This window comes from Phreatobacter sp. (assembly GCF_027532945.1).
In the GTDB taxonomy this organism is placed as follows: Bacteria; Pseudomonadota; Alphaproteobacteria; order Rhizobiales; family Phreatobacteraceae; genus Phreatobacter.
On the sequence record NZ_JAPZTZ010000028.1, the window covers coordinates 55617 to 110069 of the forward strand.

General features: G+C 68.9%; 56 protein-coding genes, 2 tRNA genes and 1 other RNA gene (2 of these 59 running past the window's edge). 33 read left to right on the forward strand and 26 right to left on the reverse strand.

Going from position 1 to position 54453, the window contains the following annotated elements; all coding sequences use genetic code 11:
• An RNA gene (gene ffs / locus O9344_RS17870) (signal recognition particle sRNA small type) lies at nucleotides 1-83 on the reverse strand (it extends 15 nt beyond the left edge of the window).
• Nucleotides 84-191: 108 nt separating this feature from the next.
• Between ffs and O9344_RS17875 the strand changes: the two genes are divergently transcribed.
• Nucleotides 192-605 carry an HIT family protein gene (locus tag O9344_RS17875; RefSeq protein WP_298480574.1) on the forward strand — a complete coding sequence of 138 codons (414 nt, stop codon included), beginning with the start codon at nucleotides 192-194 and terminating at the stop codon, nucleotides 603-605.
• A gap of 67 nt (nucleotides 606-672) precedes the next feature.
• Nucleotides 673-1644, forward strand: coding sequence for an NAD(+) diphosphatase (gene nudC, locus O9344_RS17880; RefSeq protein WP_298480577.1), 972 nt, complete (start codon nucleotides 673-675; stop codon nucleotides 1642-1644).
• Between the two features lie 21 nt (nucleotides 1645-1665).
• Here nudC and O9344_RS17885 read toward each other — a convergent pair whose 3' ends face one another.
• From O9344_RS17885 to O9344_RS17900, 4 genes are read right to left on the reverse strand one after another with little or no spacing between them, the layout of a single operon-like run.
• A complete protein-coding gene (locus O9344_RS17885; RefSeq protein WP_298480579.1) occupies nucleotides 1666-2583 on the reverse strand; it encodes a LysR family transcriptional regulator in 918 nt (305 codons plus the stop codon).
• Nucleotides 2576-3121, reverse strand: coding sequence for a GNAT family N-acetyltransferase (locus O9344_RS17890; RefSeq protein WP_298480582.1), 546 nt, complete (start codon nucleotides 3119-3121; stop codon nucleotides 2576-2578). The genes O9344_RS17885 and O9344_RS17890 overlap by 8 nt, the downstream gene beginning before the upstream one ends.
• A gap of 3 nt (nucleotides 3122-3124) precedes the next feature.
• On the reverse strand, nucleotides 3125-3988 hold the full coding sequence (locus O9344_RS17895) for a prephenate dehydratase (RefSeq protein ID WP_298480585.1): 864 nt from the start codon (nucleotides 3986-3988) through the stop codon (nucleotides 3125-3127).
• A 41-nt stretch (nucleotides 3989-4029) separates the two neighbouring features.
• On the reverse strand, nucleotides 4030-4764 hold the full coding sequence (locus O9344_RS17900; protein WP_298480588.1) for a 3-deoxy-manno-octulosonate cytidylyltransferase: 735 nt from the start codon (nucleotides 4762-4764) through the stop codon (nucleotides 4030-4032).
• A 187-nt stretch (nucleotides 4765-4951) separates the two neighbouring features.
• On the opposite strand from O9344_RS17900, the gene O9344_RS17905 reads away from it, so the two are divergent.
• The 10 genes from O9344_RS17905 to O9344_RS17950 all read left to right on the forward strand — a co-directional run bounded on the left by O9344_RS17905 (nucleotide 4952) and on the right by O9344_RS17950 (nucleotide 13169).
• Nucleotides 4952-5494 carry a cytochrome c family protein gene (locus O9344_RS17905; RefSeq protein WP_298480591.1) on the forward strand — a complete coding sequence of 181 codons (543 nt, stop codon included), beginning with the start codon at nucleotides 4952-4954 and terminating at the stop codon, nucleotides 5492-5494.
• A 69-nt stretch (nucleotides 5495-5563) separates the two neighbouring features.
• Nucleotides 5564-6577, forward strand: coding sequence for an alpha/beta hydrolase (locus O9344_RS17910; protein ID WP_298480594.1), 1014 nt, complete (start codon nucleotides 5564-5566; stop codon nucleotides 6575-6577).
• A gap of 115 nt (nucleotides 6578-6692) precedes the next feature.
• Complete coding sequence (locus O9344_RS17915) at nucleotides 6693-7388, forward strand: response regulator transcription factor (RefSeq protein WP_298480597.1); 696 nt, start codon at nucleotides 6693-6695, stop codon at nucleotides 7386-7388.
• 126 nt (nucleotides 7389-7514) lie between these two features.
• Nucleotides 7515-9209, forward strand: coding sequence for a sensor histidine kinase (locus tag O9344_RS17920; protein WP_298480730.1), 1695 nt, complete (start codon nucleotides 7515-7517; stop codon nucleotides 9207-9209).
• 4 nt (nucleotides 9210-9213) lie between these two features.
• On the forward strand, nucleotides 9214-9696 hold the full coding sequence (locus O9344_RS17925; protein ID WP_298480601.1) for an HPr kinase/phosphatase C-terminal domain-containing protein: 483 nt from the start codon (nucleotides 9214-9216) through the stop codon (nucleotides 9694-9696).
• A 90-nt stretch (nucleotides 9697-9786) separates the two neighbouring features.
• Entirely contained in the window at nucleotides 9787-10188 is a 402-nt protein-coding gene (locus tag O9344_RS17930) for a PTS sugar transporter subunit IIA (RefSeq protein WP_108175759.1), read from the forward strand.
• A 101-nt stretch (nucleotides 10189-10289) separates the two neighbouring features.
• On the forward strand, nucleotides 10290-10610 hold the full coding sequence (locus tag O9344_RS17935; RefSeq protein ID WP_298480609.1) for an HPr family phosphocarrier protein: 321 nt from the start codon (nucleotides 10290-10292) through the stop codon (nucleotides 10608-10610).
• 55 nt (nucleotides 10611-10665) lie between these two features.
• Entirely contained in the window at nucleotides 10666-11205 is a 540-nt protein-coding gene (locus O9344_RS17940; RefSeq protein WP_298480612.1) for a TIGR00645 family protein, read from the forward strand.
• 16 nt (nucleotides 11206-11221) lie between these two features.
• Complete coding sequence (locus tag O9344_RS17945; protein ID WP_298480615.1) at nucleotides 11222-11929, forward strand: class I SAM-dependent methyltransferase; 708 nt, start codon at nucleotides 11222-11224, stop codon at nucleotides 11927-11929.
• Between the two features lie 85 nt (nucleotides 11930-12014).
• Nucleotides 12015-13169 (forward strand): aminotransferase, encoded by a 1155-nt coding sequence (locus O9344_RS17950; RefSeq protein WP_298480618.1) that lies wholly within the window; start codon nucleotides 12015-12017, stop codon nucleotides 13167-13169.
• Nucleotides 13170-13216: 47 nt separating this feature from the next.
• Here the strand turns inward: O9344_RS17950 and O9344_RS17955 are convergent, their stop codons facing one another.
• The 9 genes from O9344_RS17955 to O9344_RS17995 all read right to left on the reverse strand — a co-directional run bounded on the left by O9344_RS17955 (nucleotide 13217) and on the right by O9344_RS17995 (nucleotide 20783).
• Nucleotides 13217-13651 (reverse strand): Rrf2 family transcriptional regulator, encoded by a 435-nt coding sequence (locus O9344_RS17955; RefSeq protein ID WP_298480620.1) that lies wholly within the window; start codon nucleotides 13649-13651, stop codon nucleotides 13217-13219.
• Between the two features lie 123 nt (nucleotides 13652-13774).
• Complete coding sequence (gene dut, locus O9344_RS17960; protein ID WP_298480623.1) at nucleotides 13775-14230, reverse strand: dUTP diphosphatase; 456 nt, start codon at nucleotides 14228-14230, stop codon at nucleotides 13775-13777.
• Between the two features lie 12 nt (nucleotides 14231-14242).
• Nucleotides 14243-15451, reverse strand: a complete 1209-nt coding sequence (gene coaBC, locus O9344_RS17965; RefSeq protein ID WP_298480626.1) for a bifunctional phosphopantothenoylcysteine decarboxylase/phosphopantothenate--cysteine ligase CoaBC — start codon at nucleotides 15449-15451, stop codon at nucleotides 14243-14245.
• 88 nt (nucleotides 15452-15539) lie between these two features.
• Nucleotides 15540-16985 (reverse strand): AMP nucleosidase, encoded by a 1446-nt coding sequence (locus O9344_RS17970; RefSeq protein WP_298480629.1) that lies wholly within the window; start codon nucleotides 16983-16985, stop codon nucleotides 15540-15542.
• Between the two features lie 68 nt (nucleotides 16986-17053).
• Entirely contained in the window at nucleotides 17054-17836 is a 783-nt protein-coding gene (gene truA / locus O9344_RS17975) for a tRNA pseudouridine(38-40) synthase TruA (protein WP_298480632.1), read from the reverse strand.
• 13 nt (nucleotides 17837-17849) lie between these two features.
• Nucleotides 17850-18782, reverse strand: coding sequence for a methionyl-tRNA formyltransferase (fmt, locus tag O9344_RS17980; RefSeq protein ID WP_298480634.1), 933 nt, complete (start codon nucleotides 18780-18782; stop codon nucleotides 17850-17852).
• Nucleotides 18779-19297: a peptide deformylase gene (locus O9344_RS17985; RefSeq protein WP_298480637.1), complete on the reverse strand. Its 519-nt coding sequence runs from the start codon at nucleotides 19295-19297 to the stop codon at nucleotides 18779-18781. Before O9344_RS17985 ends, fmt begins: the two co-directional genes overlap by 4 nt.
• Before the next feature lie 85 nt (nucleotides 19298-19382).
• Entirely contained in the window at nucleotides 19383-20558 is a 1176-nt protein-coding gene (gene pobA, locus O9344_RS17990) for a 4-hydroxybenzoate 3-monooxygenase (RefSeq protein ID WP_298480640.1), read from the reverse strand.
• Nucleotides 20559-20709: 151 nt separating this feature from the next.
• Nucleotides 20710-20783: transfer RNA gene (locus tag O9344_RS17995), tRNA-Gly, on the reverse strand.
• A gap of 335 nt (nucleotides 20784-21118) precedes the next feature.
• On the opposite strand from O9344_RS17995, the gene hrpB reads away from it, so the two are divergent.
• Nucleotides 21119-23578 carry an ATP-dependent helicase HrpB gene (hrpB, locus tag O9344_RS18000; RefSeq protein ID WP_298480643.1) on the forward strand — a complete coding sequence of 820 codons (2460 nt, stop codon included), beginning with the start codon at nucleotides 21119-21121 and terminating at the stop codon, nucleotides 23576-23578.
• A gap of 22 nt (nucleotides 23579-23600) precedes the next feature.
• Here hrpB and O9344_RS18005 read toward each other — a convergent pair whose 3' ends face one another.
• Nucleotides 23601-24185, reverse strand: coding sequence for a TetR family transcriptional regulator C-terminal domain-containing protein (locus O9344_RS18005; RefSeq protein WP_298480646.1), 585 nt, complete (start codon nucleotides 24183-24185; stop codon nucleotides 23601-23603).
• Nucleotides 24186-24255: 70 nt separating this feature from the next.
• Here O9344_RS18005 and O9344_RS18010 point away from each other — a divergent pair, with 70 nt between their 5' ends.
• Nucleotides 24256-25377: a DUF418 domain-containing protein gene (locus tag O9344_RS18010; RefSeq protein WP_298480649.1), complete on the forward strand. Its 1122-nt coding sequence runs from the start codon at nucleotides 24256-24258 to the stop codon at nucleotides 25375-25377.
• Nucleotides 25378-25380: 3 nt separating this feature from the next.
• On the opposite strand, the gene O9344_RS18015 is transcribed toward O9344_RS18010, so the two are convergent.
• Nucleotides 25381-26361, reverse strand: a complete 981-nt coding sequence (locus O9344_RS18015) for a quinone oxidoreductase (RefSeq protein ID WP_298480652.1) — start codon at nucleotides 26359-26361, stop codon at nucleotides 25381-25383.
• A gap of 140 nt (nucleotides 26362-26501) precedes the next feature.
• Here O9344_RS18015 and O9344_RS18020 point away from each other — a divergent pair, with 140 nt between their 5' ends.
• From O9344_RS18020 to O9344_RS18050, 7 genes are all read left to right on the forward strand, one after another.
• A complete protein-coding gene (locus tag O9344_RS18020; protein ID WP_298480654.1) occupies nucleotides 26502-27431 on the forward strand; it encodes a hydroxymethylglutaryl-CoA lyase in 930 nt (309 codons plus the stop codon).
• Between the two features lie 3 nt (nucleotides 27432-27434).
• Nucleotides 27435-28412, forward strand: a complete 978-nt coding sequence (locus O9344_RS18025) for a threonine dehydratase (protein ID WP_298480657.1) — start codon at nucleotides 27435-27437, stop codon at nucleotides 28410-28412.
• 72 nt (nucleotides 28413-28484) lie between these two features.
• Complete coding sequence (locus O9344_RS18030) at nucleotides 28485-28946, forward strand: FxsA family protein (protein WP_298480660.1); 462 nt, start codon at nucleotides 28485-28487, stop codon at nucleotides 28944-28946.
• Nucleotides 28947-29045: 99 nt separating this feature from the next.
• Entirely contained in the window at nucleotides 29046-29528 is a 483-nt protein-coding gene (gene secB, locus O9344_RS18035) for a protein-export chaperone SecB (protein WP_298480663.1), read from the forward strand.
• Between the two features lie 66 nt (nucleotides 29529-29594).
• The gene (locus O9344_RS18040; protein ID WP_298480666.1) at nucleotides 29595-30251 is read left to right on the forward strand and encodes a methyltransferase; all 657 of its coding nucleotides are present in this window, start codon (nucleotides 29595-29597) and stop codon (nucleotides 30249-30251) included.
• Between the two features lie 120 nt (nucleotides 30252-30371).
• Entirely contained in the window at nucleotides 30372-30581 is a 210-nt protein-coding gene (locus O9344_RS18045; protein WP_298480669.1) for a hypothetical protein, read from the forward strand.
• Between the two features lie 67 nt (nucleotides 30582-30648).
• Complete coding sequence (locus O9344_RS18050) at nucleotides 30649-32163, forward strand: hypothetical protein (RefSeq protein ID WP_298480671.1); 1515 nt, start codon at nucleotides 30649-30651, stop codon at nucleotides 32161-32163.
• Nucleotides 32164-32165: 2 nt separating this feature from the next.
• Here O9344_RS18050 and O9344_RS18055 read toward each other — a convergent pair whose 3' ends face one another.
• Genes O9344_RS18055 through O9344_RS18065 form a run of 3 tightly spaced genes read right to left on the reverse strand, consistent with a single transcriptional unit; the run spans nucleotide 32166 to nucleotide 33717 of the window.
• Nucleotides 32166-32648 carry a DUF1579 domain-containing protein gene (locus tag O9344_RS18055; RefSeq protein WP_298480673.1) on the reverse strand — a complete coding sequence of 161 codons (483 nt, stop codon included), beginning with the start codon at nucleotides 32646-32648 and terminating at the stop codon, nucleotides 32166-32168.
• Between the two features lie 59 nt (nucleotides 32649-32707).
• Nucleotides 32708-33247: an SRPBCC family protein gene (locus tag O9344_RS18060; protein WP_298480676.1), complete on the reverse strand. Its 540-nt coding sequence runs from the start codon at nucleotides 33245-33247 to the stop codon at nucleotides 32708-32710.
• 11 nt (nucleotides 33248-33258) lie between these two features.
• Entirely contained in the window at nucleotides 33259-33717 is a 459-nt protein-coding gene (locus tag O9344_RS18065) for a VOC family protein (protein ID WP_298480678.1), read from the reverse strand.
• Between the two features lie 221 nt (nucleotides 33718-33938).
• Here O9344_RS18065 and rsfS point away from each other — a divergent pair, with 221 nt between their 5' ends.
• The 8 genes from rsfS (at nucleotide 33939) to O9344_RS18105 (ending at nucleotide 40155) form a co-directional block, all read left to right on the forward strand.
• Nucleotides 33939-34379, forward strand: a complete 441-nt coding sequence (gene rsfS / locus O9344_RS18070; RefSeq protein ID WP_298480680.1) for a ribosome silencing factor — start codon at nucleotides 33939-33941, stop codon at nucleotides 34377-34379.
• A 51-nt stretch (nucleotides 34380-34430) separates the two neighbouring features.
• Nucleotides 34431-34907, forward strand: coding sequence for a 23S rRNA (pseudouridine(1915)-N(3))-methyltransferase RlmH (gene rlmH / locus O9344_RS18075; RefSeq protein WP_298480682.1), 477 nt, complete (start codon nucleotides 34431-34433; stop codon nucleotides 34905-34907).
• A gap of 193 nt (nucleotides 34908-35100) precedes the next feature.
• Entirely contained in the window at nucleotides 35101-36420 is a 1320-nt protein-coding gene (gene ugpB, locus O9344_RS18080; RefSeq protein WP_298480684.1) for a sn-glycerol-3-phosphate ABC transporter substrate-binding protein UgpB, read from the forward strand.
• Nucleotides 36421-36486: 66 nt separating this feature from the next.
• Nucleotides 36487-37368, forward strand: a complete 882-nt coding sequence (gene ugpA / locus O9344_RS18085) for a sn-glycerol-3-phosphate ABC transporter permease UgpA (protein ID WP_298480686.1) — start codon at nucleotides 36487-36489, stop codon at nucleotides 37366-37368.
• Nucleotides 37368-38216, forward strand: a complete 849-nt coding sequence (gene ugpE / locus O9344_RS18090) for a sn-glycerol-3-phosphate ABC transporter permease UgpE (RefSeq protein WP_298480687.1) — start codon at nucleotides 37368-37370, stop codon at nucleotides 38214-38216. The genes ugpA and ugpE overlap by 1 nt, the downstream gene beginning before the upstream one ends.
• Before the next feature lie 13 nt (nucleotides 38217-38229).
• Nucleotides 38230-39303, forward strand: coding sequence for a sn-glycerol-3-phosphate import ATP-binding protein UgpC (locus O9344_RS18095; RefSeq protein WP_298480689.1), 1074 nt, complete (start codon nucleotides 38230-38232; stop codon nucleotides 39301-39303).
• A gap of 137 nt (nucleotides 39304-39440) precedes the next feature.
• Nucleotides 39441-39869, forward strand: coding sequence for an Hsp20 family protein (locus O9344_RS18100; RefSeq protein ID WP_298480691.1), 429 nt, complete (start codon nucleotides 39441-39443; stop codon nucleotides 39867-39869).
• Between the two features lie 37 nt (nucleotides 39870-39906).
• Nucleotides 39907-40155: a DUF1150 domain-containing protein gene (locus O9344_RS18105; RefSeq protein ID WP_108175695.1), complete on the forward strand. Its 249-nt coding sequence runs from the start codon at nucleotides 39907-39909 to the stop codon at nucleotides 40153-40155.
• 21 nt (nucleotides 40156-40176) lie between these two features.
• Here the strand turns inward: O9344_RS18105 and O9344_RS18110 are convergent, their stop codons facing one another.
• Nucleotides 40177-41271, reverse strand: coding sequence for a DUF2336 domain-containing protein (locus tag O9344_RS18110; protein ID WP_298480694.1), 1095 nt, complete (start codon nucleotides 41269-41271; stop codon nucleotides 40177-40179).
• 290 nt (nucleotides 41272-41561) lie between these two features.
• Between O9344_RS18110 and O9344_RS18115 the strand changes: the two genes are divergently transcribed.
• Both O9344_RS18115 and O9344_RS18120 read left to right on the forward strand, forming a co-directional pair.
• Nucleotides 41562-41637 (forward strand) — tRNA-Ala (locus tag O9344_RS18115).
• Nucleotides 41638-41743: 106 nt separating this feature from the next.
• Nucleotides 41744-42970 (forward strand): MFS transporter, encoded by a 1227-nt coding sequence (locus tag O9344_RS18120; protein WP_298480696.1) that lies wholly within the window; start codon nucleotides 41744-41746, stop codon nucleotides 42968-42970.
• A 207-nt stretch (nucleotides 42971-43177) separates the two neighbouring features.
• Here O9344_RS18120 and O9344_RS18125 read toward each other — a convergent pair whose 3' ends face one another.
• From O9344_RS18125 to O9344_RS18150, 6 genes are all read right to left on the reverse strand, one after another.
• Nucleotides 43178-45040 (reverse strand): heavy metal translocating P-type ATPase, encoded by a 1863-nt coding sequence (locus O9344_RS18125; protein WP_298480698.1) that lies wholly within the window; start codon nucleotides 45038-45040, stop codon nucleotides 43178-43180.
• Between the two features lie 76 nt (nucleotides 45041-45116).
• The gene (locus O9344_RS18130) at nucleotides 45117-46652 is read right to left on the reverse strand and encodes an acyl-CoA synthetase (RefSeq protein WP_298480700.1); all 1536 of its coding nucleotides are present in this window, start codon (nucleotides 46650-46652) and stop codon (nucleotides 45117-45119) included.
• Between the two features lie 110 nt (nucleotides 46653-46762).
• Nucleotides 46763-47923, reverse strand: coding sequence for an acetyl-CoA C-acetyltransferase (locus O9344_RS18135; protein WP_298480702.1), 1161 nt, complete (start codon nucleotides 47921-47923; stop codon nucleotides 46763-46765).
• A gap of 58 nt (nucleotides 47924-47981) precedes the next feature.
• The gene (locus O9344_RS18140; protein WP_298480704.1) at nucleotides 47982-49175 is read right to left on the reverse strand and encodes an acyl-CoA dehydrogenase family protein; all 1194 of its coding nucleotides are present in this window, start codon (nucleotides 49173-49175) and stop codon (nucleotides 47982-47984) included.
• Nucleotides 49172-49933, reverse strand: coding sequence for an SDR family NAD(P)-dependent oxidoreductase (locus O9344_RS18145; RefSeq protein WP_298480706.1), 762 nt, complete (start codon nucleotides 49931-49933; stop codon nucleotides 49172-49174). The genes O9344_RS18140 and O9344_RS18145 overlap by 4 nt, the downstream gene beginning before the upstream one ends.
• Nucleotides 49934-50037: 104 nt before the next feature.
• Nucleotides 50038-50304 carry a hypothetical protein gene (locus tag O9344_RS18150; protein ID WP_298480708.1) on the reverse strand — a complete coding sequence of 89 codons (267 nt, stop codon included), beginning with the start codon at nucleotides 50302-50304 and terminating at the stop codon, nucleotides 50038-50040.
• Nucleotides 50305-50485: 181 nt separating this feature from the next.
• Here O9344_RS18150 and O9344_RS18155 point away from each other — a divergent pair, with 181 nt between their 5' ends.
• A complete protein-coding gene (locus tag O9344_RS18155) occupies nucleotides 50486-51670 on the forward strand; it encodes an efflux RND transporter periplasmic adaptor subunit (RefSeq protein ID WP_298480709.1) in 1185 nt (394 codons plus the stop codon).
• A gap of 10 nt (nucleotides 51671-51680) precedes the next feature.
• Nucleotides 51681-54453: the 5' portion of an efflux RND transporter permease subunit gene (locus O9344_RS18160; RefSeq protein ID WP_298480711.1), read on the forward strand. 374 nt of this gene lie beyond the right edge of the window; the window shows 2773 of its 3147 coding nt (coding positions 1-2773); the start codon lies at nucleotides 51681-51683; its stop codon lies off the right edge, out of view.

Below are 54453 nucleotides of genomic sequence, written 5' to 3' on the forward strand. Positions count from 1 at the left end.
CGCGACCCGAAACGGGCTCGTTACGGCTGCTTCCTTCCGGACCTGACCGGGTTGGCGAGAGTCTCGTCCACCGCCAACCTCCCGAGGGCTATATGGAGCGAAGCGGGTCCGGACGCAAGCGGCGCGGGGACGCGGGGGCGTCACAGCGGCGACGAAGGGCGCTATAGGTTTGCAATCGACAGGGACACCTCATGACCACCGCCTTCAGCCTCGATTCCCGCCTCGCCGCCGACACGGTCCAGGTCGCCGACCTCCCGCTCTCAGCGCTGCGGCTGATGAACGATGCCAGCTATCCTTGGCTGATCCTCGTTCCTCGCCGCGAGGGCATCACCGAAATCGTCGACCTCGACCCCGCCGACCGGGCACAGCTCGTCGAGGAGATCGCCACGGTCTCCGGCCTGCTGCGCGACATGACCCGCTGCGACAAGCTCAATGTCGGCGCGCTCGGCAACATGGTGCCGCAGCTCCATGTCCATGTGATCGGCCGGTTCAACGGTGACCCTGCCTGGCCGGGCCCGGTCTGGGGCAAGCTGCCGCCCCGTCCCTATGCGGAGGCGCCGCGCGAGGGCTTCGTCGCCGCGCTGCAGGCAAGGCTGTCGGCCTGATGGGCGCGTTGCTCGCCGGCCATGGCCGTGCGAGCGTCTGCGCCCTCGTTGCCGGAAAGCCTGACCCATGTCCGATGCCCTGCCGCCGCTCCCCCCGATCACGCTCGGCTATACCGAGAACGAGCTCGACCGGATGAGCGCCAAGCGCGGCGACGACACCTGGCTCGCCGCCACCTTCGCCGATCCGCGCAGCCGCCTCTATGTCTTCGCCGGCGAGACGCCGATCCTGAGGCGCACCGAGCACGGCGGCGACCCGCTGTTCACGGCTGACGAGGCCAAGGCCTTCGGCGAGCCGCTGGAGACGATCTTCCTCGGCCTCGCCAGCGGTGCGCCGCGCTTCGCGCGCCTCGTCCCCGCCCTCGCCAAGCCCGATCCCAACGCCTATCGCATCGCCGAGATCACAGTGGACGACCCGACGCTGCTCGTCACCGACATGCGCACCATCGCCATGAACGGCGTCGTGGCCCCGCACCATCTCGGCCCGATGGCGCAGGGCAAGTCGGCGCTGCACTGGCATTCCACCCATCGCTATTGCGGCAAGTGCGGCGCCGAGAGCCGCCTGAGCCAGGCCGGCTGGCGGCGCGACTGCCCCTCCTGCGGGGCTCAGCATTTTCCGCGCACCGACCCGGTCGTCATCATGCTGGCGACAGACGGCGACCGCTGCCTCATGGGCCGCCAGCGCCGCTTCCCGCCGGGGATGTATTCGGCGCTTGCCGGCTTCCTCGAGCCGGGCGAGACGGTGGCCGACGCCGTGCGCCGCGAGATCATGGAGGAGGCGGGGGTTCGGATCGGCAAGGTCACCTATCTCTGCGACCAGCCCTGGCCTTTCCCGGCCTCGCTGATGATCGGCTGCCTTGCCGAGGCGACGAGCCGCGACATCGAGATCGACACGGAAGAGCTCGAGGACGCCCGCTGGTTCAGCCGCGAGGATTGCTGGCTGATGCTGGCGAAGCAGCATCCGGCGCGGCTCTCCTGCCCGCCGCCGCTCGCCATCGCGCACCACCTGATCCGGGCGTTCGTGGACGGCAAGACGGGTTGAGGCGTTCCGGCGCGGGCAGGGTTACCCCAGCCGCGTCTTCACCAGCGCGATGGCCTCGGCGGCGGCGGTGCCTGTCGGCTGCGGCAGCCAGAGGCAGCTGATCGTCCAGGGCGGCAGGTCCTCGGCCTCGACCAGCGGAAGGACCGTCGCCCCCGCGACCGTGACGCGCTTCGCCACGATCGACGGCACCAGCGCCGAGCCGAGGCCGAGCGCCACCATGGCGACGACGCCCGCCCAGCTCTCCGCCACCTGCGCCAGCTGCGGCAGGGCGCCCGTCGCCTGCAGCGCGGCGAGCACGCCGTCATGGGCGAGGGCCGCCCGCTCGCGGTCCAGCATGACGAGGGGCTTGCGCGCGAGATTGGACAGGCTGGCGGTCTTCCTCAGGCGCGCCTCGGCATCCGGCACCACCGCAGACCAGCGCGATGTCGCGACCTGCCGGTGCTGGATGCGCGGATGGGCAGGCAGCGGCGGCGCGGCGAAGACCAGCACGACCTCGCCCTCGGCGAGCGCCGCCATCTGCCTGTCGAGTGGCGCATGAAGAAGCCGGGGCTGGAAGCCCGCCTCGATCCAGGCGGGATCGGCGAAGAGTTCCATGAGCGGCCCGATCATGGCGTCGTCGGTGACGCCGATGCCGATGGTGGCGGCGCGCTCGCCGACATCGCGGGCGAGACGGGCGGCGCGGGCTGCCGCAGCGAGGGAGAGCCGCGCCTCGGCGATGAAGACCTCGCCGGGCCGGGTGAGGCTCACCGCCTTGCCGCCATGGTCGAAGAGGACGACGCCGATCTCGCGCTCCAGCTGGGCGATGCGGGCGGCGGCCGTGCGCTTGCCGATGCCGAGCGTCGCGCCGGCCGCGCCGAGATCGCCGGTGTCGGCCAGGGCGATGGCCAGGGCCAGCGACTCGGCAGGGAGCGGTGCACCGGCCTGCGGCGTGTCAGCCATGGCGATCCGCCCTGCCGGCCGCGGCGGCGAGCACCGCCGCATCGGTCCAGCCATAGGTGCGCGTCGGCGATTTCCAGATCGGGCCGGGATCGACCTGGGCAGAGAGGAAACCCGCCCCCAGTCGCCGGTAGAAGGCCTCGGCGGGGTCGTTGCCGACGGCGACGTCCAGCCGGACCTCGCGGACGCCCTTGGCGGCAAGGTCATCGGCGAGGGTCGCCATCATGGCGAGGCCGAGGCCGCGCCCCTGGAAGCGTTTCAGCAGGTAGACCGCCTTGATCCAGCCGATGGGCGAGGGGCCGCGCCGGTCGATGCCGTTGGAGCCGAAGCCGACCGGTTCTCCGTCCTGGTCGATGACAAAGGCCGCGGCATCCGGCTGCGGTTCGGCGAAGAAGCGCCGCCACTGGGCGGTGCGGCGCTCGAGGTTCAGGCCCTCGAAGACCTCCGGCGGGGCAATGCCGCGATAGGTCTCGTCATAGGCGGCGACGTGGATCGCCGCGATCGCCTCTGCATCCGCCGCCGTTGCGCGCCGGATGGCCATGGCTCACTCCGCCACGGTCTTCTCGACCTCGTTCCGCCAGGGATGCTGGGGGTAGACGCCGAGGATGGTGAGCTCCTTGGCGAAGAAGGCGAGCTCCTCCAGCGCCAGCTTGACGTTGCGGTCGTCGGGATGGCCCTCGATCTCCGCGTAGAAGCGCGTCGCGACGAAGCGGCCGCCGATCATGTGGCTCTCCAGCTTCGTCATGTTGACGCCGTTGGTCGCAAAGCCGCCCATGGCCTTGTAGAGCGCCGCCGGCACGTTGCGGACCTGGAAGACGAAGCTCGTCAGGCAGTTCTGGCCCGGCGCCGCCCAGATCTTCTGGCGCGACAGGATGACGAAGCGGGTGGTGTTGTTGGCGGCGTCCTCGATGTCCTCGGCGAGGATGTCGAGACCGTAGACCTCCGCGGCAAGGCGCGGGGCGATGGCGGCCTGGCTGGGGTCGCCCATCTCGGCGACCTCGCGGGCGGACCCCGCGGTGTCCGCCGCGACGATGGGCTTGAGGCCGAGCTTGCGGATGATCTGCCGGCACTGGCCGAGGCCCATGATGTGGCTGCGGGCCGTCTTCACTGTGGCGAGCGAGGAGCCCTTCACGCCCATGAGCTGGAAGCGGATGGGCAGGAAGAACTCGCCGATGATGTTGAGGCCGGCGGTGGGCAGAAGGTGATGCACGTCGCCGACTCGGCCGGCGATCGAGTTCTCGATCGGGATCATGCCGAGATCGGCATCGCCGTTCTGGATGGCCGCGAAGGCATCCTCGAAGCTCGGGCAGGGCATGACCTCGGCCTGCGGGAAGACCGCATTAGCCGCCTGATGCGAGAAGGCGCTGAGTTCGCCCTGGAAGGCGATGCGCTTGGGCGCGAGGATCATGGACGCGTCACTCCGGTGGGGCGGTCTGTTTAGCGAAAGGATCAGGCTTTGGCGATGAGGGCGCGGGCGCGTTCGAGGTCGGCCGGCGTGTCGACGCCGAGCGGCACGGCCTCGACCACGGCGACGTCGATGCGCATGCCGTTCTCGAGCGCGCGGAGCTGCTCCAGCCGCTCGCGCGTCTCCAGCGGGGCCGGCGGCAGGCGCACGAAACGCTCCAGCGCGGCGCGGCGATAAGCGTAGAGCCCGATGTGGTGATAGAGCGGCCCGTCGCCGGTCGGGGCGGTGGCGCGGGTGAAGTAGAGGGCGCGCAGGCGGGTCGGCGAGAGCGGCGTGCCGACCACCTTCACCACGTTGGGATTGGTGATCTCCTCGTGGCGGGTGATGATTGCGGTGAGCGTGCCGATGTCCACCGTAGGGTCATCGAGCAGGTCGGCGGCGGCGCGCACCACGCCGGGCTCGATGGTCGGCAGGTCGCCCTGGACATTGACGATGCGGTCAAAGGCGCGGGCGGGATCGACGAGGTCCGCCGCCTCCTGGATGCGGTCGGAGCCTGTCGGATGGTCGGCGCGGGTCATAACGGCACGGCCGCCGGCAGCGGTCACCGCCGCCTCGATCTCCTGGGAATCGGTCGCGACCACCACGGGGCCGAGTTTCGCTGCCTCCGCCCGCCGCAGCACATGGACGATCATCGGCGTCCCGCCGATATCCGCGAGCGGCTTGCCGGGCAGGCGCGAGGCGCTCATGCGGGCGGGAATGAGGACGAGCGATGCGGTCATGGCGGGCCGGAAGCGAGCGGAAACGCCGCTTTGAAGGCGGCAAAAAGTAGCATGAGAGAGCCGTGCATATACGGGTTGCCTCGCGGGGCGCAAATTGGATAGTGTCCGCGCCAAATCGGCAGGCCTACCCGGAGCGTCCCCCAACGCCCATTGTCAGACGTGCCGCCGATCGCTGGAGCTGGTCCCGATGGACGGATTGGAATTCAACAAGGTCATGATGGCCCTGCTGCTGGTTGGCACGGGCACTCTCGGTGGAAGCCTGCTCGCGAACGAACTTTTCAAAGTGAAACCCCCGGCGAAACCCGGCTACGAGGTCGCGGTCGCCCCGCCGGCCGGCCAGCAGGCTGCTCCCGCCGCCGCGGCGCCGACCAAGTCGATGGCCGAGGTCTTCGCCTCCGCCAACGCCGCGAACGGCGCTGCGGTGTTCCGCCAGTGCGCCACCTGCCACACGATCAACAAGGGCGGCGCCAACGGCGCGGGCCCGAATCTCTGGGGCGTTGTCGGCCGCAACCACGGCGTCTATCCCGGCTTCAACTTCTCTGCGGGCATGAAGGCCAAGGCGGCCGAGCCCTGGTCGCTGGAGGCCATCTATGCCTTCATCACCAATCCGCGCGGCGCCGTGCCCGGCACCTCGATGGCTTTCGCCGGCATCCGCTCCGAGCAGCAGCGCGCCGACCTCATGGCCTATCTGCGCGAGCAGGCGGACAGCCCGGTCGACATTCCGAAGTAAGCCGCGGCGCGCCATCACCTCATCCAAGGGCCGGACCATCGTCCGGCCCTTCGTTCATCTGGACCTGCCATGTTCCCGGTCGGTTTCCTGAGCGGGCTTGCCCATGATCCCGAGCGTCCGGCCTGGTCGGGCGAGGGGCTGCGGCCGCTCGCCTGGTCGGCCTGGTACCCGGCGGTCGATGGTGCTGAGGCCGGGCCTTTGGGCGTCCCGCCGGCGGCGCCTCTCTTCGTGATGGGCGAGGTGGCGCCGGGAGCGCCGCTCTCTGAGGTGCGCAGCGCCTGGCCGGTGGTCCTGCTGTCACACGGCACCGGCGGCACGGCGGCGAGCCTCGGCTGGCTGGCCTGTCGGCTCGCGGCGGCGGGCCATGTCGTCATCAGCGTCGACCATCACGGCAATACCGCGGCCGAACCTTATCGACCCGAGGCTTTCCTCGCCTGGTGGGACCGGCCGCGGGACCTCACGCTGCTGCTCGATCATCTCTCGGCCGAAGGGCCCTTAGCCGGGCACCTCGACCTCGGGGACGTCACGGCCGCAGGCTTCTCGATCGGCGGCTACACGGTGTTGGCGCTGGCCGGGGCCGTGACCGAGATGGCGCTGTTCCGCGACTGGGCGGCGGTGCAGCCCTTCGTGAAGGGTCCGCGCGAGTTCCCTGACATTGCCAACCAGCTTGAGCCCCTGCTTGCCGACAGCGCGCCCTTCCGCGCCGCCTGGGAGCGGCAGTCCGTGCCGCTGCGGGACACCCGCGTGCGGGCGGTGGTGGCCCTTGCCCCGGCGCCGCCGGTGCGCGGCTTCCGGGAGGCAAGCCTGACCACCATGGGCGATGTCGTGGTCACCATCGTGTCCGGCGAGGCTGACGACGAGGCGCCGTGGGAGGCCTGCGCGCTCTGGCTGTCGCAGCTTATTCCTGGGTGCCGCCTCCACAGCCTCGGGGCCGCGGTGGCGCATTATCCCTTCCTCTGCGAGGGAACGAAGCTTGGTCGCCGGATGTTACCGGAGTTGTTCGTCGATCCGCCCGGCATCGACCGGCGGGCGGTGCATGACGAGGTCGCGGCGCTCACGCTGAGGGCGATTCGCCGCGCCTGATTTGCGCCATGACAGCGGCCCCCGGACGCATTATTCTCGCGCGAGTCGCATTTTTGCCACGCTTGGCGCTTTGGAACGGGGCGAGGCCGCTCCTTTCCTCCCTTCAAGGACCACCATGCCGACCATCGCTCTCGTCGACGACGACCGGAACATCCTGACTTCGGTCGCCATCGCGCTCGAAGCCGAAGGCTATCGCATCGTCACCTACAATGACGGCGCCTCGGCCCTCGACGGCTTCAAGCAGTCGCCGCCGGACCTGGCGATCCTCGACATCAAGATGCCGCGCATGGACGGCATGGAACTGTTGCGCCGCCTGCGCCAGAAGACCGACATGCCGGTGATCTTCCTCACCTCCAAGGACGAGGAAATCGACGAGCTCTTCGGCCTGAAGATGGGCGCCGACGACTTTATCCGGAAGCCGTTCTCGCAGCGCCTGCTGGTCGAGCGGGTCAAGGCCGTGCTGCGCCGCGCCGCCGCCAAGGACCCTGCGGCGGAGGCCAAGTCCGATGCCAAGGCGCTGGAGCGCGGCAAGCTGCGCATGGATCCCGAGCGCCATACCTGCACCTGGGACGGCCATCCGGTGACGCTGACCGTCACCGAGTTCCTCATCCTGCAGGCGCTGGCTCAGCGCCCGGGCGTGGTGAAGAGCCGCAACGCGCTGATGGACGCGGCCTATGACGACCAGGTCTATGTCGACGACCGCACCATCGACAGCCACATCAAGCGGCTGCGCAAGAAGTTCAAGGTCGTCGACGACGACTTCGAGATGATCGAGACCCTCTACGGCGTCGGCTACCGCTTCAAGGAGTGAGGTCCCGCAAGGCGGCCTCTGGCGCAGACCATGCTGGACCGGACCCAGGACGACATCGCCGAGGCGGGCGCGGCCTCCGCGCCTCCCGCGCGGCCGGTCCGCCCGTGGTCGCGGTTCGGCCGGGTGATGGCGCGGGCGGTACGGGCGGTGGTCAACCGTTCCTTCTCCAGCCTGACGCGCCGCATCGTGCTGCTCAACCTCGTCGGGCTGGTCGCGCTGGTCTCCGGCATCCTCTGGCTGTCGCAGTTTCGCCAGGGCCTCATCGAGTCGCGGGCGCAGAGCCTTCTCGTCCAGGGCGAGATCATCGCCGGCGCGATCGCAGCCTCCACCTCGGTGGAGGGGCCGGTCATCCCGATCGATCCGGACAAGCTGTTCGAGCTGCAGCTCGGGGGCGCCGCCTCGGCGGTGGACGATCCCGCGGCGCTGCTTGAGTTCCCGATTAATCCCGAGCGTGTCGCGCCGGTCCTGCGCCGCCTCACCGGTCCGACCGAGACCCAGGCGCGCATCTATGACCGCGAGGGCAACCTCATCCTCGACAGCCGCAACCTCTATGGCCGCGGCGAGATCCAGACCCTCGACCTGCCACCCATCGGCAGCAAGCCGCCCTTCTACGAGAAGTGGTGGAACGAGGTCCGCCGCTTCCTGCGCGGCGGCAACAACTTCCCCATCTACCGCGACCTCGGCATGCGCAACGGCCGCTCCTATCCGGAGGTGGCGCAGGCGCTGAACGGCCAGAAGGTCAGCATGGTCCGGGTCAACGACCAGGGCGAGCTGATCGTCTCGGTGGCGATCCCGGTGCAGCGCTTCCGCGGCGTGCTCGGCGTGCTCCTGCTCAATACGCAGGGCGGCGAGATCGACGAGGTGCTGGATGCCGAGCGCTTCCAGGTGCTGCGCGTCTTCCTCGTCGCCGCCCTGGTGATGATGCTGCTCTCCATGCTGATGGCGCGCACCATCGCCGGCCCGGTGCGCAAGCTCGCCGAGGGCGCCGACCAGGTGCGCCGCCGCCATCGCTCGCGCGAGGAAATCCCCGATTTCAGCCAGCGACGCGACGAGATCGGCCATCTCTCCCGCTCGCTTCGCGACATGACGGACGCGCTCTATGCCCGGATCGAGGCGATCGAGCGCTTCGCCGCCGATGTCGCCCATGAGCTGAAGAACCCGCTGACCTCGCTGCGCTCGGCGGTGGAGACCCTGCCGCTCGCCAAGACCGACACGTCGCGCGCGCGCCTGCTCGAGGTCATCCAGCATGACGTGAAGCGGCTCGACCGGCTGATCACCGACATTTCCGACGCCAGCCGCCTCGATGCCGAGCTGCAGCGCCAGGAATCGACGCGGGTCGATCTTTCGAAGCTGCTCGGCACCCTCGTCACCATCGCCAACGAGGTTCGCAAGGACGGCGAGGCCTCGGTGCGGCTCGCCTTCGAGGGCGGCAAGCCCGGCGACTTTGTCGTGCCCGGCCACGACAGCCGCATCAGCCAGGTCGTGACCAACCTCGTCGACAATGCCCGCTCCTTCTCACCAAGGGACGGCGAGGTGCGGGTCACCGCCAGGAAGCTCAAGGGCCTCGTCGAGATCGTGGTGGAGGATGACGGGCCGGGCATCCGCGACGACGCCCTGCAGCGCATCTTCGAGCGCTTCTACACCGACCGCCCGCATCAGGATTACGGCCAGAATTCCGGCCTCGGCCTGTCGATCTCCAAGCAGATCATCGAGGCCCATGGCGGCAAGATCTGGGCCGAGAACCGCCCGGGCCGCCGCGACGAGGAGGGCGAGCCGATCCCGGCCGGCGCGCGCTTCGTCGTCCGCCTGCCGGCCGCCTGAGGCGATGGCGCCGAGCCTCCACGCTACCGCCGTCCTCGTGGGCGCTAAGGCCCTGCTGATCCGCGGCGCCCCAGGCTCCGGCAAGACAAGCCTTGCGCTGCGGCTGGTGGCGTTGGGTGAGGCCGGCGCTTCGATTTTCGTGCGGCTCGTGGCCGATGACCGCGTCCATCTGGCGGCGTCCGGCGGTCGGCTGGTCGTTTCGGCGCCCGCGGCCATTGCCGGGCTCGCCGAGCAGCGCGGCATCGGGCTGCGGCCGATCCCGTTTGAGAGCGCCGCCGTCATCGGCCTTGTCGTCGACCTCGGCGCGGCGGATGCGGCGCGGATGCCGGAGGAGGCCGCCTTGACCGCCAGCATCGCCGGGGTCAGCCTGGCGCGCCTGCCGGTCGCCGCGGGCGTCGACCCGTTGCCGATCGTGGCATCGGCCATCTCATGGTGTCGCATCCCGGCGGCGGTCCTTGCTGCGCCGCACGCGGGGGCGTATCGTTAACGCCCTTGCCCTTGCGCCAACCGGCCAGATGATCAAATTATCACCCTCCCTCGTGAGCGAGCGCGCGGCCTGCCGCGCGCGGAGTGCCTGATGATCGGTCTCGTCATCGTGACGCACGGCCAGCTGGCCGTCGAATTCCGCCATGCCATGGAACATGTCGTGGGTCCCCAGCGCCAGGTGGAGACCATCGCCATCGGTCCCAGCGACGACATGGACCAGCGGCGGCGCGATATCATCGCGGCGGTCGACCAGGTCGATTCCGGTGACGGCGTCGCCGTGCTGACCGACATGTTCGGTGGCACGCCTTCCAACCTCGCCATCTCCGTGATGAGCGGGCGTCCGGTCGAGGTCATTGCCGGCATCAACCTGCCGATGCTGGTGAAGCTCGCCACCGTGCGGGCCGAGAAGCCGCTGCAGGAGGCCGTGCTCCACGCCCAGGAGGCCGGCCGCAAATACATCAACATCGCCAGCCGTGTGCTCGCAGGTCATTGAGATCGGGACGGCGGGGTGGCTAGAATGACCTCCAGGTGCCCGGGTGAGTGGCATGGCCGTGGCCGTTTGCAGCGGACCGCGGTGAGGGGGTAGGACGTCTCATGGGCCAGGGCGACATCGGCGGCTCCGCCGCGACGGCTGCCACCGCGGGTGCGGTGGTGCGCGAGCTGCCGATCATCAACAAGCGGGGCCTGCATGCGCGCGCCTCGGCCAAGTTCGTGTCCTGCGCGGACCGGTTCGATGCCACCATCAAGGTGTCGCGTGCCGGTGAGACGGTGGATGCAAGTTCGATCATGGGGCTGATGATGCTGGCCGCCGGCATCGGCACCTCCGTGACCCTGACTGCCACCGGCCCCGATGCCGAGGCGGCGGTTGAGGCTCTCGCCGCGCTCGTCGCCGACCGGTTCGGCGAGGGCGAATGACCGCGTCCGCCCTGCCGCGACGCTTGCTGTAACCCTTGCCGACGAGACACGATCCATGAGCGACACGAGCGTGGTTCCCGCGGAGACCTCCGCCGAGAAGGTGGAGCGCGGCGTCGAGAAAGCCCTGTTCGCCAGCCGCTGGCTGATGGCGCCGTTCTATGTCGGGCTGATGATCGGCCTCTTCGCGCTGATGGTCGTCTTCCTCCGCGATCTCGCGGTGTTCGTGACGAAGATTCCGACCGCCAAGGAATCCGACGTCATCCTCGGCATCCTGACCCTCATCGACCTGTCGCTGGCGGGAAACCTCGTCATCATGGTGGTGTTCTCCGGCTATGAGAACTTCGTCTCCAAGATGGAGCATGTCCCGACCAAGGACCGGCCGGAATGGATGGGTTCGATCGATTTCTCCGCCCTGAAGATGAAGCTGCTCGCCTCGATCGTGGCGATCTCGGCGATCCATCTGCTGAAGGCCTTCATGAACGTCGGGGCCATGTCTGACCGCGAGATGATGTGGCTGGTGGTGATCCACGTCACCTTCGTCATGTCCGGCGTGCTGATGGCGCTGACCGACAAGTTCGCGAGTTCGGCCAAGTGAAGCCCGGAGCCCTATGATGGCCGACTGGCGCTCCTTCTGGGACGGCGAACACGCCATCTACGTCTCCGACCGCCACAAGGCGGTGCACTATGCCGCCATCGCCGACGGCATTCTCGACCATGTCAGGCTCGCCGGGCTCGGCCATGACGCGGTCATGCTCGACTATGCCTGCGGCGAGGCGCTGGAGACGCCGCGGGTGGCCGCGGCCGTCGGGCGGCTCATCCTGTGCGACGACGCGCCGTCGGTGATGGCGAAGCTCCGCGAGCGCTTCGGCGGCCTCGGTAACATCGCCTTCGCCCTGCCGGAGGATCTCGACGCGGCGCTGCCGGACGGCGACGCTGACCTGATCGTCGTGTCCTCGCTGATCCAGTACCTGTCGCGCGACGATCTCACCGGCCTGCTCGGCCGCTTTCGGGCGAAGCTGAAGCCCGATGGCCGCCTCGTCATCGCCGACGTGATCCCACCGGAGGCGGGGATGGTGCCGGATGTGCTGTCGCTGCTGCGCAATGCTCTGCGCCATGGCTATCTGCCTGCCGCGGTGGCCGGCCTTGTCGCGACCGCCGTGTCGCCCTATCGCAAGCTGCGCAGCGAACTGGGGCTTTCGACCTATGCCGAGGCGGACATGCTGGCGCTCTTCGTGGAGACGGGCTTTTCGGCGGCGCGTCACCAGCCCAATCTCGGCCTCACGCCCCATCGCATGACCTTCGTCGCGCGTCCCGCCTGACCTAAGCGGGTTTGACTCTCCGGCGCGATTTCGGCATAGCGATCACTTCGTTCTTTGAACCGAACACCGCGCCGGGGTGTGTCCGATGAACCCGATTTTCGCCGACCTGCCGACCACCGTCTTCGAGGTCATGTCGCAGATGGCGCGGGAGACCGGCGCCATCAATCTCGGCCAGGGCTTCCCCGACGATCCCGGACCGCTCGACGTGCGCCAGAAGGCGGCCGAGGCCGTCGTCTCCGGCTGGAACCAGTATCCGCCGATGATGGGCCTGCCGGAGCTCAGGCAGGCGGTCAGCGACCACTACCGCCACCACCAGGGCCTGACGATCGACCCGGCGCAGGAGGTGATGATCACCTCGGGCGCCACCGAGGCCCTCGCCGGCGCCCTGTTCTCGCTCATCCAGCCGGGCGACGAGGTCGTGCTGTTCCAGCCGATGTACGACGCCTATCTGCCGCTGGTCCGCCGCGCCGGCGGCGTGCCCCGTTTCGTCACCCTGCGCCCGCCGCACTGGCGCTTCACCGAGGAGGATCTCGCGGCGGTCTTCACCGACCGGACGCGGGTGGTGCTGCTCAACAATCCGCTGAACCCCGCGGCTTCGGTCTTCCCGCGCGAGGACCTCGACCTGCTCGGCCGCTTCTGCGCGAAGTTCGGCGCCACGGTGGTGTCGGACGAGGTCTGGGAACACGTGATGTTCGACGGGCAGAAGCACCTCTCCGTGCTTGCCGTGCCCTCGCTGCGCGAGCGCTCCGTGAAGATCGGGTCGGCCGGAAAGATCTTCTCCCTCACCGGCTGGAAGGTCGGCTTCGTGGTGGCCGCTCCGGCGATCATGAAGGTGCTGTCCAAGGCGCACCAGTTCCTGACCTTCACCACGCCGCCGAACCTGCAGGCGGCCGTGGCCTATGGCCTCGCCAAGGACGATTCCTACTTCACGGGGATGCGGCAGGACCTGCAGCGGGCGCGCGACCTGTTCCATGCCGGGCTCGATGCCGCCGGGTTCCAGGTCCTTCCCAGCGCGGCCACCTATTTCATCAATGTCGATCTGGCAGCGGCGGGCATCACCGACGATGTCGCCTTCTGCAAGGCGCTGGTGCGCGACCACGGCGTTGCCGCCATTCCGGTCTCCGCCTTTTATGCGGAGACGCCGGTCACCTCGGTCGTGCGCTTCTGCTTCGCCAAGAAGGACGAGACGCTCACCGGCGCCCTGGACCGGCTGTCGCGGGTTTTCGCCAAGGCGGCGTGACGGGAGGGCGGCGATATGCCGCCCCCGTCGGATCGTCTCCGTGCCGCTCAGGCCGGCTCGAGCAAGCCCGGGATCGCCTCGACGGCTTCCTGGGTCTTGGCGCAGAGCTCGGCCACTGAAATGCGGTCGAGACGGGCAAAATAATCGTGCTCGGCCTCGGCCATGGCCGGGACGATGATCGCCTCCATCAGCGGCGAGAGCGTATCGATCTCGTCGATGCCGCTGCCAACCGCCGTACGGACGATATCGCCACAGGTGATCTTGGCGCGGTCCCGCGCGACGTCGTAGCCACCGCGCGGGCCGCGAAGGCCGCGCAGGATTCCGGAGCGGACGAGCGCCTGAAGCAGGGGCTCGAGGTGGCGGGGCGGCAGGTTGTGGCGGGCCGCCAGCGCCTTCGCCGACACGGGTCCGTCAACCGCGTGAACGGCAATATCGACGACGGCAGCAATCGCCAACCGGCCACGACGTGACAGAATAGACATAGGTCCCTCAAATGATGGAGGGCGACGTCGTTTCACCCCCGGTTAACAAAACAAGTTTCACACTGCAAATAGAACTTCTTTTCGCGCATAAGGGCATTGCCGCCAGCGCAAACAAGAATATTTCTAAACTCCTGTGGAGCCGAACCCACCCATTCCACGTTTAGTCTCGTTCAATTCTTCCACGAGCTGGATATGTGGTATTGTGATGGGTGCCACGACCAGCTGTGCGATGCGGTCCCCACGGCGAATGGTGACGGCCTCCCGGCCGAGGTTGACGAGGATCACTTTCACCTCGCCGCGATAGTCGCTGTCAATCGTACCCGGCGCGTTCAGGACTGTCAGGCCCTGCTTCAGGGCGAGGCCAGACCGCGGCCGCACCTGGCCCTCGTAACCCCTGGGGATGGCCATTTCGAGGCCGGTCGCAACGGCGCTGCGCTCGCCGGGGGCGAGGGTGAACGGCGCGTCCTCGGGGAGGGCGGCGGTCAGGTCCATGCCGGCGGCGCCTTCGGTCTGCGGCTCGGGCAAGGGCAGGCCCTCGCCATGGGGCAGGCGGCGCATCTGGACGATGGGGCGGGTCATGCAACTGTCCTGTCAGGCTGGGGCGAGCCGGCGGCCGAGTTCGGCGACGAGGGCGCGGGCGACAGCCTCCTTCGACTGGCGCGCCCAGGTCTCGATCCCGTCCGGCCCGACCAGGTGGACCGTGTTGGAATCGCCCCCGAACGTGCCCGTGCCGACCGCCACGTCATTGGCGACGATCAGGTCGCAGCCCTTACGGGCGAGCTTGGCGCGGGCATTGTCGAGGACGTTCTCGGTCTCGGCGGCGAAGCCGATGACGAGATCCGGCCGGCCTTCGCTGCGCCGCGCGATGGTGGCGAGGATGTCGGGATTCTCGACGAAGCTCAGCGCAGGCGGGCCGCCTGGACCCTTCTTGATCTTGCCGCCGGCGACATCCGCCACGCGCCAGTCGGCGACGGCCGCGGCGAAGATGGCGATGGTCGCGGGAAGGGCCGCCTCCACTGCCGCGAGCATGTCGCGGGCGCTCTCGACATGGACCGTGGCAACGCCTGCCGGATCGGGGAGTGACACCGGGCCGGTGACGAGGGTGACGCGGGCTCCCGCCTCGGCGGCGGCGCGGGCGATGGCGTGGCCCTGCTTGCCGGAGGAATGGTTGGAGATGTAGCGGACGGGGTCGATGGCCTCGCGGGTCGGGCCGGAGGTGACGAGCACATGGCGGCCGGCGAGGGGGCCGGCCGGGGCGGGCGCCAGCAGCGCCTCGACGGCGGCGATGATTTCGGGGACCTCGGCCATGCGGCCCGGGCCGAACTCACCGCAGGCCATGGCGCCGTCATTGGGGCCGACGACGGCGATGCCATCGCCGCGGAGCGTGACGAGATTGCGCTGGGTCGCCGGGTGCAGCCACATCCGGACGTTCATGGCCGGGGCGATCAGCACGCGCTTGTCGGTGGCGAGCAGGGCCGTCGAGGCGAGGTCGTTGGCATGGCCGTTCGCCATCTTCGCCATGAGGTCGGCCGTGGCGGGAGCGACGACCAGAAGGTCGGCGTCACGCGACAGCTCGATATGGCCCATCTCCGCCTCGTCGGTGAGGGAGAAGAGCTCCTGGAAGACCTTGTCGCCGGTGAGCGAGCCGACCGAGAGGGGCGTGACGAACTCCGAGCCGGCGCGGGTCAGGATGGCGCGCACCTTGGCGCCGCGGTCCTGGAGCCGGCGAATGAGATCGAGCGACTTGTAGGCGGCGATGCCGCCGCCGATGACGAGAAGAATGCGCTTGCCTGCGAGCATGGGTTCGCCCTGGTCGAGGCGCGGACCCTAACGGTTTGTGCGGCGCACCGCAAAGGCCTCCGAATGGGCGGTGTTCACGGGCCCCGGATCACCGGAACGGCGGCTCGTCGAAGCTGCGCAGCTTGCGGGAATGGATCGTGCCGCCCATGCGCTTGAGGCGCTCGACGGCGTCGAGGCCGACCAGCAGATGCTGGGCGACGGCGCTGGCATAGAAGGCGTTGGCCGCACCCGGCAGCTTGATCTCGCCGTGCAGCGGCTTGTCGGAGACGCAGAGCAGGGTGCCGTAGGGCACGCGCAGGCGATAGCCCTGCGCGGCGATGGTGCCGCTCTCCATGTCGACGGCCACCGCCCGCGACAGGTTGAAGAGCCTGGCTTCCTGGGTATAGCGCAGCTCCCAGTTGCGGTCGTCGTTGGTGACGACGGTGCCGGTGCGCAGCCGCTGCTTCAGCGCCTCGCCGCTCATGCCGGTGACGGTGGCGCAGGCGTCCTGCAGCGCGGTCTGCACCTCAGCGAGGGCCGGAATCGGGATTTCCGTTGGCACCAGCGCGTCGAGGATGCGGTCGCGCCTGAGATAGGCATGGGCGAGCACGTAGTCGCCGATCTCCTGCGCCTGCCTCAGGCCCCCGCAATGGCCGATCATCAGCCAGCAATGCGGCCTGAGAACCGCCAGATGGTCGGTGATGTTCTTGGCGTTGGAGGGGCCGACGCCGATGTTCACGAGGGTGACACCGGCGCCGTCCTCGCGCTCCAGGTGATAGGCCGGCATCTGGTAGCGATGCCAGGCGGAGCCGGCGATGCGGGCGGCGCCGCCCTCCAGCGTCTCCGCCGTGATGGTGATCCCGCCAGGTGCGACGAGGCGGGTCGCCCGGCCGGCCGCGATCTCCGCGATGCCATGGGCAACGAACTGGTCGACATAGCGGTGGTAGTTGGTCAGCAGGATCCAGGGCTGGACCGCGCGCCAGTCGGTGCCGGTGTAGTGGATGAGCCGGCGCAGCGAATAGTCGACACGCACCCCGTCGAAGAGGGCGAGCGGGCGCGGCCCACCCTCGATGAGGTCGAAGGCGCCGTCGGCGATCTCGTCACCGACGAGCGACAGGAGTGGCACGGGGAAATGGCGGGCGAGCTCGGCCGAGGTGCGGGCTCCGGAGGCGAGTTCCTCCACCCCGTCGGCGACATAGGGATAGGGGATCTCCTGGGCGCTCGGCCGCACGGCGATGGTGGCGCCATAGTCCTCGACGAGCGGGCGCAGCTGGTCGAGCAGATAGGGCCGGAAGTGCAGCGGCTGGGTCACCGTGGTGGTGTAGAGGCCGGGCTGCGCGAACTTGGCATAGGCCCGGCGGGTGCGCGGCGCCTCGCGTCCCGGCACGTAGGTGACGGCGAGCTCGGGATAGACGAAGGCGGCGCGCTCCTCCGGTGTCGGCGGGGGGCCGCCGGCGAGGAAACGGGAGAGGGCGGTGCGCAGTGCCGAGGTCGCCTCGTCGAAGAGGGTTGCGAGGCGGTCGACGGCGGCTTCTGGCGTGAGGGTCTCGGTCATGGTCGAGGGTTTAGCATGATCGGACGATGGCGGGATGCGGTGGCGACATGCACCACCCAACTGCGTCCTCACCCCTCCGGCGTATCGGGCAGGGGCTGCCACTCCGCGGGATAGTCCACCTGCGTGAGATAGAGCGCATGGGCCGGGCCGACCATGCCGCAGGCCTTGCGGTCGCGGGCGGCGAGCGCCGCGGCGAGGTCGTCGGCGGTCCACAGGCCCTCGCCGACAAGCTTCAGGCTGCCGACCATGGACCGGACCTGGTTGTGCAGGAAGGAACGGGCATCGAGCCGGCATTCGATGCCGTCGGCCGTGCGGGTCACCTCGAAGCGGTCGAGGTTGCGGATGGGCGATTTCGCCTGGCATTCGGTGGATCGGAACGTCGTGAAGTCGTGCCGACCGATGAGGATCTGCGCCGCCGCCTGCATGCGCTCGACGTCGAGCGCCTTGGGCGACCACCAGGCGCGCTCGCGCTCGAGGGTCAGCGGCGGGCGGCGGTCGATGATGCGGTAGAGATAGTGGCGGCGCACCGCCGAGAAGCGGGCGTCGAAGGCGTCGGGCATCTTCTCGGCTGAGAGCACCGCGATGGCCTCGTCCTTGAGGTAGCGGTTGGTGGCATCACGCACCACGCGGTTCGGCCAGTCACGCGTCAGATCGACATGGGCGACCTGGCCGGTGGCGTGGACGCCGGCATCGGTGCGGCCGGCGCCTCCCACCGCCACGGCTTCGCCGCAGAATTCACCGATGGCGCGGACGAGTTCGCCCTGCACCGACTTGCCATAGCTCGCGGCCTGCATCTGCCAGCCGAGATATGGCGCGCCGTCATATTCGATGGTGAGCTTGTAGCGCGGCATCGCGGGCGCCGTCCTATCCCAGGACCGTGCCGGGCCCCACCTTGGCACCGTTGAGGAAATCGGCGGCCCTCATGGCCTTGGCGCCGGCCCGCTGCACCTCCACGAGGCGCACCGCGCCGCTGCCACAGGCGACAGCGAGATCGGCGCCCAGCACCGTGCCCGGCGCGCCGGAGCCGGCCGCCAGCGACGTGCGCAGCACCTTCACACGCTCGTGGCCCTTGCCGAGATCGGCCTCGAACCAGGCGCCGGGGAAGGGCGAGAGGCCGCGCACGGCATTGTGGACCTCGGCGGCGGGGCGCGACCAGTCGATGCGCGCCTCGGCCTTGTCGATCTTGGCGGCATAGGTGACGCCCTCCGCGGCCTGGGCCGAGAAGCCGAGCGTGCCGCGCTCCAGCGCGCCGAGCGCCCGGACCATGAGGTCGGCGCCGAGCACGGCCATGCGGTCGTGCAGCTCCTGCGCGGTCATGTCTGACGTGATGGCGATGCGCTCGACCATGGCGACGGGGCCGGTATCGAGGCCCTCGTCCATCTGCATCACCATGACGCCGGTCTCTGCATCGCCGGCCATGATGGCGCGCTGGATCGGGGCAGCGCCGCGCCAGCGCGGCAGCAATGAGCCATGGAGGTTGAGACAGCCGAGGGCAGGGGCGTCCAGCACCGGCTTCGGCAGGATGAGGCCATAGGCGACGACCACCGCGACATCGGCGCCGAGCGAGGCGAAGTCGGCCTGCGCTGCCTCATCGCGCAGGGTGCGGGGGGTGAAGACCGGAATGCCGAAGCGGTCGGCGAGGCGGTGCACCGGCGTCTTCTGCTCGTCCAAGCCGCGGCCTGCGGGCTTCGGCGCGCGGGTATAGACCGCGACGACCTCGTGGCCCTGGCCGAGGATCTCGGAGTGGGTGGGCACGGCGAAATCCGGCGTGCCCATGAAGACGACGCGCAGGCTCACGCGAGCGCCTCGCGGCGGGCGGCCTTGGCGAATTTCTTCATGACGCGCTCGCGCTTCAGCCGCGACAGATAGTCGATGAAGAGAACGCCGTTGAGATGGTCGATCTCGTGCTGCACGCAGGTGGCCATCAGGCCCTCGCAGTCGAGCTCCTGCACCTTGCCGTCGAGGTCCTGGTAGCGGATGCGGCACTTCGCCGGGCGCTCCACCTCCTCGTAATATTCGGGGATGGAGAGGCAGCCCTCCTCGTAGATGGAGAGCTCGTCGGAACGCCAGATGATCTCGGGGTTGATGAGGACGACCGGCTGCTTCGGCTCGTCCTTGCGGGCGAGGTCGATGGTGACGACGCGGCGCGGCACGGCGATCTGGATCGCGGCGAGGCCGATGCCGGGAGCCTCGTACATGGTCTCCATCATGTCGTCGGCGAGCTTGCGCACCTCCGTGTCGACGGTGGCGATGGGCTCGGAGACGAGCTTCAGCCGCGGATCGGGAATGACGATGATCTCGCGCAGGGCCATGGTGGACAGTTTCGCAGGGTTGAGCCGGGAAGGGCTGAGTTAAGCGCGGCGCCCCGCCGGGTCAATGTCCACCGCGCGCGCTATGTCACACCGGCAGGCCGACATAGTTCTCCGCCAGCGCGGTCATGGCCGCTTTCGACGAGACCAGATAGGCGAGATCGGCTTCCTGCATCCGCTGGTCGAAGGCGGTCTGCTCGGGGAAGCGGTGCAGCATGGTGGTCATGGACCAGGAGAAGCGCACGGCCTTCCAGATGCGGGCGAGCGCCCGCGCCGAATAGGTGTCGAGGCTCGCCTCGGACCGCTCGTGGAAGAAGGCGAGAAGCGCCTCGGAGAGGTAGCGCACGTCGCTCATGGCGAGGTTGAGGCCCTTGGCGCCGGTCGGCGGCACGATGTGGGCGGCATCGCCGACGAGGAACAGCCGGCCGAAGCGCAGCGGCTCGGCGACGAAGCTGCGCAGCGGCGCGATGGACTTCTCGAAGGACGGGCCGGTGACGATGGCCTCGGCCGTCGGGGCGTCGACGCGGCGGCGCAGCTCGTCCCAGAAGCGGTCGTCGGACCAGGCCTCGACCTTGTCGTCGAGCGGGCACTGCACGTAGTAGCGGCTGCGGGTGCTCGACCGCATGGTGCAGAGCGCGAAGCCGCGCGGCGAGTTGGCGTAGATCAGTTCGTGGTCGACGGGCGGCACCTCCGCGAGGATGCCGAGCCAGCCGAAGGGATAGACCCGCTCATAGGTGGTGATGGCGCCCTTCGGCACGCTGGCGCGCGAGACGCCGTGATAGCCGTCGCAGCCGGCGATGATGTCGCAGGCGATCTCGTGGGTGACACCGTCCTTGGTGTAGGTGACGCGCGGGCTCGTGCCGTCGAAGTCGTGCAGCGTGACGCCCTGCGCCTCATAGACCGTGGCGGCGCCGGAGGCGTCGCGGGCGTCCATCAGGTCCTTGGTCACCTCGGTCTGGCCGTAGATGGTCACCACCTTGCCGCTCGCGAGGCCCGACAGGTCGATGCGGTGCCGCTCGCCGTCGAAGGCCAGCGCCATGCCGTGGTGGATCAGCGCCTCCTTGTCGAGGCGGCCGGCAAGGCCGTTCTCGCGCAACAGGTCGACGGTGCCCTGTTCGAGCAGGCCTGCCCGGATCCGCGCCAGCACATAGTCGCGGCTGCGGTTCTCCAGGATGATCGTGTCGATGCCGGCCCGGTGGAGAATGTGGCCGAGCATGAGCCCAGACGGACCAGAGCCGATGATGGCGACCTGCACGCGCTTCATTTGACGTTCCCGATATGGCGCTCTTGAGGGCGCTTGAAGTCCGGAGCCGGTATCCGGCGCCGCTGCGTTCTTAGCGGGATTGCCCGGGCCAAGGGAAGCGCCCGCCGCGGCACCTTCGGCGTTGTGATTGGTCGGACTGTCAGGGAGGGGCTGGAGCGGGCGAAGGGAATCGAACCCTCGTATGCAGCTTGGGAAGCTGCCGTTCTACCATTGAACTACGCCCGCACCGGGGGGCGGACCATAGCCAAGGCGGCCCCCTGTCCGCAAGCGGGTCGGTGGCGGCGGCCCGCGCGATGCGGACCGCCGCTCCCTGGCGGCCGTGAGGAGCATTGGGGACCGGCCGCCCCGCCGCCCGGCGGCGCCGCTCTGATGGCGGCTGCCTTGCCAGGCGTGTCGTGCCGGGACGCGTCCACATCCCGGCGGTGGACATCGTGCGTCCCGCGATGGAACAGCCGATGACCTTGGCGAACACGTCGCAAGGCCGAGGCCCGTTCGGCCCGTTTCGGCCCTTCACCTTCCCGGCGCTTGCGGATGCGGTGAAGGAACCGTAAACGCCCGGCGTGTCCCGGTCCGACCTGCCCATCGATGCGGCCCTGCCCGCCCTCCGCGAGGCCCTTGCGGGGGCGTCGCGCGCCGTCCTGGTTGCGCCGCCGGGCGCCGGGAAATCGACGCGTGTGCCGCTGGTGCTGATGGAGGAATCCTGGTCTGGCACAGGCAAGATTCTCGTCCTGGAGCCGCGGCGCATCGCGGCCCGCGCGGTCGCCGACCGGATGGCCAAGACACTCGGCGAGGAGGTCGGCGGACGGGTGGGCTTAAGGGTGCGCTTCGGTTCGAAGGTGTCGGCGCGGACGCGCGTCGAGGTCGTCACCGAGGGCATCTTCACCCGCATGATCCTCGACGATCCGACGCTTGAGGGTGTCGCCGCCGTGCTCTTCGACGAGTTCCACGAGCGCAGCCTCGATGCCGATCTCGGCCTTGCCCTCGCCCTCGACACGCAGGGCGCCCTGCGCGACGACCTGCGCATCCTCGTCATGTCGGCGACCCTCGACGGCGCGCGCGTTGCCGCGCTGCTTGGCGGCGCGCCGGTGGTGGAGAGCGCGGGGCGCGCCTATCCCGTGGTGACGCGGCATGTCGGTCGCGATCCCGCCGCCCGGCTGGAGGACGAGGTCGCCCGCACGGTGCGCCGGGCGCTCGCCGAGGAGACCGGCTCGGCGCTGGTCTTCCTCCCCGGCGCTGCGGAGATCCGCCGCACCGCCGAGCTTCTCGCCGCTACCGTCAAGGACCCTGCCGTCGACATCGTGCCGCTCTACGGCGCCCTCGACCGCGCCGAGCAGGACCGCGCCATCGAGCCGGCCGCCCCCGGCCGTCGAAAGGTGGTGCTCGCCACCTCCATCGCCGAGACCTCGTTGACCATCGAAGGCGTGCGCATCGTCGTCGATTCAGGTCTTTCCCGTGTGCCGCGCTTCGAGCCGGACCTCGGGCTCACGCGGCTGGAGACGGTGCGTGTGTCGCGTGCGGCGGCCGATCAGCGCCGTGGCCGTGCCGGCCGCACCGAGGCGGGCGTCTGCTACCGGCTGTGGGAGGAGGCGCAGGAGGGCGCCTTCCCGGCCTACCAGACGCCGGAAATCCTCGCCGCCGATCTCTCCTCGCTTCTCCTCGACTCCGCCGCCTGGGGCGTCACCGATCCGGCGAGCCTTGCCTTCCTCGACCCGCCGCCGAAGCCGGCGGTGGCGGAGGCGCGGGCGCTGCTCGCGAGCCTCGGCGGGCTCGACGCGGACGGGCGCATCACCGAGGAGGGCAAGCGCCTGCGCGCCCTGCCGCTCACGCCCCGGCTCGCCCGCATGGTGGTGGATGCGGCCGCTCGCGGCGAAGGCCGGCTTGCCGCCGACCTCGCCCTGCTCGTCTCCGAGCGCGGCCTCGGCGGCGAGGACGTGCATCTCGGTCATCGCTTCGACCGCTTCCGTTCCGACCGCTCGCGGCGGGCGGAGGACGCGCGCCGCATGGCCGCGGGTTGGCTGCGCGAAGTGACGGCGGCGCCCGATATCGGCTCGGGGCCGGAGCGCGCCGGCGCGGTGCTGGCGCTGGCCTTTCCCGACCGCATCGCCCGCGCGCGTGGCAAGGATGGCGATTTCGTCCTCGCCAATGGCCGCGGCGGATCGGTCGATCCCGCCTCGCCGCTGGCGCGCGAGACCTTCCTCGCCGTGGCCGAGATCGGCGGCGTCGCGGCGCGGGCGCGCATCCTGTCGGCTGCGCCCATCAGCCTTGCCGAGATCGAGGCGGATTTCGCCGACCGGATCGAGACGCGCGAGGAGGTGACCTTCGACCGCACGGCCGCCGCACTCCGGGCGAAGCGCGCCCGCCGGCTCGGCGCGGTCAATCTGGGCGAGCAGACGCTGGCCGTGCCGCCGACGGAGGCGAGCGCCCGGGCTCTGGCAGAGGGCATCGCCGCGCTGGGGATCCACCGCCTGCCCTGGTCGAAGCCGCAGCTGGCGCTGCGCCACCGCGTCTCCTTCCTGCGGCGGGTGGACGAGAGCTTTCCCGACCTCTCGGACGCGGCCCTGGCGGCAAATGCGGCGGAGTGGCTGGCCGCGCATATCCTCGCCAAGACGGCCTTGTCGCAGATCGGCGCGGACGAGCTTTCGGCGGCCCTCGACCAGCTCATCCCCTGGGACGTGAAGCGGCGGATCGAGGCAGACCTCCCGAGCCATTTCGACGCGCCCTCGGGCCAGCGCCATCCCATCGACTACGAGGGCGAGGAGCCAGTCCTGTCGATCCGCGTGCAGGAGCTTTTCGGCCTCGCGGTCCATCCGACTGTGGCGCGCGGCAAGATCCCTCTGGTGGTCGAGCTGCTGTCGCCCGCCCACCGCCCGGTGCAGATCACGCGCGACCTACCGGGCTTCTGGAAGGGCTCCTGGCAGGCGGTGAAATCGGAGATGAAGGGGCGCTATCCCCGCCATCCCTGGCCGGATGATCCGGCGTCCGCGGCTGCGACCCATCGGGCCAAGCCGCGCGGGACGTGAGATCGGCCGACGGCGTGCACGGTCACGCCGACAGTCCGCATTCGTGGCGGACGGCGATCCTAAGGTGATGGGTGGCCGCATCGCGTGAAAGCGGGCTCCCCGGAATGAGGCAGAGGCCCGCCAGCCCCAGCAGGATCGCGATGATCCGCCAGCTCGATTCATGGGGAGTCGGGCAGGTCCACACGCCGTCCGAATGGCCACGGGCCAGAAGATCCGACAGGGCACCGTGCCAGCGATCCGTTGCCTCGGACGCCGCCTCGGCCAACAGAGCGTCGCTCGCCCCCATTTCGGTTGCCTCCAGCCACAGACGCCACAGGGCGTCGGCCTCGGCGCTGAAGGCCCCATCAACGAGGTCGGAGAGGACCGTGTCGGGGGCATCTCGCGAGCGGCCGGTGACCGACTGGTCGATATCCGCGACGACGACGCGCGAGAAGGCCGCGGCCCGGAGCGCCGACCAGCTGAAGTAATGCGCCAGCAGGCCCGCCGCGACACCCAGATCGGATGTGACGTCGCGGGTGGTGGCCGCCGCCAGTCCCTTGTGGAGGATGACCCGCTCGGCGGCTTCGAGGATCTGCGTGCGACGATCCGCACCTTTGAGGCGAGGCATGGGGTCTCTTGACTTTGTTGAGCGATCGCTCAATTGAGCATATGCTCAACTCTGACCCAAGGCTTGGCCCATGGCAAGGACCACCGACATCGACCTCCTGCGTTCGATCGCCCTGATCGGCATCGCCGTGGTCAACATCCCCTTCCTTGCCAGCCCCCCGACCCTGGTCCGGCCCGCGGGCGTCGATGCCGTCGTGCAGGTCCTGGTGGAATGGCTGTTCCAGGGGAAGTTCTTTATCCTGTTCTCCTTCGTCTTCGGATGGGGCTTCGCTGTCCAGATCGCCTCGGCCGAGCGGGCGGGACAGTCGGCGACCGCGCGCCTGAGCCTGCGACTGGTCGGGCTTGGGCTTCTCGGAATCGCGCATGGGCTGCTGGTCTTCGCTGGCGACATTCTCCTCCTCTATGCGCTGCTGGGGGTGGGCCTCCTCCTGTTGCGCAAGGCGTCGCAGACCGTCCTGCTTGGCGTGATGGTGGGCAGCCTCGTGCTCGGCGTGGTGAGCCTCGCGCTGCTCGGCGCCATTCTCCCCGAGCACCTCGCATCCATGCCACCGCCGCCCGCCACCGGAGGCTATCAGGGAAGCCTTGCCGACAGCATTCAGCAGCGCATGGGGGAGTGGCCGTCCGCCTTCGTCTTCATCCTGCTGTTCAATGGCCCGGTCACCTTCGCGGCCTTCACAGCCGGCCTTCTCGCGGCAAGGCTGGGGGTGATGAAGCCAGGCTCGCCGATCCATGCCCGGTTCGATCGGGCCCTGCCCTGGTTCCTGAGCGTCGGCCTCGCCTTGAACGGCGTTTATGCGGCGGCCATGGCGGGCCTGCTCGGCGAGGGACTTGGCGCTCTGGCGGGCTTCGCGTTGCTGGCCCTCGCGGCGCCCACCCTTTCCATCGCCTATCTCCTGCTGATCATCCGGGCAGCGCGGCGATGGCAAGCCGCCGACGTCATTGCGAGGCCCGGCCGCATGTCGCTGACCTGTTATGTCCTCGAGGGCGTTCTGGCGGGCCTTGTCTTCAACGGCTATGGCCTCGGGCTCTACGGCACGGTCGGGGCCATGGGCTGCCTGCTGATCGCGTTTGGCGTGGCGGCAGTGACCCACCTTGCCGCGACAGCATGGCTGCGCGCCTTCCAGGATGGACCGCTGGAGGCGATCCTGCGGTGGTGGACGCGGCTTGCCGACCGGAGGGCCGATGGCCGATGACCCTCACGGCGTGATGAGGATTGCCCCCGTCGTCGCGCGGGCTTCCGCCGCGCGGTGGGCCGCGGCCACATCCGACAGGGCGAAGCGCGCGCCGATATCCACCGTCACATGGCCCGCCGCGATGGCGGCGAAGAGCTCGGCGGCGTTCTCACGGAACACTGCCGGGTCGGCATTGTGCGGGAAGACCGAGGGGCGGGTGAGGAAGAGGCAGCCCTTCTTGTTGAGCACTTCTGGGCTGATCTCCGGCGCCGGGCCCGAGGCGGCGCCATAGGAGACCATGAGGCCGAAGGGCTGGATGCAGTCGAGCGACTTCAGGAACGTGTCCTTGCCCACCGCGTCATAGACGACGCGGGCCTTGCGCCCGCCGGTCGCGGCGAGGACGGCTTCGGGCCAGGCGGGATCGCGGTAGTCGATGGCATGGTCGGCGCCGATGCGCTTCGCCAGCGCGCATTTCTCAGGGCCGCCGGCCGTGGCGATGACCTCGGCGCCCAGCGCCTTGCCCCAGCGCACGAGGATCTGGCCGACGCCGCCCGCCGCGGAATGGACGAGGATGAGGTCGCCGGGCGCGACGCGGTGGGTCTTGCGGAGGAGATACTGCGCCGTGAGGCCCTTGAAGATCAGGCTCGCCGCCGCCTCGTCGGAGACGCTGTCGGGCAGCGTCACCAGCCTTTCGGCCGGCACGACGCGGCGGTCGGCATAGGCGCCGATGCCGGCATTGATATAGGCGACACGGTCGCCCGGCTTCAGCGTCGTCACGCCGGGGCCGACGGCCTCGACGACGCCCGCCGCCTCGTGGCCGAGCCCGGTCGGGGTGGGCAGCGGATAGATGCCGCGGCGCTGGTAAACGTCGATGAAGTTGAAGCCGATGGCGGTCTGGCGGATCTGCACCTCGCCGGGTCCGGGCGCCGCGAGCTCCAGCGTCTCGATGCCCATGACCTCCGGCTCGCCGAAGCCGTGCAGCCGAACCGCGCGCGCCTGTGCCATGGCCTGTCTCTCCCTCAAGCATTCCCGCCTCTGCCGGGCGGCGCACCCTCATGCCACGGACCTGCCGCGCCGCCAATCCGCCGGATCGCCGGCCTTGCCATCGCGGGCCCGAGCGCGGACAAAGGCGCCGGAGGATGCCCATGAGCCAGACCCGTTCCAGCCAGAACCTTGCCGTCGAGATCATCGAGGTCGCCCCCCGCGACGGCCTGCAGAACGAGAAGGTGATGGTCTCGACCGCCGACAAGATCGCGCTGGTCGAGCGCTCGGTCGCGGCCGGCTTCCGCCATGTCGAGGCGGTGTCCTTCGCCAATCCGAAGCGCGTGCCGCAGATGGCCGATGCTGAAGCGGTCATGGAGGGGCTCGTCGGGCGCCATCCCGGGCTCAACCTCATCGGCCTTGCGCTCAATGCCCGCGGCGCCGAGCGGGCGGTCGCGGCGCGCTGCACCCAGATCAATTACGTGGTGGTGGCCTCGGAGACCTTCGCCAACCGCAACCAGAACGCCTCGGTCGCCGATCTCGTGGCCGGGACCCGTGAGGTCGCGGCCATCGCCAGGGCGGCGGGCCTGCCCATGTCCGTCTCCATCGCCACCGCCTTCGGCTGCCCCTTCGACGGCGAGGTGCCGGTGGACCGGGTCATGGGCATTGTCGAAACGCTGCTGGAGAGTGACCCCTTCGACATCGGCTTTGCCGATACGATCGGCTGCGCCGTGCCGCCGCAGGTGACCGAGATGCTGGCGCGTGCGCAGGCCCTGTCGCGGATGGTGAAGTGGCGCTGCCATTTCCACGACACCCGCAACACCGGTGTCGCCAATGCCATCGCCGCGGTCATGGCCGGGGTCGACTTTCTCGATGCCTCCACGGGCGGCGTCGGCGGCTGCCCCTTCGCGCCGGCCGCAACCGGCAATGTGGCGACCGAGGACCTGCTCTATACCTTCGACCGCATGGGCATCGCCACGGGTCTCGATATCACCACGGTGATCGACACCGCGCGCTGGCTCTCTGGCGTGCTCGGCAAGCCCGTGCCCTCGGCGCTGCTCCGCGCCGGCCTGTTCCCGGCAAAGGCGGCCTGATCCATGGACCCCATCACGCTCGATGACTTGAAGGCCGCGGAGCAACTGGTGCGGCGCGCCATGCCACCGACCCCGGCCTTCGCCTGGCCACTGCTTGCGGAGCGCTTCGGCCTGGATGTGGTGGTCAAGCACGAGAACCATACGCCCACCGGCGCCTTCAAGGTTCGCGGCGGCCTGGTTTACATGGACAGGCTGGTGCGGGAGCGGCCGCACGTGCGCGGCATCGTCTCGGCGACCCGTGGCAATCACGGCCAGAGCCTCGCCTTCGCCGCCCGCAAGGCCGGGCTCGAGGCGGTCATCGTCGTGCCGCACGGCAATTCGGTCGAGAAGAATGCCGCCATGCGGGCCTTTGGCGCGACGCTGGTGGAGCATGGGCGGGACTTCGACGAGGCCCGCGACCATGCCGTGGCGCTGGCCAAGGAGCGCGGCTACGAGTTCGCCGCCTCGTTCCAGCGCGATCTTGTGCTTGGCGTTGCGACCTATGCGCTGGAACTGTTCACCGATCACCCGGACCTCGACGTCGTCTATGTGCCCATCGGCCTCGGCTCGGGCATCTGCGGCGTCATCACAGCGCGGGATCTCCTCGGCCTGAAGACGGAGGTCGTGGCGGTCGTGGCCGAGAACGCGCCGGCCTATGCGCGCTCCCTCGCGGCCGGCCATGTTGTCGAGACCAATACCGCCGCCAGCTTCGCCGATGGGATGGCGGTCCGGATCCCCAATGCCGAGGCTCTCCGCATGATCGCCACGGGGGCTGCGCGATGCGTCACCGTGGACGAGGATGCGATCGCTGCGGCCATGCGGATCTACTGGACCGACACCCACAACGCAGCCGAAGGTGCGGGAGCTGCGGCTCTCGCCGCGTTGGGACGCGAGGCTGAGGCCATGAAGGGCCGCAAGGCTGGCGTCATCCTGTCTGGCCAGAATGTCGATCTGGCCATCATGGCGGAGGTCATGGCGGGCCGGACGCCGCAGGCCGCCTGACAGGGGCCGCGACGGGTTGTCGTCTTGCGGCCGGAACCGGCCGCTCCCACCTGACAGGCGCGGAGGTATCCGATGGTTCAACTGCGCTGGCTTGTTCTCGGCCTCATTGCGCTGCCTTTCCTGGAGTTCGCCACCTTCTTCTGGGTCGCGGGCCAGATCGGCTTCTTCGGCGCCTTCTTCGGGGTCCTGCTTACCTCCTTCCTCGGCATCCTGCTGCTCAAGGGCGGGGCGAAGCTGCTGTTCTCGCAGGTCTTGCGCTCCGGCGGTGTCGTCCTCGTCTCCGGGGACGCAGCGCGTTCCGGCATGCTGACGGCCTTCGCGGGCCTGCTCCTCGCCATTCCCGGCTTCGTCACCGACATCATCGCGCTGGTGCTGCTGGTGCCGGCGATCCGAGGCCTGCTTTCCGGGCGTGCCCTGACGCCGGCTCAGCGGCCGACCCCGCCGGGCGTGGTCGATCTCGAACCCGCCGACTGGCGCGAGGAACGGCGCCCGCCGGCCACCGATCCGCGCCTCAATCCACCAGGACCCGGCTAAGCGCCGCCTTGCCCGCCGGCCCCCGCGCGTGGTAGCGAGCCCGCCACGCACCGATGCGAAACCGATGCCGCTCCGACAGCGGCGCCAGCGGAGATCCCCATGACCACCAACGGTGAACCCGCCCTCGAGGCGGCCCCGCAGCTCAACGTGCTGGCGCAGTATGTCCGCGACCTGTCGTTTGAGAACCGCAACGCCCCGCGCTCGCTGATGCCGCAGAGCGAGCAGCCGGCCATCAACATCCAGATCAACGTCAACGCCAATCCGATGAGCGAGCAGGAGTTCCAGGTGGAACTCACCATCGAGGGCGACGCCAAGACCAAGGAGCTGACGCTCTTCAAGTTCGAGCTGATCTTCGGCGGCATCTTCCGCATCGCCAACGTGCCGGAAGAGGCGATCCACCCGATCGTGCTGATCGAGTGCCCGCGCCTGCTCTTCCCCTTCGCCCGTCAGATCATCGCCAACGCCACCCGCGACGGCGGCTTCCCGCCGCTCTATCTCGACCCGGTCGATTTCGCCGCGCTCTACCGCCAGCGCATCGCGGAGCAGGGCGGTATGCCGGGTGGCCAGCAGCTCACCCAGTGAGCCAGCGCCTGACGCCTTCCGAACAAGCCGGGCTTCGCGCCCGGCTTTTTCTTTGAGCCGAACGTCATGACCGCCATCCTCGACCGCGCCGCCTTCATCCGCTCGCACACCCGGCTCATGGCCGTGCCGCATGCGCCGGAAATCGTGCTGCACCTCGCCGACGAGGCGACCGCGCTGTGGCAGAAGACCGAGGACGAGCTCGGCGAGATCGGCCTGCCGCCGCCCTTCTGGGCCTTCGCCTGGGCGGGGGGGCAAGCGCTCGCCCGCTATGTGCTCGATCATCCCGAAACGGTCGCCGGTCGGCGCGTGCTCGACGTCGCGACCGGCTCGGGCCTTGTCGCCATCGCCGCGGCTAAGTCCGGCGCGGCCGCGGTCACCGCTATCGACATCGACGCATTCTGCGAGGCGGCGGTCAGGCTCAACGCCGAGGCGAATGGCGTCGTCATCACGGCGGAGACGGGCGATGCCATCGGCCGCGATGCAGGCTTCGACGTCATCCTCGCCGGTGATGTCTGCTATGAGCGGTCGATGACCGAGACGATGATGGCCTGGCTGCAGCCGCTGGCGAAGGCGGGCCGCACCGTGCTGATCGGCGATCCCGGCCGCACCTACCTGCCGCGCCAGCACCTCGACAAGCGGGCCGAGTACATGGTGCCGGTGACGCGCGAGCTCGAGGACCTCGAGATCAAGAAGACTGCCGTCTGGGCCCTCGCCGGCGCTTAGCCGGCTGCTCGCAATTGTTTGATCGCGCCACGGAAAAGTCCGGGGATGCGCCACACTGTCGCCGTGACCATCTTGTCGATCGCGAGCGTAGACGCAGGCATCGAGACGAGGGAGGTCAGGATGACATTGACGGCAGACATTCGCCCCACTGCTTTCAAGGCACGCCCCTTCAAGGTCGTGTTCCGCCGCCATGAGGAGGTGGTCGCCGAATGGCCGGTTGCCTCGCGGCAGGCCGGCGAGGAGCGCATCGCCGAGACGCTGGGCGCTCTCGCCTGCGCCAAGTCGGCGAGAGGATCGGCGCCCAAAGGCATGCCCTGCCACGTCGGCTGAGGCGGCGGCATTGACGTGACGCGCGGGCAGGTGGAGACAGGGATCTCCACCGCCCGAGGTCCTCATCGTGACAGCATCGACCACCGAGCCGGCTCCCGCCCCGGGCGAGACGGGCCCCAGGGCGCGGCTCCCGTCGTTCTGGCAGGACGGCATCATGCGGCCCGTCCGCGCGGTGCGGGCGGCCTATGTGCCCCTGCTCATGGTCTATTTCGCCTATGGGGCGCTTGGCATCATCGACGTGTCCCGGGACATGTGGGTGAAGGAGAGCCTGTCCCTGTCTCCGGCGGAACTGGCCGGCGTTGCGGTCTGGCTCAGCCTGCCCTGGACCATCAAGATGGTCTTCGGCCAGCTGGTGGATGGCGTCGCCATCTTCGGTTCGCGGCGACGCGCCTATGTGCTGATCGGCGCCAGCTTCACCGCGACAGGCCTCATCATTCTTGCCGGCGCGGCCGGGGGCTGGTTCACGCTCTTGCCGGCGGATGATGCCTATGTGCTCGGCGCCGTCTCGATGGTGCTGGGCGCCGTCATCCAGGACGTCGTCGCCGATGCCATGTCCTCGGAGGTGGTGGATCGGGTCGATGAGACCGGCCAGCCGCGGCCCGATGCCGACATCCGCACCGATCTCGCCATGGTCCAGGTCCTCGGCCGGCTGGCGCTCGGCATCGGCATCCTCTCCGTCGCCGGGCTCTCGGGCTGGCTCGCGCACCATTTCAGCCGCGAGCACGTTTTCCTCTTCGGCCTTGCCATCCCGCTCATTTCCATCACCGGCGTAATGTTTGCCCGCGGCGAGACCGGCGAGGGCCAGCCGCTCGACTGGCGCATCCTCGGTGGGGGCCTCGCCTTCGGCACCTTCGTCGTCGCGACGGCGCTGCTGCGTGTGCCTTTCGCGCAGGAGCTGGTCTTCGTCGTCTCCATGGCGGTGGTGCTGACCATGCTGCACATGGTCACCCGCGACGTCGAGCAGAAGACGCGGCAGGCGATCATCTTCGCCTCGATCATCATCTTCGCCTTCCGCGCGACACCCGGTGTCGGCGACGGCTATTTCTGGTGGACTCTCGACGTCCTGAAATTCGACGAGGCCTTCTACGGCATCCTGCGCCAGACCTCGGCCATCATCGCCATCGGCGCCATGTGGCTGTTCTCCCGCCAGCTCACCGAATATTCCGTCACGACGGTGCTGTTCTGGATCGCCGTGGCCGGCACGATCCTGTCGCTGCCGAATATCGGCCTGTTCTACGGCCTTGCCGACTGGACCGAAGCCCATCTCGGCTTCGGCGCCCGGACCATCGCCGTGGTGGACGCGGCGACGACATCGCCCTTCGCCGATCTCGCGATGATCCCGATGCTGACGCTGATCGCCTATTACGCGCCGGACGGACGGCGGGCCACCTGGTTCGCGCTGATGGCCTCGCTGATGAACCTCGCCCTCGTCGCGGGCCAGCTGCAGACCAAGTACCTCAACCACATCTTCACGGTGAACCGCGGCCATTACGGCGAGCTCGGCGACCTCCTCATCACCGCGACGGTCATCGGCTTCGTCGTGCCCATCGCGGTGATCCTGATGTTCCGCAAGCGGGTCTGACGTCAGGCGGCGCGGCGGTAGTCGGCCTCCATGAAGACATGCCAGCTCCCGTCGGGCTGCCGCACCTGCGAGCGGAACCGATAGTGGTCGTCGGTCATCACCTCGACGATGTCCTGGTAGGTGGCGATGGTGCCGTCGCCGGAGAAGGACGGGCCGTCGGCCTGCAGGGTGAGGATGCGGCCTGATTCATCGACATCGCCGTCATAGACCCAGAGGTTCGGCATCATCGAGCCGATCCACGATCCGACATAGCGCTTCGTGGCGGGGTCATAGCCGATGGTGAGCAGCATCTTCGCCTCGCCGCCGTCCGGCATCTCGCCGGTGCCGTCGCCGAGGATCCAGAAGCCGCCGAGCGAGGTGAAGGTCTGGCGGCCCTTCAGTTTCTGGACCGGCTGGTCGGGGTCCGGCTGGCATTCGTGCTCATAGGTCCAGGTGCCGAGAAAGCGGTCGAGCCAGCGATGCTCGCCTTGCGGTTCTCCGAACATGGTCGTTCCTCCGTTGGGTCTTGGGGGGATAGGTGTTGGGGATGGATGCCGGAGCGCCGTCAGCCCTCGGCCTGGCGCTTGAGCTTCGCGAGGCCGGCCTCGAAATCCGGACCGACCATTCGCTCCATGCTGAAGACGAGGCTCATCAGCCTGGCGACGAATGGCTGGGGGCCGGACATGGCCCAGGTGACGCGCGTTCCCTCGGGGCCGGGCAACAGGGTGAATTCCGCTCGGTTATGCGCCTCGAAGGGCTTGAGGAAGTCGAGCTGGATGGCCACCGCCCGCGGCTCGGCGGAGAGGATCTCCATGCGTCCGGTGCCGACCTTGCCGTTGCCGCTCCAGCCATAGACGGCGCCGACGCCGCTCTCCGACCCCGACAGGGTCCGGGTCATGGCGGGGTCCTTGTCCTCCCAGGGCGACCAGCGCGGCCATTGGCGGAAATCGGCAATGAGCGGCTGGATGCGCTCCGGGGGAGCTGCGATCACCGTCGATCGCTCGAGGCGGAAATGATCGGGCCGCGTGGCCGCAAAGGCGAGGACGCCGCCGATGACGGCGGCAAAGGCGACGAGGGCGTAGAGCCTGCGGCGAAGTCCTCTCATGGTCGCGGTCGTCACGCCTTCGCCAGCGGATGGGCGAAGCTCCAGGCATGGCCGAAGGGATCGACCACCTGACCATAACGGTCGCCCCAGAAGGCGTCGTGGGGGGCCATGACCGAGGTGGCACCGGCCTTCATCGCCCGCTCGTACCAGGCGTCGCAGCTCTCCACCCTCAGGTGAACCGTGACGGAACTGCCGCCGATCCGCGGCGGGGCGCCAAAATTGGCACCGGGGAAGCGATGCTCCGGGAAGTCGTCGTGAAGGAAGACGTGCGACCCGTTGATGAGGAGATCGGCGTGCAGGAGCCGTTTGCCGTCCTGCGACGGCAATCGCGACAGCTCCTGCGCGCCCAGTGCCGCACCGTAGAAGGCGATGGCCTCCGCCGCGCCCTCGACATTGAGGTGGGGGATCACGGCCTTGGCGGGGAGGGCGCTGTCGGTCGTGGCGCTGTCGGTCATGGCGCTGTCGGTCATGGCGGGCTCCTTCGGAATGACGGGGTGCGGCCGGGTCGGTGCGAGGAGGTGGGCCGGCTATTTACTTAACATTTAGGTTAAGTATCGAGGCGCAAAGCGCCGCTGTCAAGCCGGGGCGGCGGCAGGACCGCCGCCTCCTCACCCCGGCGTTCAAGGGCTCAAGCCAGGACGGTTTTTCAAACGTCACGTTTTCGGGTATGATGTCCGTCGTTGCGCCCCTCGTGGCGCGAAGCAGAGAGGATTGGACCCTGTCCACCACAACCCTGCCGGGCTCGGCCGCCAGCGCGCCGCCCACCGGGACTCCCACGGCCGGCACCGCGCCCGCGGACGTCCTCAAACTCGTCCTCGACACCTTGGAAGAGAACAAGGCCGAGGAGATTCAGGCGATCGACCTCAAGGGCAAGACCTCCATCGCCGATGCGATGGTGGTGTCCTCCGGCCGTTCGCATCGTCATGTCGGCGCGCTTGCCGATTATCTGATGAAGGCGCTGAAGGAAGCCGGCGTTGCCCAGGTCCGCGTCGAGGGCCTGCCCGCCTGCGACTGGGTCCTCGTCGATGCGGGCGACGTCATCGTCCACGTCTTCCGGCCCGAGGTCCGCGCCTTCTACAATCTCGAGAAGATGTGGTCCGCCGCCCGTCCGGGCGACCGGCTCGCCGGCTGACATCCGGGACCTGAGGCGGGCGCGCCGCGGAGTGTCGATGCGGCTGTCGCCATGCGCCTGATCCTCGTCGCCGTCGGCCGTACCAAGGCGGGCCCGGAAACCGAGCTCGCCGCCCGCTACCAGGACCGCGCGGCCAAGGCCGGCAAGGCGCTTGGCTTTCGCGCGATGGAGGCGGTGACGCTCGACGAGAGCCGCGCGGCCGACGTCGCCGCGCGCAAGGCCGAAGAGGCTGCCGCCATCCGCCGCGTCCGGTCGGGCCGCCTCATCCTGCTCGACGAGCGCGGCAAGAGCCTCGGCAGCGCCGATTTCGCCGCACAGCTCGGACGCTGGAAGGATGCGTCGGAGGAGGCTGCGACCCTCGTCATCGGCGGGCCGGACGGGCTCGATCCGGCGCTGCGGGCGGAGGCCGATCTCGTGCTCTCCTTCGGCGCCATGACCTGGCCGCACCAGCTCGTGCGGGTCATGGCGATGGAGCAGCTCTACCGTGCCGTGACCATCCTCTCAGGCCATCCCTATCATCGCGTCTGAGCGGTGACCGGGCGTGTTGATGTGGATAAGGGGCGTCGGTCCGGCGCGGCCGCACTGGACATCGCGCCCCTTACGCTGTCATCGAACCTTCATTAAACTGTCACCCGTCCGTCACTGCGCGGACCCAGAACGGCGCGGTTCTTTGCCGCAAGCCGCACCGCCGCCGCAAGGCGCCCGTTGGGAGGTATTTTTCATGTTCAATCGTCGTTTCGTGCTCGCGGCCACCGCGGCAGCCATGATGGCCGCCACGCCGGCTGCCGCCCAGGTCGAGATCCAGTGGTGGCATGCCATGACCGGCGTCAACAACGACGTCGTCAACAAGCTCGCGCAGGACTTCAACGCCACCCAGACCGAATATCGCGTCGTCCCGGTCTACAAGGGCTCTTATCCCGATACGATGAATGCCGGCATTGCGGCCTTCCGCGCCGGCAACGCCCCGCACATCCTGCAGGTCTTCGAGGTCGGCACCGCCACGATGATGGCCGCCCGCGGCGCCATCAAGCCGGTGTTCCAGCTCATGGCCGAGGCCAACGAGCCCTTCGATCCGAAGGCCTACCTGCCTGCCGTCGCCGGCTACTATTCGACCTCCCGCGGCGAGATGCTGTCCTTCCCGTTCAACTCCTCATCCGCGGTGATGTGGTACAACAAGGACGCCTTCCGCCGCGCCGGCCTCAATCCGGACGTGCCGCCGAAGACCTGGCCGGAAGTGTTCGAAGCGGCCAAGAAGCTGCGTGCTGCCGGCTTCGACAAGTGCGGCTTCTCCTCGGCCTGGATCACCTGGCTGAACCTGGAGCAGTTCTCGCTCTGGCATAACGTGCCGCTCGCCAGCCGGGCTAACGGCATCGACGGCTTCGACACGGAACTGCGCTTCAACTCGGCCCTTCACGTCCGCCATCTGCAGAACCTCATCGAGCTGCAGCGCGACAACACCTTCTCCTATTCGGGCCGCACCAATACCGGCGAGGGCCGCTTCACCTCCGGCGAGTGCCCGATCTTCCTGACCTCCTCGGGCTTCTACGGCAACGTCAAGGCGAACGCGAAGTTCGACTGGGCCAATGCGCCGATGCCCTATTATCCGGATGCTGCCGGTGCCCCGCAGAACTCGACTCTGGGTGGCGCCTCGCTGTGGGTGATGGGCGGCAAGCCGGCGGCCGAATATCGCGGCGTCGCCAAATTCTTCGCCTTCCTGTCGCAGACCGACCGTCAGGCGCGTCTCCACACCGACTCGGGCTACCTGCCGATCACGCTGGCGGCCTACGAGCAGGTGAAGGCCTCCGGTTTCTACCGCGAGAACCCCTATCTCGAGACGCCGATCCTGCAGCTGAACAACAAGCCGCCGACCGAGAACTCCCGCGGCCTGCGTCTCGGCAACATGGTGCAGATGCGTGATGTCTGGGCCGAGGAGATCGAGGCGGCGCTGGCCGGCCAGAAGAGCGCCCAGGCGGCTCTCGACGCCGCCGTGTCGCGCGGCAACACCATGCTCCGGCAGTTCGAGCGTACGGTTTCGCGCTGAACTTACTGTGTCTATCGGATCGGGGCGGGCCCTCAGCCCGCCCCGGTGCCGTCTGAGGGGATCGTCATGGAAAAGCGCGTCGTTTTCGACGGCAAGATCCTGCCCTACGCGCTGCTGATGCCGCAGCTCCTCATCACCATCATCTTCTTCTACTGGCCTGCGGCTCAGGCGGTCTGGCAGTCCTTCCTGATCCAGGATGCCTTCGGCCTGTCCACCGAGTTCGTCTGGCTTGAGAACTACGCCGTCCTCTTCGCCAATCCCGACTACTACCGGTCGATGCTGACGACGCTGGTCTTCTCGACCCTCGTCACCGTTTTCTCGCTGTCGCTGTCGCTGTTGCTGGCGGTGCAAGCCGACAAGCAGATCAAAGGGGCGAGCGGCTACAAGACCTTCCTGATGTGGCCCTATGCCGTCGCCCCGGCCATTGCCGGCGTGCTCTGGCTCTTCATGTTCCAGCCGTCCCTCGGCCTCGTCGCGCAGGCCATCCGCGCGCTCGGCTTCGACTGGAACCCGCAGCTCAACGCCAATCACGCCATGGCGCTGGTGGTCATGGCGGCGACCTGGAAGCAGATCAGCTACAATTTCCTGTTCTTCCTCGCCGGCCTGCAGTCGATCCCGAAGAGCGTCATCGAGGCCGCGGCCATCGACGGCGCCCGTCCCGTCCGGCGCTTCTGGACCGTGATCTTCCCGCTCCTGTCGCCGACCACCTTCTTCCTGCTGGTCGTGAACATCGTCTACGTCTTCTTCGACACGTTCGGCATCATCGATTCCGTCACCGGTGGCGGTCCCGCTCAGGGCACCACGACGCTGGTCTACAAGGTCTTCTCCGACGGCCGCCTCGGCGGCGACCTCGGCGGTTCCGCCGCCCAGTCGGTTGTCCTGATGGTGCTGGTGATCGGGCTGACCGCCATCCAGTTCCGCTACATCGAGCGCAAGGTCCAGTACTGATGGTCGAGCGCCAGAGCTTCTTCTCGTTCCTGCCCCACCTGATCCTCGCTCTCGGGATCCTCGTCGTGGCCTTCCCGGTCTATGTGGCCTTCGTCGCCTCGACCTGGGACCCCGCGACCATCTCCAACGGCACGATGCCGCTGAGGCCCGGCCCCTATTTCCTCGAGAACTACCGCCAGACGTTGTTCGAGGGCACGGCGCGCTCCTCGCGCTCGCCGGTTGGCCTGATGATGCTGAACAGCCTGGTGATGGCGCTCACGATTGCCATCGGCAAGATCGCCATCTCCATCATCTCGGCCTTCGCCATTGTCTATTTCCGCTTCCCCTTCCGGATGACGGCCTTCTGGGTGATCTTCGTTACGCTCATGCTGCCGGTCGAGGTGCGCATCTACCCGACCTACAAGATCGTCGCCGATCTCGGCCTGCTCGACAGCTATATGGGCCTCACCGTGCCGCTCATCGCCTCGGCTACGGCGACCCTGCTGTTCCGCCAGTTTTTCATGACTGTGCCGGATGAGCTGGTCGAGGCCTCGAAGATCGACGGCGCCGGGCCGATGCAGTTCTTCCGCGACACGCTGCTGCCGCTTTCCATCACCACGGTCGCCGCCCTGTTCGTCATCCAGTTCATCTACGGCTGGAACCAGTATCTCTGGCCGCTGCTGATCACGACGCGCGAGGGCATGCAGACCATCGTCATCGGCATCAAGAAGATGATCGTGACGCAGGACGCGCTGACCGAATGGCAGATCGCCATGGCCACGGCGGTGCTGGCGATGCTGCCGCCGGTGCTGGTTGTCATCATCATGCAACGGCTCTTTGTGAAGGGCCTGGTCGAGACCGAGAAGTAAGGGACCACCATCCATGAGCGAGGTCGTTCTCGACCAGATCCGCAAGGTCTATGCCGGCAATGTCGAGGCCGTGCGCGGCGTCGACATCCATGTGCCCGACGGCGCCTTCTGTGTGCTTGTCGGCCCGTCGGGCTGCGGCAAGTCCACGCTGCTGCGCATGATCGCGGGGCTGGAGACCATCACCTCCGGCGAGTGCCGCATCGGCTCGCGCCGGGTCAACGAGCTGGAGCCGGCCGAGCGCGACATCGCCATGGTGTTCCAGAACTACGCGCTCTATCCGCACATGAGCGTCTACGACAACATGGCCTATGGCCTGCGCAACCGCGGCACGGCGAAGGATGAGATCGATGCGCGGGTGAAGGAAGCCGCCCGCATCCTCGAGATCACGCCCTTCCTCGACCGCAAGCCGCGGCAGCTCTCCGGCGGCCAGCGCCAGCGCGTCGCCATGGGCCGCGCCATCGTGCGCAAGCCGCAGGTCTTCCTGTTCGACGAACCGCTCTCCAACCTCGACGCCAAGCTACGCATCCAGATGCGCGTCGAGATCAAGAAGCTGCAGCGCGCGCTCGGCGTCACCTCGGTCTATGTGACCCATGACCAGCTGGAGGCGATGACGCTCGCCGACGTGCTGGTGGTGATGAACAAGGGCGAGGTCGAACAAGTGGGTGCGCCGCTCGACCTCTATGAAAAGCCGGCCTCGACCTTCGTCGCGAGTTTCATCGGCGCGCCGCCGATGAACCTCATTCCGGTCGCCGGCGGTCCCGGCGGCATCGCCACCGACGGCCTCACGGGCGGCGCCGGCCTGCCGGTTCCCGCTGCCGGCGCCATTCTCGGCATCCGGCCGGAGCATCTCCATCTCGCCACTGGCCCGCTGCCCGATGGTGGCGTCGGCATCACCTTCCCCGTCTCGGCGGTGGAGGCGGTGGGATCGGAGACCTTCGTCTACGGGCCGATCGGCGGCACGGGACAGGACATGATCGCCCGCCTGCCGGGCAAGGCGCTGCTCGACGCGGGCACGGCCATGTCGGTTTTTGCCCTGCGCGAGAACCTGCACCTGTTCGACAAGGATACCGGCAAGCGCATCGGCTGAGGACGGCCGGCGCGCGCCGCGCCACCGCTCCTTGAAGGGGCGAGGCAGCATCGCCATATTCGGAAAGCGCCGGTGCCGTCCGGCGTGCCGGGTGCCTTCGGGGCCCGGTCGATGTCGCTCTTCCGAGGACCTCGTCCATGTCGCGCGTGCCGTCTCTCTCCTCGCCGTTCCTCCTTGGTTTCGACCAGCTGGAACGGGTCCTGGACCGGGTCGCCAAAGGTGCCGAGGGCTATCCGCCCTACAATATCGAGCGGATCGCCGCGACGCCGACGCAAGCCGAACGCCTGCGCATCACCCTCGCGGTTGCCGGCTTCACGCGCCAGCAGCTCGAGGTCACCGTCGAAGAGAACCAGTTGCTCATCCGCGGCCGCCAGCAGGAGGACACGGAAGGGCGCGACTTCATCCATCGCGGCATCGCCGCCCGCCAGTTCCAGCGCGCCTTCGTGCTTGCCGACGGGATGGAGGTCATGGGAGCCGACCTGAAGAACGGGCTTCTGTCGATCGATCTGGCCCGCCCGGAGCCCGAGCGGATCGTGCGGCGGATCGACATCGCGACGCAGGACTGACCCTGCACCGCAACCTGCCTTTGAAGGAGGTTCGAGCATGAACGACCGTTCCCCCATCGCCCCCGAGATCCTCGCCCAGCTGGGCGTGGCCAAGGTGGCTTATGTCAAATCGATGCGGTCCGACGATTTCTCCCGCGCCTTCCCGCAGGCGCCGGCCCTGCCGCCGGGGATCGACCTCTTCGCCCTCGTCTCCGCCGACGGCACGCCGATCATGGTGACTGACCGCCGCGAGGACGCGGTGGCGAATGCCTGGGAGAACGAGCTGGAGACGGTCAGCCTGCACTGACCGATGGTGAGGCGCCACGGCTCAGCCGGTCGCGGCGGAGGCCTCGCGAACCTGCCAGAAGCGCAAGACGCGCATGGCCGTGCCGGAGGTCAGTTTCTGATAGCTGTCGCGCGCCTCCTCAAGGCCCGCGGCAGAGGAGCCGGCACTGCCGTGGCGCGCTGCCAGCACCGCCTTGACCGTCGGCCAGGACAGGCCGGCGCAGCGGGCGATGATGAGGATCGGGTCCGGCCGGTCGCCGAGGAACAGCCGCTCGACCAGTTCGATGGGCACGCCGCTGAGCACCGACAGGGCGCAGAGCGTCTCGTCCGTCTTGCCCTCTTCGGCATAGGCCCGAAGCTCGGCCTCGCCGAGCGCGCCCCGGCCATGCTGGACGACGATGGCGCGGTGAGTGGCCGTATAGTCGCGGCCGGGGCCTGCCGTGCCCACCGCGATGCGGTCGGCGACGCCGGCGATGGCGCCGGACAGATGCACCTTCTCGCGCGGCGAGGAGGAGGCGACGAGGCGCTTCCTCACCTCCTCGCGCGCGGTGGCGAGAATAACGCGGAACAGATAGGGCGGGATGTCCTTGCGCAGGCCGACGGCCTCCGCCAGCACGTCGTCGCCCTTCGACTTCTCCACCAGCGCATCATAGGTCTTCGGCGAGAAGCGGGCGCCCTCGTTGGCGGCGACCGAGCGGGCGACGCGGGCATCGCCCCGTTCCACCAGCACATCGGTGACGGTCTCGCCGACCGAGGCACGGCCGGCGATGGCCAGCATGTGCTCCTGGCTCTTGGTGCGGGCGATATCGGCGAGGATCGTGTCGTCGAGCTGGGCCGAGAGGAGAAGGATCGGTCGGGCGACGTCGATCTCGTCGGCCTGGGCCAGCGAGCGAAGCACCGTCTTCGGCGCGCTCATCACCGGCGCGAGGCGCTCGGCAAGCTCCTGGCGCACTGCCAGTTCCATGGAATCCGACAGGCGCATGATGACGTCGTCGAAGAGCGCGACCTGCTCCTCGGTGAACCGGTCGGCATCATGAAGGAAAAGGTCGGTGACACGGCGCAGCGTCTCGACCCGGCGATGGCTGGCGCCGCTCGAGAGCGCATCTTCCAATTCGGCGATGATGGAGGCCGGGGGCATCGCGGATCACAGGTCCCAGACTGCGGCGGATGAACGTCACGGCAGCCTAGTGCCGGGGCCTTAAGAAGCTGTTGCGGGCGACCGGCGGATCGTGGGGCAAGCGATGAATTCACGCTGCGGAGGGAGGGGCCGGAGGGCTCACGCGACCTCCGTCGAACGGCGCTGAAAAAACTCACAGGGTCGCTTGAAGGCGGAAAAGAAATGTGCGAAAGACGCGCTCCTCACGCGGGGCCACCCGCTGGAGACCCTGCGGACGGCCCACCGTCCGCATGGCTCGCGAGAGCCGGATTGGGGCCATAGCTCAGCTGGGAGAGCGCTTGCATGGCATGCAAGAGGTCGGCGGTTCGATCCCGCCTGGCTCCACCAAATCCTTCCATCTGATACCGCCTCCATCGCAGCACCCTTGCCTTGCACGGCCATGCGCTGATGCGGGCCGGAAAAGGTGCTAAGTCCGCGCCATGGCGAGGCTGTGATGACGACTCTTTCACCTCCGGCCGGGACGATATCGGCGATCGGCGCGGAGCGGCGGCTCCTGGCGCAGATCTCGCTCGCCCATTGGGTGAGCCATGTGCACATCATGGTCGTGCCGGCGCTTCTGCCGTTGCTGCCCGGCCATTTCGGCCGCAGCTTCCTCGAGATCGGTGCTGCACTCACCGTCTTCAATCTCGTCTCGCTGGTGGTCCAGGGCCCGATGGGCCTTGTCTGCGACCGTTTCGGCCATCGCCGGGTTCTCACCGCCGGCCTCGTGCTGGGCGGGTCGAGCTTCCTCATGCTGGCGGTCATGCCGAGCTATCCGATGCTCATCGTGGCGATGGCGGCGGCGGGCTTGGCCAATGGCGTCTATCACCCCGCCGATTACGCGCTGCTCGCCCGCGGCGTGGACGGCACCCGCATGGGCCGCGCCTTCTCCCTCCACACCTTCGCGGGCTATCTCGGCACGGCCATGGCGCCGGTGCTGCTGCTCGGCACGGCGGCGCTCGCAGGCGTTCCTGCGGCCTTCACCCTCGCCGGCCTTGCCGGTCTCCTCGCGGCGCTGCCGGTAGGTCTCAGCCGCGAGCCGGCTGTTTCGCCTGCGCCGTCCAAGGCGGCCGGCGACACCAAGGCGAGCGCGCCCCGGCGCCGGCTCATCACCGGCGCGGTGGTGTCGCTCATGGCCATGTTCATGCTGCTGAGCCTGTCGACCGGCGGCATCTCGTCCTTCTCGGCCTCGGCCCTCGTCATGGGCTATGGCATCGACCTCGCCGGGGCCAACACGGCGCTTACGCTGTTCCTGTTCATGAGCGCGATGGGTGTGCTGGCAGGCGGCTTCGTCGCCGATCGGACGACGCGGCATGGGCTCGTTGCGGCGGGCGCCTATCTCTGCACCGCGGTGATCGCCGCGACCCTCGCCGTCACCCAGCCGCCGCTGTTGACAGTGACCGCGATGCTCGGGCTCGCCGGCTTCCTGTCCGGGATCATCACGCCGTCACGCGACATGCTGGTGCGCGCCGCCGCCCCGAAGGGCTCGGAGGGCGTGGTCTTCGGCATTGTCTCGACCGGCTTCAACCTCGGCGGGCTTGTCGGCCCGCTGCTCTATGCGGCGCTGCTCGACCGCAGCCTGCCCACGGCGATCTTCGCCGTCGCGGCCGGCTTCATGCTCTGCACCGTGGTCCTGACGCTCATCCAGGATCGCCGCAAAAACACGCCCTCACCGGGCTAGCCGGCGGGTGGCTCGGAGTCCTTCGTGCCGGGCTTGGGGAACATCCCCGAGCCCGGGGTCTTGTCGGGATCGATGAGGCCAGGCCGTGCATGCGGTCCCTCGGGGGGCGCAGGGGGCTTGGCCGGTTTTGGCTCGGGCGGGATGGCGTCAGGGGGCATCTTGCTCATGCCCTGACAATGCCGGGCTCGGTCTCCCTGTTCCCTCGTCTCAGCGGATCTCGGCGGGCATCGGGCCGCGGAGCGCGCGCAGCGCGTTGAGGATCACCGCCACGTCGATCACCTCCTGCAACAGCGCGCCCTGGACCGGCGCGATGAGGCCGAAGGCGGCGGCCACCATGGCCACCAGCGACAGGCCGATGCCGGCGACGACGCTCTGGAGTGCAATGGCGCGGGCGCGGCGGGCGATGATGAGCGCTTCCCGCAGCCGCGAGAGCTGGTCCACCAGCAGCACGACATCGGCGGTTTCGGCAGCGGCGGCCGAGCCCGTCGCGCCCATGGCGAGGCCGATTTCGGCTGCCGCCAGCGCAGGCGCATCGTTGACGCCGTCGCCCACCATCATCACCGCGCCGTGGCGGCGCTCGGCGATCACCACCGCCACCTTGTCGGCCGGGGTCTGCTCGGAGCGGATCTCGTCCACGGGAAGGTCCGCCGCGAGCGCCTCGGCGACGCCGGCGCGGTCGCCGGTGGCGAGCACGATGCGCTTCAGCCCCTCGGCGCGCAGCGCATCGAGCAGGGCGTGCGAGCCGGCGCGCAGCTCGTCCACCATCAGGAAGCCCCCGGCGAGACGGCCATCGACGCTCACCGCGACGACGACGCCGGTGCCGTCGCGCAGGCGGCGGAGGTTGTCGGCGGCCTCGGCGTCGCCCGAACCGAGATCGGCGCGGGCCGCGGCATAGGCGATGCCGCCGACGCTGACGCGCCGCCCTTCCACCGTAGCCGTCACGCCCTCGCCCGGTATCTCCTCCGCCGCCTGCGGGACGGCGAGGGCGATGTCCCGCGCCTCCGCCTCGGCGACGAGCCGGCGGGCCAGAACATGCTGCGAGGCCTGGTCGGCGGAGGCAGCGAGACGCAGCAGCTCGCGCGGCGATATCCCGTCGAAGACCAGCTCCGAGGTGATGCGCGGCCGGCCATGGGTGAGTGTGCCGGTCTTGTCGAGCACCAGAACGTTGATCCGCGCCAGCGATTCCAGCGCCTTGCCGCCCTTGACGAGGATGCCGCGCGCCGCGGCGCGCGACAGGCCGGCGACGAGCGCCACCGGCACGGCGAGGATGAGCGGGCAGGGGGTCGCCACCACCAGCACGGCCACCGCGCGGACGGGATCGCCGCTGAGGATATAGGCGGCGATGGCCAGCGCCACCGTGACGGCCAGGAAGACCATGGCGTAGCGGTCGGCGAGGCGCGACATCGGCGCCTTGGAGGCTTCCGCCGCCGCGACGAGACGGACGATGCCGGCCAGCGTGCTGTCGCTGGCGAGCCGGTCCGCCCGCATGTCGAAAGGCGCGCCGACATTGATCGAGCCGGAAATGAGCTGTTCGCCATGACGGCGCTGGGCTGGCACGGATTCGCCGGTGATGGCGGCCTCGTCGATCACAGCGAGATTGCCGAGAACCGTGCCGTCGACGGGAACGGTCTCGCCCTGGCGGATCAGCAGGCGATTGCCAATAGCGACGGCGTCGAGGCTGACCTCTTCAAGGCCGGCGGAGCCATAGCGGCGGGTGCTGCGCGGGGCGCGGGCGAGGAGGGCCACCATGTCGCGGCGGGCGCGGCGCTCGGCGAAGGCCTCGAGGCTCTGGCCGCCAGCATACATGAGGGCGACGACGGCCGCCGCCAGCGTCTCGCCGATGGCCAGCGCCGCGCTCATGGAGAGCAGGGCGACGACGTCGAGGCCGACCTCGCCGCGCCTGAGGCTGGCGACGATTTCCGCCACGAGCGCGGCGATCACCACGAGGGTGGCGATCGTGAAGGCTGGCCTCGCGAGATCGGGGGCTCCGAGGGCGGGGGCAGCGAGGCCCACCGCCAGGCCCGTGGCCGGAACGGCGAGCAGGGCCGTCTTGATCCATCCCGACGCCATGACCGCCCCCCGCTGTCGCTGACCTTGGGCTACCAGCGGGGGACGATCCACAAAATGATTCAGGACAAGCCGATGGTCAGCGGGTTGCGGCGAGGTACTGGTCGCGCAGATGGCGCTTCACCAGCTTGCCGGTCGGTGTGCGGGGCAGTTCGGCGAGGAAGTCGATGCTGCGCGGACATTTCAGCGCCGAGAGGCGCGAGCGGCAGAAGGCGATGAGTTTCTCGGCCAGCTCAGGGCCGGCCTCCGCCATGTCGCGCGGCTGGACTGCGGCCTTCACCTCCTCGCCCATCTCGGCATTGGGGATGCCGAAGACGGCGACGTCGGCGACGGCGGGATGGAGGATCAGCACATCCTCCGTCTCCTGCGGGTAGATGTTCACCCCGCCGGAGATGATCATGTAGGCCTTGCGGTCGGTGAGGTAGAGATAGCCCTCGGCGTCGAGGAAGCCGATGTCGCCAAGCGTCGACCAGCCCTGGTCGTTGTGGGCGCCGGCGGTCTTGGCGGTGTCGTTGTGATAGGCGAAGGCGGGGCCGCCGGCGAAGTAGACCGCGCCGATCTCCCCGGCCGGCAGTGCCGCGCCGTCCTCGCCCAGGATCCTGATCGTGCCGACGAAGGGCCGGCCGACACTGCCGCGATGGCCGAGCCATTCGGTGGAGTTGATGACGGTGACGCCGTTACCCTCGGTGCCGGCGTAATATTCGAGCAGGATCGGCCCCCACCAGTCGATCATCGCCTGCTTGACGTCGGCAGGGCAGGGGGCCGCCGCATGGACGGCGGCGCGCAGCGAGCCCATGTCGTAGCGGGTGCGGACCGCGTCGGGCAGTTTCAGCATCCGCACGAACATGGTCGGCACGAGCTGGGCGTGGGTGACGCGGTGGGCCTCGACGAGGCGCAGGAAGGCCTCGGGGTCGAACTTCTCCATGATGATGGAGGTGCCGCCGAGGGCGGCGACGATCATGTTGAAGCGCAAGGGAGCCGCGTGATAGAGCGGCGCCGGCGAGAGATAGACGGTGTCCTCGCCCATCCCGCACATGTCCTGGCACAGGACCTTCATCAGCGGCGGCAGCTTCTCGATGGGCTCGCCCAGGAAGGGCTTCTTGACGCCCTTGGGCCGGCCGGTTGTTCCCGACGAATAGAGCATGTCATAGCCCGTCACCTCGTCGGCGATGGGCGTTTGCGGCATGGCGGCGCGTTCGGCGTCGAAGTCGCGGAAGCCGGGACGCGCGCCGCGCGCCATGAACAGGGAGAGACCCGGCTGCCCCGCCAGCGGCGCGGCCTGCTCGGCCGTCTGCGGCGTGACGATGAGGGCCCGCGCGCCGCAATCGCGGACGATGTAGGCGATCTCGTCGGGGGTCAGGTAGCGGCTGATAGCGGTGTGGTAGATGCCGGTGCGCTGCGCGGCCCAGCACAGCTCCATGAAGGCGATGGAATTCTCCATGATGAAGGCGATGTGGTCGCCGGCCTTCAGCCCCAGCGAGCGCAGCAGATGGGCGCCCTGGTTGGCGCGATGCTCCAGTTCGCCATAGGTGATGGCCTCGCCCGAGCCGGCCATGCGGTAGGCGATCTTGTTCGGATGGGCTGCCGCATGGGCGCGCGGATGGGTGGCGTGCATGGACGCGGGACTCCTCTCGGCGGCATTTCCATCAGGCAGCCGGACGCTGCTCTTGGTCCCGGATCCCGGGCCGTTTGGCGGCGGGGCCGCGCCCCGCCGCGACGCGGGCGTCAGAGCGCCTCGACGATGGTGACGTTGGCGATGCCGCCACCCTCGCACATGGTCTGCAGGCCGTAGCGCTTGCCGCGCGCCTTCAGCGCGTGGATCAGCGTCGCCATGAGCTTGGTTCCCGACGCGCCGAGCGGATGGCCCAGCGCGATCGCGCCGCCATTGACGTTGAGCTTCGCCGGGTCGGCGCCGGTGTGGCGCAGCCAGGCGAGCGGCACGGGGGCGAAGGCCTCGTTGACCTCGTAGAGGTCGATATCCTCGATCCGCATGCCGGCGCGCTTCAGCGCCCGGTCGGTGGCCGGCAGCGGCTCCTCCAGCATGATGACGGGATCGCCGGCGGTGACGGTGAGATTGTGAATGCGGGCGATGGGCTTCAGGCCGTGGGCCTTGATGGCCTTCTCGTTGGCGATGACGACACCGGAGGCGCCGTCGCAGATCTGGCTGGCATTGGCGGCGGTGATGACACCGCCCTCGACCAGGGTCTTCACCGAGCCGATGCCCGCGAGGGTCGCGTCGAAGCGGATGCCCTCGTCGCGGCGATGGGCCTCGCCGTCGACATCGACGGCGACGATCTCCCGGTCGAAGGCGCCCGCCTCGGTCGCGGCGATGGCGCGGCGGTGGCTCTCCAGCGCGTAGCGGTCGAGCTCGTCACGGCTGAAACCGTATTTCTTCGCGATCATCTCGGCGCCGGTGAACTGGCTGAAGCCCTCGACGCCGAAGCGCTGCTGGATGCGCTTCGAGAAGGGACCCTCGCCGATGCCGGCCTTGGCGTAGAGGCCGGTGACCGATCCCATGGGCACGCGGGTCATGCTCTCGACGCCGGCGGCGATGACGAGGTCCTGCGTGCCCGACATCACCGCCTGGGCGGCGAACTGCATGGCCTGCTGGGAGGAGCCGCACTGGCGGTCGATGGTCACGGCCGGAACGCTCTCGGGGAGCTTCGAGGCCAGCACCATGTTGCGGCCGACATGGAAGGCCTGCTCGCCGCCCTGGGAGACGCAGCCGACCACCACGTCCTCGATCGCGGAGGGATCGATGCCGGTGCGGTCGACGAGGGCATTCAGCACCTCGCCGCCAAGATCGGCCGGATGCCAGCCGGCGAGCCTGCCGCCGCGGCGGCCACCGGCCGTGCGCACTGCTTCGACGATATAGGCCTCGGCCATGGTCTCATCCTCCCTTGCGGCGGCCGTCCCATGGCGGCCGTCTCGTTGTGTGTGGCGGTCAGTTTCGCGCCTGCTTCCAGTCCCGCTTGATCTTCTTGGCCAGCGACCATTTGTGGACCTCGGTCGGGCCGTCATAGATGCGGAAGGCGCGGATCTCGCGGAACACCCGCTCGACGATGGTGTCGCCGGAGACGCCCATGCCGCCCATGACCTGGACGCAGCGGTCGGCGATGCGCATCAGCGCCTCGGAGACGGCGACCTTGGCCATGGAGCTCTCGGCCGTGCCGAGCGAGCCGCCGTCGAGAACGCCGGCGCACCAGTCGATCATCAGCTCGGCCTGTTTCAGGTCGATGAGGTTCTCGGCCAGCATGAAGCCGACCCCCTCGTGGTCGATCAGCAGCTTGCCGAAGGCCTCGCGGCGGCAGGCATAGTCGGTGGCGATCTCATGGGCACGGGTGCAGGCGCCGAGCCAGCGCATGCAATGCGACAGGCGGGCCGGCGACAGGCGCACCTGGGCATATTTGAAGCCCTCGCCGCTGGCGCCGAGCATCTGGTCGGCGGGGACGCGCAGATTGTCGATGGCGATGATGGCGTGGCCGCCCGGCATGGTGCTGTCGATGGTGTCGAGCACCCGCTCGATGCGGATGGCCGGGTCCGGCAGGTCGACGAGGAACATGCAGGCGCCGTCGTCGGACTTCGCCATGACGATGCCGACCTTGGCGCCCTCGGCGCCGGTGATGAAGGCCTTGCGGCCATTGATCACCCAGTGGTTGCCGTCGAGGCGGCAGGTGGTCTTCATCATCGAGGGATCGGAACCCGCGCCGCCCTCCATGGCCGGCTCGGTCATGAAGAAGGCCGAGCGGGCGCGGCCCTCGACCAGCGGCTTCAGGAACCGCTCCTTCTGCGCCTCGGACCCCACCTTGCCGAGCAGGTACATGTTGCCCTCGTCGGGGGCGGCGGTGTTCACCGCCGTCGGCCCAAGGGGCGACAGGCCGTAGCGGATCAGCACATAGGCCGTCTCGGCCTGGCTCAGATGGTCGCCGTCGTCGAGGATGTGCGGGGTGAGCACGCCGGCGGCCCGCGCCTTCTCGCGCATCTCGACGACCATGTCCTCGGAGGGGCCGTGGGGGCCGAGCCGTGAATCGGTCTCGTAGGGCACGATGATCTTGCGGACGAAGGCCTCGACCTTCGCGCCGATGGCCTTGGCGCGCGGCGTCGCGCCGGCCGGCTCGACCTCGCCGTGGCCGCTCATTTCGGCGACATCCGGATGGCGCCGTCGAGGCGGATGGTCTCGCCGTTGAGCATCGGGTTGGCGACGATGGCCTCGACCATCATGGCATACTCGTCCGGGTGGCCGAGGCGCGAGGGGAAGGGCACCTGGGCGCCGAGCGAGTCCTGCGCCTCCTTCGGCAGCGATCCCATGAGCGGGGTGAGGAAGAGGCCCGGCGCGATGGTGACGATGCGGATGCCGTAGCGGGCGAGCTCGCGGGCGATCGGCAGGGTCATGCCGACAATGCCGCCCTTGGAGGCGGCATAGGCGGGCTGGCCGATCTGGCCGTCGAAAGCGGCGACCGAGGCGGTGTTGACGATGACGCCGCGCTCCTCGCCGATCGGCTCGGCAGTGTGCAGGCGGGCGGCGAATTTCGACAGCACGTTGAACGTGCCGAGGAGGTTCACCTGAATGATCTTGTTGAACTCGGCGAGCGGCAGGGGCGAGCCGTCGCGGGCGATGACCTTGGCGGGCGGGCCGATGCCGGCACAGTTGACGCAGATGCGGGCCTTGCCGTGCAGGCCCTCGGCCTCGGCCAGCGCGGCGTCCACCGCCGCCTCGTCGGTGACGTTCACCTTGACGAAATGGCCACCGATCTCCTTGGCGAGAGCCTGACCCAGATCGGCGTTGAGGTCGAAGATGGTGACCTTGGCACCGGCCTTGGCGAGCCGCATGGCGGTCGCTCCACCGAGCCCGGATGCGCCCCCGGTGATGATTGCCGCCGAACCCCGTGCATCCATGGCTTTCGCTCCTCGGCCCGCACCTGAGGCGGGCGCATTCCTGTTGGCCCGCACCTTTGTCAGCGGTGGTCCGATGGTCAATCGTCCGTGCGGCGGATGGCTGTTCAGCGGCCCATCAGCAGGCCGATGATCGCGACGATGATGGCGACCGCGGTGAAGACGTGGCGCGACCCCGAACCGAACCAGTGGATGCAGGCGGCCGTTACCAGGGACATCGCTGCTGACAAGCCTGCGAGAAGGAACGCGATAGACTGCGAAGCGTTCTGCGCGATGGCGAGGAGCCATCCGCCGACGAAGAGGAAGGGCGTCACGATGAGAAGCGCGCGCACAACGCGCGCCTTGACCAGGGGATCATCGAGGTTCTGGCTCACCGGCCGAGCCTCCTGCCGCGGTGGCCCTCCGTCAAGGCATTCCGCCCTCTTCACCTTCCGGTGAGCGCGGCCGTCCTGTCTTGCAACCTGTCTCCACAAAAGTTACATACATCCGTGTATGTATTTCCAGGCGACGTGATCCGCAGACGCGCCGAACCCTCGCCTTCCCCCGGGATTTTCCATGACGCTCTTTCGCCTGTCGGCCGTTCCGGCCTTCGCCCTCTTTTCCGGCCTCCTCGCCCTCGCCGCGTCTCCGGCCGCCGCCCAGGCGCCCGGCCAGACCCCGCCGCCGCCGCCCGTCGGCATTGTCGAGGTGAAGGGTCGCCCCGTGCCGATCATCAGCGAGCTGCCCGGCCGTATCGCGCCGACGCGCATCGCCCAGGTGCGGCCGCGCGTCTCCGGCATCGTCATCGCCCGTGTCTTCCAGCAGGGCAGCCTGGTGAAGCAGGGCGACGTGCTCTACCGCATCGATCCCGAGCCGTTCCGGGTCGAGGTCGAGCGCTCGCGCGCGACGCTGCAGCGCGCCCAGGCCACGCGCCTGCTGGCCCAGCAGCAGAGCGACCGCACCGAGCAGCTGCGGGAGCGCAATGTGGCGAGCCCCCAGCAGGTCGACAGCGCGGTCGCGACCCTTGCCCAGGCTGACGCCGATGTGGCGAGCGCCAAGGCCGGCCTCGCCTCGGCCGAACTGAACCTGCGATATGCCGATATCACCGCGCCGATCAGCGGCCGGATCGGCCGCGCCCTCATCACCGAGGGTGCCTTGGTGGCGGCGAACGGTGCCGATGCTCTCGCCACCATCCAGCAGCTGGACCCGATCTATGCCGACTTCACCCAGTCGGCCACCGACCTCATTCGCCTGCGCCGGGCCGTGAATGCAGGGGCGCTGACCGAGGACAAGGCCGACGTGGCCGCGGTGAAGCTGCTCATGGACGACGGCAGCCCCTATCCCCATGCCGGCCGGCTGCTCTTCTCCGAGGCGACGGTGGATGCCGGCACCGGCCAGGTGACGCTGCGCGGCGAGTTTCCCAATCCCAATGGCGATCTCTTGCCGGGCATGTATGTGCGCGTGCTCATCGAACAGGGCGTGCAGCCGAACGCCGTCACCGTGCCGCAGCAGGCGATCCAGCGCGACACGGCCGGCCGTGCCCAGCTGTGGGTCGTCAAGGCTGACGACACGGTCGAGTTGCGCGTCGTCCGCACCTCGCGGGTCGTCGGTACCGATGCGGTGATCGACGATGGCCTCGCGAACGGTGACCGCGTGGTGGTCGACGGGTTTCAGCGGCTGCGTCCCGGCGCCAAGGTGACGCCGCGGCCCTGGGCCCCGCCGGGCCAGGGGGCTGCCGCTGCCGCCCCGGCCTCCCGCTGAGGACCGCGCGATGCCGCAATTCTTCATCGACCGGCCCATCTTCGCATGGGTCGTCTCCATCCTGATCATGCTCGGCGGCGTGCTGGCCATCCCGCAGCTGCCGGTCGCTCAGTATCCGGATGTCGCGCCGCCGCAGATCACCATCAACACGGCCTATCCGGGGGCTGCGCCCGAAGACGCCTACCAGGCGGTGACGCGCCCCATCGAGGAGGAGCTGAACGGCATCGAGGGCCTGCTCTATTTCGAGTCGGTGGCCGACACGACGGGCTCCATCCAGATCACCGTCACCTTCCGGCCCGGCACCAACGGGGCCGCCGCGGCGGTGGAGGTACAGAACCGCGTGCGCCGCGTCGAGCCGCGCCTGCCGCGCTCCGTCAGCCAGCAGGGCGTGCAGGTCGACCAGGCCCGCTCGAACTTCCTGCTCGTCGTGACGCTGACCTCGACCGATGGCACGCTCGACGATATCGGCCTCGGCGACTACATGAGCCGCAACATCCTCGGTGAGATCCGCCGCGTGCCGGGTGTCGGCCGCGCCCAGCTCTTCGCCTCCGAGCGGGCCATGCGCATCTGGCTCGACCCGGACAAGATGGTCGGCCTCAACCTCACCGCCGCCGACGTGACAGCCGCGGTTACGGCGCAGAACGCGCAGGTCGCCGCCGGCTCCATCGGTGCGCTGCCCAACCCCATCAACCAGCAGGTCACGGCCACGGTCCTCGTCAAGGGCCAGCTCGTGTCGCCCGAGGAATTCGGATCCATCGTGCTGCGCGCCAACCGCGACGGCTCGCTGGTGCGGTTGCGCGACGTCGCACGAATTGAGGTCGGAGCCCAGGCCTACGCGACCTCGGCGCGCCTCAACGGCAAGCCGGCCGCCGCCATCGCCGTGCAGCTGTCGCCGACCGGCAATGCGCTCGCCACCGCCGAGGCGGTGAAGAAGCGCATGGGCCAGCTTGCCACCAGCTTCCCGCCGGGCGTCGAGTTTGCCGTGCCCTACGACACCTCGCCCTTCGTGAAGGTGTCGATCGAGAAGGTGCTGCACACGCTCGGCGAGGCGATGGTGCTCGTCTTTCTCGTGATGTTCCTGTTCCTGCAGAACCTGCGCTACACGCTGATCCCGGCCATCGTCGTGCCGGTGGCGCTGCTCGGCACCTGCGCGGTGATGTATGCCACCGGCTTCTCCATCAACGTGCTGACCATGTTCGCCATGGTGCTGGCCATCGGCATCCTCGTCGACGACGCCATCGTCGTGGTCGAGAATGTCGAGCGCATCATGTCCGAGGAGGGCCTGTCGCCGAAGGAGGCCACGCGCAAGGCCATGGGCCAGATTACCGGCGCGGTCATCGGCATCACCGCCGTGCTGGTCTCGGTGTTCATTCCGCTCGCCTTCTTCCCCGGGGCGGTCGGCGTGATCTACAAGCAGTTCAGCCTGACCATGGTCGTGTCGATCCTGTTCTCGGCCTTCCTCGCGCTGTCACTGACGCCGGCGCTGGCCGCGAGCTTCCTCAAGCCCGTCCAGGCCGGCCACCATCACGCCAAGCGCGGCTTCTTCGGCTGGTTCAACCGTAGCTTCGACAAGACCTCGCGCGGCTATTCGGCCATGGTCGGCCATCTCATCCGCCGCGGCGGGCGCTACATGATCATCTATCTGGCGCTGCTGATCGGCCTCGGCTGGCTCTATATGCGCCTGCCCACCTCGTTCCTGCCGAACGAGGACCAGGGCTATATCATCGTCAACTTCCAGGCTCCGTCGGATGCCACGGTGAACCGCACCATGGCGGCCATCGAGGCGGCCGAGAAGCATTTCATGGCCGAGCCGGGTGTCTCCCGCATCGTCACGGTGCGCGGCTTCTCCTTCTTCGGCCAGGGCCAGAATGCGGCGCTTGCCTTCGTGACGCTGAAGGACTGGGGCGGCCGGGGCCCCCGCGATGCGGCTTCCGCCATCGCGCTGCGCGGCACGATCGCGCTGTCGCAGCTGCGCGACGCCATCGTCTTCTCGCTGTCGCCACCGCCGATCCAGGGCCTCGGCAATTCCAACGGCTTCTCCTTCCGCCTGCAGGCGCGCGGCGGCCAGAGCCAGCAGCAACTCGCCGCGGCCCGCGACCAGCTCGTCGGCGCGGCCATGCGCAGTCCGAAGCTGGCGCAGGTCTTTGTCGAAGGCCTGGCCGATGCGGCGCAGATCGCCCTCATCATCGACCGCGAGAAGGCCAATACGTTCGGCGTCACCTTCGCCGACATCAACGCGACGATCTCAACGACGCTCGGCTCGTCCTACGTCAACGACTTCCCCAATGCCGGGCGCCTCCAGCGCGTGCTGGTGCAGGGCGACACGGCCTCGCGCATGCAGATCGACGACCTGCTCAACCTCAATGTCCGCAATGCCAATGGCGGCATGGTGCCGCTGTCGGCCTTCGCCCGCGCCGAGTGGCAGCGCGGACCCTCGCAGATCGTCGGCTATAACGGCTACCCGTCCATCCGCCTGTCGGGTGCAGCGGCTCCGGGCTTCTCGTCGGGCGATGCCATCGCCGAGATGCAGCGCCTCGCCGCCGACCTGCCGCCGGGCTTCGGCTACGAGTGGACCGGCCAGTCGTTGCAGGAGATCCAGGCGGGCTCGCAGGCGCCGCTGCTTATCGCGCTGTCCTGCATCCTCGTATTCCTGTGCCTCGCCGCGCTCTATGAGAGCTGGTCGATCCCGATCTCGGTGCTGCTGGTGGTGCCGCTCGGCGTCATCGGCTCGGTGGCAGCGGTGACGCTGCGCGGGATGCCGAACGACGTCTACTTCATGGTCG

Coding starts and splice junctions, on each gene's coding strand:
- O9344_RS17875 (WP_298480574.1), top strand. CDS start 192: ATGACCACCGCCTTCAGCCTCGATTCCCGCCTCGCCGCCGACACGGTC.
- nudC (WP_298480577.1), top strand. CDS start 673: ATGTCCGATGCCCTGCCGCCGCTCCCCCCGATCACGCTCGGCTATACC.
- O9344_RS17885 (WP_298480579.1), bottom strand. CDS start 2,583: ATGGCTGACACGCCGCAGGCCGGTGCACCGCTCCCTGCCGAGTCGCTG.
- O9344_RS17890 (WP_298480582.1), bottom strand. CDS start 3,121: ATGGCCATCCGGCGCGCAACGGCGGCGGATGCAGAGGCGATCGCGGCG.
- O9344_RS17895 (WP_298480585.1), bottom strand. CDS start 3,988: ATGATCCTCGCGCCCAAGCGCATCGCCTTCCAGGGCGAACTCAGCGCC.
- O9344_RS17900 (WP_298480588.1), bottom strand. CDS start 4,764: ATGACCGCATCGCTCGTCCTCATTCCCGCCCGCATGAGCGCCTCGCGC.
- O9344_RS17905 (WP_298480591.1), top strand. CDS start 4,952: ATGGACGGATTGGAATTCAACAAGGTCATGATGGCCCTGCTGCTGGTT.
- O9344_RS17910 (WP_298480594.1), top strand. CDS start 5,564: ATGTTCCCGGTCGGTTTCCTGAGCGGGCTTGCCCATGATCCCGAGCGT.
- O9344_RS17915 (WP_298480597.1), top strand. CDS start 6,693: ATGCCGACCATCGCTCTCGTCGACGACGACCGGAACATCCTGACTTCG.
- O9344_RS17920 (WP_298480730.1), top strand. CDS start 7,515: ATGGCGCGGGCGGTACGGGCGGTGGTCAACCGTTCCTTCTCCAGCCTG.
- O9344_RS17925 (WP_298480601.1), top strand. CDS start 9,214: ATGGCGCCGAGCCTCCACGCTACCGCCGTCCTCGTGGGCGCTAAGGCC.
- O9344_RS17930 (WP_108175759.1), top strand. CDS start 9,787: ATGATCGGTCTCGTCATCGTGACGCACGGCCAGCTGGCCGTCGAATTC.
- O9344_RS17935 (WP_298480609.1), top strand. CDS start 10,290: ATGGGCCAGGGCGACATCGGCGGCTCCGCCGCGACGGCTGCCACCGCG.
- O9344_RS17940 (WP_298480612.1), top strand. CDS start 10,666: ATGAGCGACACGAGCGTGGTTCCCGCGGAGACCTCCGCCGAGAAGGTG.
- O9344_RS17945 (WP_298480615.1), top strand. CDS start 11,222: ATGGCCGACTGGCGCTCCTTCTGGGACGGCGAACACGCCATCTACGTC.
- O9344_RS17950 (WP_298480618.1), top strand. CDS start 12,015: ATGAACCCGATTTTCGCCGACCTGCCGACCACCGTCTTCGAGGTCATG.
- O9344_RS17955 (WP_298480620.1), bottom strand. CDS start 13,651: ATGTCTATTCTGTCACGTCGTGGCCGGTTGGCGATTGCTGCCGTCGTC.
- dut (WP_298480623.1), bottom strand. CDS start 14,230: ATGACCCGCCCCATCGTCCAGATGCGCCGCCTGCCCCATGGCGAGGGC.
- coaBC (WP_298480626.1), bottom strand. CDS start 15,451: ATGCTCGCAGGCAAGCGCATTCTTCTCGTCATCGGCGGCGGCATCGCC.
- O9344_RS17970 (WP_298480629.1), bottom strand. CDS start 16,985: ATGACCGAGACCCTCACGCCAGAAGCCGCCGTCGACCGCCTCGCAACC.
- truA (WP_298480632.1), bottom strand. CDS start 17,836: ATGCCGCGCTACAAGCTCACCATCGAATATGACGGCGCGCCATATCTC.
- O9344_RS17985 (WP_298480637.1), bottom strand. CDS start 19,297: ATGGCCCTGCGCGAGATCATCGTCATTCCCGATCCGCGGCTGAAGCTC.
- pobA (WP_298480640.1), bottom strand. CDS start 20,558: ATGAAGCGCGTGCAGGTCGCCATCATCGGCTCTGGTCCGTCTGGGCTC.
- O9344_RS18005 (WP_298480646.1), bottom strand. CDS start 24,185: ATGCCTCGCCTCAAAGGTGCGGATCGTCGCACGCAGATCCTCGAAGCC.
- O9344_RS18010 (WP_298480649.1), top strand. CDS start 24,256: ATGGCAAGGACCACCGACATCGACCTCCTGCGTTCGATCGCCCTGATC.
- O9344_RS18015 (WP_298480652.1), bottom strand. CDS start 26,361: ATGGCACAGGCGCGCGCGGTTCGGCTGCACGGCTTCGGCGAGCCGGAG.
- O9344_RS18020 (WP_298480654.1), top strand. CDS start 26,502: ATGAGCCAGACCCGTTCCAGCCAGAACCTTGCCGTCGAGATCATCGAG.
- O9344_RS18025 (WP_298480657.1), top strand. CDS start 27,435: ATGGACCCCATCACGCTCGATGACTTGAAGGCCGCGGAGCAACTGGTG.
- O9344_RS18030 (WP_298480660.1), top strand. CDS start 28,485: ATGGTTCAACTGCGCTGGCTTGTTCTCGGCCTCATTGCGCTGCCTTTC.
- secB (WP_298480663.1), top strand. CDS start 29,046: ATGACCACCAACGGTGAACCCGCCCTCGAGGCGGCCCCGCAGCTCAAC.
- O9344_RS18040 (WP_298480666.1), top strand. CDS start 29,595: ATGACCGCCATCCTCGACCGCGCCGCCTTCATCCGCTCGCACACCCGG.
- O9344_RS18045 (WP_298480669.1), top strand. CDS start 30,372: ATGACATTGACGGCAGACATTCGCCCCACTGCTTTCAAGGCACGCCCC.
- O9344_RS18055 (WP_298480673.1), bottom strand. CDS start 32,648: ATGTTCGGAGAACCGCAAGGCGAGCATCGCTGGCTCGACCGCTTTCTC.
- O9344_RS18060 (WP_298480676.1), bottom strand. CDS start 33,247: ATGAGAGGACTTCGCCGCAGGCTCTACGCCCTCGTCGCCTTTGCCGCC.
- O9344_RS18065 (WP_298480678.1), bottom strand. CDS start 33,717: ATGACCGACAGCGCCATGACCGACAGCGCCACGACCGACAGCGCCCTC.
- rlmH (WP_298480682.1), top strand. CDS start 34,431: ATGCGCCTGATCCTCGTCGCCGTCGGCCGTACCAAGGCGGGCCCGGAA.
- ugpB (WP_298480684.1), top strand. CDS start 35,101: ATGTTCAATCGTCGTTTCGTGCTCGCGGCCACCGCGGCAGCCATGATG.
- ugpA (WP_298480686.1), top strand. CDS start 36,487: ATGGAAAAGCGCGTCGTTTTCGACGGCAAGATCCTGCCCTACGCGCTG.
- ugpE (WP_298480687.1), top strand. CDS start 37,368: ATGGTCGAGCGCCAGAGCTTCTTCTCGTTCCTGCCCCACCTGATCCTC.
- O9344_RS18095 (WP_298480689.1), top strand. CDS start 38,230: ATGAGCGAGGTCGTTCTCGACCAGATCCGCAAGGTCTATGCCGGCAAT.
- O9344_RS18100 (WP_298480691.1), top strand. CDS start 39,441: ATGTCGCGCGTGCCGTCTCTCTCCTCGCCGTTCCTCCTTGGTTTCGAC.
- O9344_RS18105 (WP_108175695.1), top strand. CDS start 39,907: ATGAACGACCGTTCCCCCATCGCCCCCGAGATCCTCGCCCAGCTGGGC.
- O9344_RS18110 (WP_298480694.1), bottom strand. CDS start 41,271: ATGCCCCCGGCCTCCATCATCGCCGAATTGGAAGATGCGCTCTCGAGC.
- O9344_RS18120 (WP_298480696.1), top strand. CDS start 41,744: ATGACGACTCTTTCACCTCCGGCCGGGACGATATCGGCGATCGGCGCG.
- O9344_RS18125 (WP_298480698.1), bottom strand. CDS start 45,040: ATGGCGTCGGGATGGATCAAGACGGCCCTGCTCGCCGTTCCGGCCACG.
- O9344_RS18130 (WP_298480700.1), bottom strand. CDS start 46,652: ATGCACGCCACCCATCCGCGCGCCCATGCGGCAGCCCATCCGAACAAG.
- O9344_RS18135 (WP_298480702.1), bottom strand. CDS start 47,923: ATGGCCGAGGCCTATATCGTCGAAGCAGTGCGCACGGCCGGTGGCCGC.
- O9344_RS18140 (WP_298480704.1), bottom strand. CDS start 49,175: ATGAGCGGCCACGGCGAGGTCGAGCCGGCCGGCGCGACGCCGCGCGCC.
- O9344_RS18145 (WP_298480706.1), bottom strand. CDS start 49,933: ATGGATGCACGGGGTTCGGCGGCAATCATCACCGGGGGCGCATCCGGG.
- O9344_RS18155 (WP_298480709.1), top strand. CDS start 50,486: ATGACGCTCTTTCGCCTGTCGGCCGTTCCGGCCTTCGCCCTCTTTTCC.